52 protein-coding genes (2 of these 52 running past the window's edge) are annotated in these 57,671 nt (G+C 47.6%); 27 read left to right on the top strand and 25 right to left on the bottom strand.

Annotated features, from left to right (window positions below):
- The 5 genes in view from J7623_RS21785 to J7623_RS21765 are tightly spaced (at most 38 nt apart) and all read left to right on the top strand, a layout consistent with a single transcriptional unit that may run on beyond the window.
- A protein-coding gene (locus tag J7623_RS21785) for a hypothetical protein (protein WP_291924354.1) crosses the window boundary here: on the top strand, nt 1-1,139 show its 3' portion. It extends 172 nt beyond the left edge of the window; the window shows 1,139 of its 1,311 coding nt (coding positions 173-1,311); its start codon lies beyond the left edge, outside the window; it ends in the stop codon at nt 1,137-1,139.
- A gap of 38 nt (nt 1,140-1,177) precedes the next feature.
- Complete coding sequence (locus J7623_RS21780; protein WP_291924352.1) at nt 1,178-2,317, top strand: fasciclin domain-containing protein; 1,140 nt, start codon at nt 1,178-1,180, stop codon at nt 2,315-2,317.
- A 17-nt stretch (nt 2,318-2,334) separates the two neighbouring features.
- Nucleotides 2,335-3,570 carry a fasciclin domain-containing protein gene (locus J7623_RS21775; RefSeq protein ID WP_291924350.1) on the top strand — a complete coding sequence of 412 codons (1,236 nt, stop codon included), beginning with the start codon at nt 2,335-2,337 and terminating at the stop codon, nt 3,568-3,570.
- Between the two features lie 11 nt (nt 3,571-3,581).
- Nucleotides 3,582-4,577: a fasciclin domain-containing protein gene (locus J7623_RS21770; RefSeq protein ID WP_291924348.1), complete on the top strand. Its 996-nt coding sequence runs from the start codon at nt 3,582-3,584 to the stop codon at nt 4,575-4,577.
- 12 nt (nt 4,578-4,589) lie between these two features.
- A complete protein-coding gene (locus J7623_RS21765) occupies nt 4,590-7,859 on the top strand; it encodes a carboxypeptidase regulatory-like domain-containing protein (protein WP_291924346.1) in 3,270 nt (1,089 codons plus the stop codon).
- Between the two features lie 108 nt (nt 7,860-7,967).
- Here the strand turns inward: J7623_RS21765 and J7623_RS21760 are convergent, their stop codons facing one another.
- Complete coding sequence (locus tag J7623_RS21760; RefSeq protein WP_291924344.1) at nt 7,968-8,384, bottom strand: hypothetical protein; 417 nt, start codon at nt 8,382-8,384, stop codon at nt 7,968-7,970.
- 240 nt (nt 8,385-8,624) lie between these two features.
- Here J7623_RS21760 and J7623_RS21755 point away from each other — a divergent pair, with 240 nt between their 5' ends.
- The gene (locus J7623_RS21755) at nt 8,625-9,236 is read left to right on the top strand and encodes a hypothetical protein (protein ID WP_291924342.1); all 612 of its coding nucleotides are present in this window, start codon (nt 8,625-8,627) and stop codon (nt 9,234-9,236) included.
- Nucleotide 9,237: 1 nt separating this feature from the next.
- On the opposite strand, the gene J7623_RS21750 is transcribed toward J7623_RS21755, so the two are convergent.
- The 3 genes from J7623_RS21750 to J7623_RS21740 all read right to left on the bottom strand — a co-directional run bounded on the left by J7623_RS21750 (nt 9,238) and on the right by J7623_RS21740 (nt 10,722).
- Entirely contained in the window at nt 9,238-9,708 is a 471-nt protein-coding gene (locus J7623_RS21750) for a MarR family winged helix-turn-helix transcriptional regulator (RefSeq protein ID WP_291924340.1), read from the bottom strand.
- Nucleotides 9,705-10,211, bottom strand: a complete 507-nt coding sequence (locus tag J7623_RS21745) for a GNAT family N-acetyltransferase (RefSeq protein ID WP_291924339.1) — start codon at nt 10,209-10,211, stop codon at nt 9,705-9,707. Before J7623_RS21745 ends, J7623_RS21750 begins: the two co-directional genes overlap by 4 nt.
- A gap of 118 nt (nt 10,212-10,329) precedes the next feature.
- A complete protein-coding gene (locus tag J7623_RS21740; protein WP_291924337.1) occupies nt 10,330-10,722 on the bottom strand; it encodes a hypothetical protein in 393 nt (130 codons plus the stop codon).
- Nucleotides 10,723-11,002: 280 nt separating this feature from the next.
- Here J7623_RS21740 and J7623_RS21735 point away from each other — a divergent pair, with 280 nt between their 5' ends.
- Nucleotides 11,003-11,716 carry a hypothetical protein gene (locus J7623_RS21735; protein WP_291924335.1) on the top strand — a complete coding sequence of 238 codons (714 nt, stop codon included), beginning with the start codon at nt 11,003-11,005 and terminating at the stop codon, nt 11,714-11,716.
- A gap of 36 nt (nt 11,717-11,752) precedes the next feature.
- Nucleotides 11,753-12,862 carry an ionic transporter y4hA gene (locus J7623_RS21730; RefSeq protein WP_291924334.1) on the top strand — a complete coding sequence of 370 codons (1,110 nt, stop codon included), beginning with the start codon at nt 11,753-11,755 and terminating at the stop codon, nt 12,860-12,862.
- Here the strand turns inward: J7623_RS21730 and J7623_RS21725 are convergent.
- Nucleotides 12,859-13,419 (bottom strand): pyridoxamine 5'-phosphate oxidase family protein, encoded by a 561-nt coding sequence (locus tag J7623_RS21725; RefSeq protein ID WP_291924332.1) that lies wholly within the window; start codon nt 13,417-13,419, stop codon nt 12,859-12,861. The two genes, J7623_RS21730 and J7623_RS21725, sit on opposite strands and share 4 nt — an antisense overlap.
- Nucleotides 13,420-13,567: 148 nt before the next feature.
- Here J7623_RS21725 and J7623_RS21720 point away from each other — a divergent pair, with 148 nt between their 5' ends.
- Genes J7623_RS21720 through J7623_RS21710 form a run of 3 tightly spaced genes read left to right on the top strand, consistent with a single transcriptional unit; the run spans nt 13,568 to nt 16,585 of the window.
- The gene (locus tag J7623_RS21720) at nt 13,568-14,647 is read left to right on the top strand and encodes an efflux RND transporter periplasmic adaptor subunit (RefSeq protein ID WP_291924330.1); all 1,080 of its coding nucleotides are present in this window, start codon (nt 13,568-13,570) and stop codon (nt 14,645-14,647) included.
- Nucleotides 14,644-15,903, top strand: coding sequence for an FtsX-like permease family protein (locus J7623_RS21715; protein WP_291924328.1), 1,260 nt, complete (start codon nt 14,644-14,646; stop codon nt 15,901-15,903). Before J7623_RS21720 ends, J7623_RS21715 begins: the two co-directional genes overlap by 4 nt.
- A 1-nt stretch (nt 15,904) precedes the next feature.
- Complete coding sequence (locus J7623_RS21710) at nt 15,905-16,585, top strand: ABC transporter ATP-binding protein (RefSeq protein ID WP_291924325.1); 681 nt, start codon at nt 15,905-15,907, stop codon at nt 16,583-16,585.
- Here J7623_RS21710 and J7623_RS21705 read toward each other — a convergent pair whose 3' ends face one another.
- From J7623_RS21705 to J7623_RS21665, 9 genes are all read right to left on the bottom strand, one after another.
- A complete protein-coding gene (locus J7623_RS21705) occupies nt 16,586-17,113 on the bottom strand; it encodes a 5'(3')-deoxyribonucleotidase (protein ID WP_291924322.1) in 528 nt (175 codons plus the stop codon).
- A 63-nt stretch (nt 17,114-17,176) separates the two neighbouring features.
- Nucleotides 17,177-17,938, bottom strand: a complete 762-nt coding sequence (locus J7623_RS21700) for a DUF1080 domain-containing protein (protein ID WP_291924319.1) — start codon at nt 17,936-17,938, stop codon at nt 17,177-17,179.
- A gap of 75 nt (nt 17,939-18,013) precedes the next feature.
- On the bottom strand, nt 18,014-19,165 hold the full coding sequence (locus tag J7623_RS21695; RefSeq protein WP_291924317.1) for a Gfo/Idh/MocA family oxidoreductase: 1,152 nt from the start codon (nt 19,163-19,165) through the stop codon (nt 18,014-18,016).
- Nucleotides 19,166-19,192: 27 nt separating this feature from the next.
- Nucleotides 19,193-20,233 (bottom strand): TIM barrel protein, encoded by a 1,041-nt coding sequence (locus tag J7623_RS21690; RefSeq protein ID WP_291924315.1) that lies wholly within the window; start codon nt 20,231-20,233, stop codon nt 19,193-19,195.
- Between the two features lie 23 nt (nt 20,234-20,256).
- Nucleotides 20,257-21,456, bottom strand: a complete 1,200-nt coding sequence (locus J7623_RS21685; protein WP_291924313.1) for a hypothetical protein — start codon at nt 21,454-21,456, stop codon at nt 20,257-20,259.
- 122 nt (nt 21,457-21,578) lie between these two features.
- Nucleotides 21,579-22,604 (bottom strand): aldose 1-epimerase family protein, encoded by a 1,026-nt coding sequence (locus J7623_RS21680; RefSeq protein WP_291924311.1) that lies wholly within the window; start codon nt 22,602-22,604, stop codon nt 21,579-21,581.
- Between the two features lie 27 nt (nt 22,605-22,631).
- On the bottom strand, nt 22,632-25,331 hold the full coding sequence (locus J7623_RS21675) for a c-type cytochrome (protein WP_291924309.1): 2,700 nt from the start codon (nt 25,329-25,331) through the stop codon (nt 22,632-22,634).
- Nucleotides 25,332-25,433: 102 nt separating this feature from the next.
- A complete protein-coding gene (locus tag J7623_RS21670) occupies nt 25,434-26,915 on the bottom strand; it encodes a RagB/SusD family nutrient uptake outer membrane protein (RefSeq protein WP_291924306.1) in 1,482 nt (493 codons plus the stop codon).
- 24 nt (nt 26,916-26,939) lie between these two features.
- A complete protein-coding gene (locus J7623_RS21665; RefSeq protein ID WP_291924305.1) occupies nt 26,940-30,059 on the bottom strand; it encodes a TonB-dependent receptor in 3,120 nt (1,039 codons plus the stop codon).
- A 235-nt stretch (nt 30,060-30,294) separates the two neighbouring features.
- Between J7623_RS21665 and J7623_RS21660 the strand changes: the two genes are divergently transcribed.
- A complete protein-coding gene (locus tag J7623_RS21660; protein WP_291924303.1) occupies nt 30,295-31,008 on the top strand; it encodes an SGNH/GDSL hydrolase family protein in 714 nt (237 codons plus the stop codon).
- Nucleotides 31,009-32,028, top strand: coding sequence for a serine hydrolase domain-containing protein (locus J7623_RS21655; protein ID WP_291924301.1), 1,020 nt, complete (start codon nt 31,009-31,011; stop codon nt 32,026-32,028).
- Nucleotides 32,029-32,260: 232 nt separating this feature from the next.
- On the opposite strand, the gene J7623_RS21650 is transcribed toward J7623_RS21655, so the two are convergent.
- The gene (locus J7623_RS21650) at nt 32,261-32,776 is read right to left on the bottom strand and encodes a hypothetical protein (RefSeq protein ID WP_291924299.1); all 516 of its coding nucleotides are present in this window, start codon (nt 32,774-32,776) and stop codon (nt 32,261-32,263) included.
- A 138-nt stretch (nt 32,777-32,914) separates the two neighbouring features.
- On the opposite strand from J7623_RS21650, the gene J7623_RS21645 reads away from it, so the two are divergent.
- On the top strand, nt 32,915-33,433 hold the full coding sequence (locus J7623_RS21645; protein ID WP_291924297.1) for a 3'-5' exoribonuclease: 519 nt from the start codon (nt 32,915-32,917) through the stop codon (nt 33,431-33,433).
- Nucleotides 33,434-33,460: 27 nt separating this feature from the next.
- Here J7623_RS21645 and J7623_RS21640 read toward each other — a convergent pair whose 3' ends face one another.
- The 3 genes from J7623_RS21640 to J7623_RS21630 all read right to left on the bottom strand — a co-directional run bounded on the left by J7623_RS21640 (nt 33,461) and on the right by J7623_RS21630 (nt 37,270).
- The gene (locus tag J7623_RS21640) at nt 33,461-35,815 is read right to left on the bottom strand and encodes an ABC transporter permease (protein WP_291924294.1); all 2,355 of its coding nucleotides are present in this window, start codon (nt 35,813-35,815) and stop codon (nt 33,461-33,463) included.
- Between the two features lie 151 nt (nt 35,816-35,966).
- A complete protein-coding gene (locus J7623_RS21635) occupies nt 35,967-36,203 on the bottom strand; it encodes a VF530 family protein (RefSeq protein ID WP_291924293.1) in 237 nt (78 codons plus the stop codon).
- 35 nt (nt 36,204-36,238) lie between these two features.
- Nucleotides 36,239-37,270: a GntR family transcriptional regulator gene (locus J7623_RS21630; protein ID WP_291924291.1), complete on the bottom strand. Its 1,032-nt coding sequence runs from the start codon at nt 37,268-37,270 to the stop codon at nt 36,239-36,241.
- A gap of 180 nt (nt 37,271-37,450) precedes the next feature.
- On the opposite strand from J7623_RS21630, the gene rhaT reads away from it, so the two are divergent.
- The 5 genes from rhaT to J7623_RS21605 are packed head-to-tail and all read left to right on the top strand — an operon-like array spanning nt 37,451 to nt 44,346.
- On the top strand, nt 37,451-38,506 hold the full coding sequence (gene rhaT, locus J7623_RS21625; RefSeq protein WP_291924288.1) for an L-rhamnose/proton symporter RhaT: 1,056 nt from the start codon (nt 37,451-37,453) through the stop codon (nt 38,504-38,506).
- Between the two features lie 19 nt (nt 38,507-38,525).
- Nucleotides 38,526-40,652: a bifunctional aldolase/short-chain dehydrogenase gene (locus J7623_RS21620; RefSeq protein WP_291924286.1), complete on the top strand. Its 2,127-nt coding sequence runs from the start codon at nt 38,526-38,528 to the stop codon at nt 40,650-40,652.
- Between the two features lie 33 nt (nt 40,653-40,685).
- A complete protein-coding gene (locus tag J7623_RS21615) occupies nt 40,686-41,960 on the top strand; it encodes a sugar isomerase (RefSeq protein WP_291924284.1) in 1,275 nt (424 codons plus the stop codon).
- A gap of 13 nt (nt 41,961-41,973) precedes the next feature.
- Nucleotides 41,974-43,371 (top strand): FGGY family carbohydrate kinase, encoded by a 1,398-nt coding sequence (locus J7623_RS21610; RefSeq protein ID WP_291924282.1) that lies wholly within the window; start codon nt 41,974-41,976, stop codon nt 43,369-43,371.
- 39 nt (nt 43,372-43,410) lie between these two features.
- Nucleotides 43,411-44,346 carry an alpha/beta hydrolase gene (locus J7623_RS21605; protein ID WP_291924280.1) on the top strand — a complete coding sequence of 312 codons (936 nt, stop codon included), beginning with the start codon at nt 43,411-43,413 and terminating at the stop codon, nt 44,344-44,346.
- A gap of 101 nt (nt 44,347-44,447) precedes the next feature.
- On the opposite strand, the gene J7623_RS21600 is transcribed toward J7623_RS21605, so the two are convergent.
- From J7623_RS21600 to J7623_RS21580, 5 genes are all read right to left on the bottom strand, one after another.
- Nucleotides 44,448-44,900 (bottom strand): MarR family transcriptional regulator, encoded by a 453-nt coding sequence (locus tag J7623_RS21600; protein ID WP_291924279.1) that lies wholly within the window; start codon nt 44,898-44,900, stop codon nt 44,448-44,450.
- A 27-nt stretch (nt 44,901-44,927) separates the two neighbouring features.
- Nucleotides 44,928-45,347: an SRPBCC family protein gene (locus J7623_RS21595; protein ID WP_291924277.1), complete on the bottom strand. Its 420-nt coding sequence runs from the start codon at nt 45,345-45,347 to the stop codon at nt 44,928-44,930.
- A gap of 117 nt (nt 45,348-45,464) precedes the next feature.
- A complete protein-coding gene (locus J7623_RS21590; protein WP_291924275.1) occupies nt 45,465-46,823 on the bottom strand; it encodes a Gfo/Idh/MocA family oxidoreductase in 1,359 nt (452 codons plus the stop codon).
- Between the two features lie 119 nt (nt 46,824-46,942).
- Nucleotides 46,943-47,620, bottom strand: coding sequence for a type 1 glutamine amidotransferase domain-containing protein (locus J7623_RS21585; protein ID WP_291924273.1), 678 nt, complete (start codon nt 47,618-47,620; stop codon nt 46,943-46,945).
- An 81-nt stretch (nt 47,621-47,701) separates the two neighbouring features.
- Complete coding sequence (locus J7623_RS21580; RefSeq protein ID WP_291924271.1) at nt 47,702-49,234, bottom strand: M60 family metallopeptidase; 1,533 nt, start codon at nt 49,232-49,234, stop codon at nt 47,702-47,704.
- Nucleotides 49,235-49,373: 139 nt separating this feature from the next.
- Here J7623_RS21580 and J7623_RS21575 point away from each other — a divergent pair, with 139 nt between their 5' ends.
- The 6 genes from J7623_RS21575 (at nt 49,374) to map (ending at nt 54,001) form a co-directional block, all read left to right on the top strand.
- Entirely contained in the window at nt 49,374-50,900 is a 1,527-nt protein-coding gene (locus J7623_RS21575) for a cytochrome c (protein ID WP_291924270.1), read from the top strand.
- A 274-nt stretch (nt 50,901-51,174) separates the two neighbouring features.
- On the top strand, nt 51,175-52,038 hold the full coding sequence (locus tag J7623_RS21570; protein WP_291924268.1) for a TIGR02452 family protein: 864 nt from the start codon (nt 51,175-51,177) through the stop codon (nt 52,036-52,038).
- The gene (locus J7623_RS21565) at nt 52,028-52,573 is read left to right on the top strand and encodes an NADAR family protein (RefSeq protein ID WP_291924266.1); all 546 of its coding nucleotides are present in this window, start codon (nt 52,028-52,030) and stop codon (nt 52,571-52,573) included. The genes J7623_RS21570 and J7623_RS21565 overlap by 11 nt, the downstream gene beginning before the upstream one ends.
- A 1-nt stretch (nt 52,574) precedes the next feature.
- Entirely contained in the window at nt 52,575-52,823 is a 249-nt protein-coding gene (locus tag J7623_RS21560; protein WP_291924265.1) for an RNA 2'-phosphotransferase, read from the top strand.
- A gap of 2 nt (nt 52,824-52,825) precedes the next feature.
- The gene (locus J7623_RS21555) at nt 52,826-53,104 is read left to right on the top strand and encodes an RNA 2'-phosphotransferase (protein ID WP_291924264.1); all 279 of its coding nucleotides are present in this window, start codon (nt 52,826-52,828) and stop codon (nt 53,102-53,104) included.
- A gap of 132 nt (nt 53,105-53,236) precedes the next feature.
- The gene (gene map, locus J7623_RS21550) at nt 53,237-54,001 is read left to right on the top strand and encodes a type I methionyl aminopeptidase (protein WP_291924262.1); all 765 of its coding nucleotides are present in this window, start codon (nt 53,237-53,239) and stop codon (nt 53,999-54,001) included.
- Here the strand turns inward: map and J7623_RS21545 are convergent, their stop codons facing one another.
- Nucleotides 54,002-55,033 carry a sialidase family protein gene (locus tag J7623_RS21545; RefSeq protein ID WP_291924260.1) on the bottom strand — a complete coding sequence of 344 codons (1,032 nt, stop codon included), beginning with the start codon at nt 55,031-55,033 and terminating at the stop codon, nt 54,002-54,004.
- 80 nt (nt 55,034-55,113) lie between these two features.
- Here J7623_RS21545 and J7623_RS21540 point away from each other — a divergent pair, with 80 nt between their 5' ends.
- A complete protein-coding gene (locus tag J7623_RS21540; protein WP_291924259.1) occupies nt 55,114-56,295 on the top strand; it encodes a class I SAM-dependent RNA methyltransferase in 1,182 nt (393 codons plus the stop codon).
- A gap of 127 nt (nt 56,296-56,422) precedes the next feature.
- Here the strand turns inward: J7623_RS21540 and J7623_RS21535 are convergent, their stop codons facing one another.
- Nucleotides 56,423-56,896, bottom strand: a complete 474-nt coding sequence (locus J7623_RS21535; RefSeq protein ID WP_291924258.1) for an Lrp/AsnC ligand binding domain-containing protein — start codon at nt 56,894-56,896, stop codon at nt 56,423-56,425.
- 209 nt (nt 56,897-57,105) lie between these two features.
- Here J7623_RS21535 and J7623_RS21530 point away from each other — a divergent pair, with 209 nt between their 5' ends.
- Nucleotides 57,106-57,671, top strand: partial view of an SAM-dependent methyltransferase gene (locus J7623_RS21530; protein ID WP_291924256.1) — the 5' portion only. 316 nt of this gene lie beyond the right edge of the window; 566 of the gene's 882 nt are visible here — the first part of the coding sequence; the start codon lies at nt 57,106-57,108; its stop codon lies off the right edge, out of view.

Genomic DNA, 57,671 nt, shown 5'->3' with positions numbered 1-57,671 from the left:
CTCCTTTCCTCGCCATGATCATTGATCCGGAATATGATGCAGCGGGTTTGGTTACAGGAGGAAAAATAGTAGGCGATTACCTGGATCAACGCAGCGCTTATGCAGGGCCATATCCCGCTAATGCAGGTACCACTTCTTACCGGAATACCGAATATCCCGGTAGCAAAAAAGTACTGGTAGGACCCATCATCAACGGGTTTAACCTGTCCAGTTGGGCGCAGATATCCTCCGGGAAACACCGGGTATTGTTTTACAGCCGTCCTATCAGTGACGCACCTTTCTTCAGCCTGCCGGATCGCGACCGGAAAAATCTGCTGGTAGACAGCATCATTGATTTCACTGCAGGAGAGATTTATACGATGGAAGTATTGCAGAAAACCGTGGCTACACAGTATCCGCTGCCCATCACATTGTATCTGCGGAAGGAACAGTTTACAAAGATGCCTTTTTCAGACACCATGCTGTATGCCAACTTTTATAACCTGAGCGCAGAAGGATATGCCGCCGCTAATCCCCGTGCCAATCCCAGCGGGATCCAGGGATACCTGAATGCCAACAACAAATGCACCGCCTTTGGTGATACCATGAATATTTATTATTCGCTTTTTAACGACGATTGTCGCTATCCCTATGTGGATGGCGCACCCGTAGGCAATACCCTGATAAACGGCTTTAATAATCTGTGGTTGGGTACCCTGGTGCGATCGCACGTAGCAGGTGTGGCGCCCTATTACAGCATACCTATGTTTGCCGCTCCGGATACCACCCATGGTATACTCAGCAGGCAGTGGGAAGTATTCACACTGATGCAGCCGGGCCTTTCCCCGTTTCCTGGTCCCGTGCCGGTTAATGCACCCAACGGAATGGCCGGCGCCAATCCAAAGTTTGGCGCTATTGGCTGCAGCAATCTTGGTAATGATGGGAAAGGTACTACCTCCCCGTTGTCCAGGCGAAGTGTGCCACGAATTGATTTCAGTGACCTGATTGCCAGCTGCTGGCTGCCGAACCTTATCCGGTATACGGCATCAGGGAGCTACGTGCAACGGTCATTCAGCACCATCAGTTCCATTGAAATTATCAATAACCGGGTATACATGATGAGTGTACAACGCAGCTACCCGCCGCCTGGTAACCAGTAAGCAATAATTGTAACCATTCCATCATTTAACTAACAGCAATGACTAAACGAATATATACCGGTTGTATCATCACATTGTTACTCATGGCGGCAGCGTCCTGTAAAAAACCGGATTTTGAGTCGGAACAACAGGCGCAGGCAACAGGTACTATCAGTGATTACCTGAGTAATAATTTTGACCTTTCCCTTTTTGGTGCCGCAGTCCGGAAGGCCGGCCTGATGGATAGCCTGGACAAGGCAACTGCCAGCTTTACGGTAATGGCGCCTACAAATAGTGCACTGAATAAAGACAGCATTTTCAACGCGGGTGATTTCGATACATGGACTAAAGATAGTCTCCTGTACTTCGTCAGGACACATATTTTACCTGTGAAATTATTTTACGGTGATATTCCGCTCTCATCAGATAACAGGTACACCAACCTGAATGGAGTGCAATTGTACTTTTCACGTTCAACAGCCAGGAATAACACCGTGCCATTTGCAGTAAACGGGGTGAATGTCATCAGGGAATCCGCCCTCGGTACATCTACGTCTCTTAAGTTTGGCGCCACACAGCTGAATGGTGTAGTATACCCGTTACTCAACACCATAAAAGTATATCCCGGTACCGTGCAGGCGTTCCTGCAATCCCGCCCTTATTTTTCGCATCTTATTGCAGGGTTGAAAAAATTTGATTACTGGGAAAGAATGGGTGGCGACGGACCTTTTACCGTGTACGCGCCGCTGGATTCCTCTTTTGAGCGTCGTGGTATGACGCTGGACAGCATTAACCGTATGGATAGCCAGCACTATGACCCGGTGGTGTTTGGAGGCTATTTTCTCACACCCAACCATGTTTTTGTAATGGATATTGCTCAATTGCCGCCGGTTACAGGAGTACTCAGCCTGCCTTTTCAAACAGCTTCTCCAAACTATAAGGTGATCATGTGCCAGAGTGCAATGGGCAGTGGTGTAGGAGTGGTAACTGCAGCATCCGCGTCTACCAGTTCTCTGGTGGTTGTCAGCGCCAATGCGGCATACCCTTATGGCAGCCAGGGGACGCTGTTCCTGGGAGAACAGCCAGGATTGCTTTCCCTGGCTGATATGAAAGGTACCTATATCAATTATACCTGCGCTAATGGGATTGTTCATGTAATGGCTGACATACTTGTTATGCCGGGAAAGGTGACTAAATAAAATCTTAACTGTTTTCTATGATGAAGGGTTATATAAAAAATCTTATCGTATGCACTTTTTGTTTACAACTGTTGGTGGCCTGTGCTAAAACAGAAGAACCTCCCAGGCGAGTGGGAGAAGAGTTGACCTATACCAATGGCGTTACCAAAAGTTTGGCGCAATTGCTGGATTCTATCCCGGAAGCCTCTATTTATCGCGCAGCATTTAACCGGACAAGTATACAAGCGTATATGGATAGCCTCAACGAAGGAGTTGTTAAGTCGCCCTATACACTGTTTGTACCTACCAACAAGGCATGGGAAGCTGCAGGCTACACAAAGGATAATATTAACGCGGTGCCGGTGGCAGCACTGGATACCATTATCCGTTACCTCGCCGTTGCAGGAGGAATGCCAGCCACCAGTAAACTGTACGGCGGAGTATTACTCTATCCTTTGATGTACAGTGATGGGGATCTGACAAGGACACAGGTACCCGGTCCGTTTAACGCGGCGTTGGCCTATTTCTACAGACTTACAGCCGGTATCAGCGATGGTGTACTTCAACTGAATGGTAAAGCTGTTGGCAAATCACCCGCTATTGCGGCTACCAACGGAACCATCTTTATGATAGACAGCCTGGTGATAAAACCTTTCTATGAAAGCTACCAGGTACTGGCAGGTGATACCAGCTTCAGCTTCTATATGGCTGCCATGAAAAAGAATAATGAATTGTACCAGCAAAAGGGAATTATAGGTGCCCCTTATCAAAATATCCAGTTCAATGATACACTGTCACTGGTGCTTACGACAGGGCTGACTACCCCTGGAACAGACCCTGTTTCCATTGTTTTTGCACCGGATAATAATGCATTCCGCAAAGCAGGGTTTAATAGTATTGCAGCCATCAATAGCTACATTGACAAATCCGCGCTGGCAGCCAGCCCCGATGGTACGCAACTGTTGACCAACATGGATTCAATACTGGTAAATCACCGGCTGCTGATCAACTTTAATAATAATTCAAATATACGGTTGAATACTAATTACTCCTACCTGTATACCACCAGCCTGTTGAATGGTTACTACCCATCTAACCTGAATAACGGCAATGCATTGGGCGCCATCACTATCACACGTAATAACGGACAAATAATATTACACCGCCTGGATGCACCATCCGGTCGTGGTGCAGTGATTACCACACCATCAGACATAACTACCCTCACCGGTGTGATTCATCGGGTGGATAACCTGCTATTACCAACACCATAAAAGAAAAGTACATGAAATATAAAAGATTGTTTACCGGGAAATGGAAAGGATCCTTAACGGGAATGCTAATGCTGGCGGCTTGTTCGAAGAACGATGTAAAGCCGGTAGATCCTTATGCCAAAACGGGTATCGCCGCGGTGGTGAGCAGTAATTTCAGCTTGTCGTTGCTGAAGTATGCACTGGCCACCACAAATTTTGATGACACCCTGAGCAGCCCCGGTCCTTATACGCTGCTGGGTCCTTCCAACACTGCGTTCCAGGCGGTGGGCCTTTCTTCCGGTGCTGCTATCATCAGGGCCGGAGATTCCATTAAAGCAATGATTCCTTATAACATACTCCGGGGCCAGTTTCGCCTTGATTCCCTGCCGCTGGCGTTTAATCAGCCGCTGCCTGCATTGAACGGACAAACCGTATATGTTACCCATTGGGTCAACAGCCGGGATACTGCAGTGGTGGTGAATGGTGTTCGAGTAACAGCGCTGGACAAATCTGCCGCTAACGGGTTGGTGAATATTATAAGCGGCATACTATCGCCGGTTACTTATGCCAACATACAGGTAGCGGTATCCGGTGATCCCGCCTTATCCCTCTTTAATGCGGCGATCATCAAAAGCGGTCTTGCCACAGAATACCAGTCCGGTGGCCCTTATACTGTGTTTGCCCCGGTAAATGCGGCATTCTTTGCGATAGGTATTACTACAACAGACAGTATCTATAACATGGATCCGGTAGTATTAAAAAGCATGGTGAAAGCACATATTGCCGGCGGCCGGAATTTCATTTATGATTATATCCTGAAAGCTGATCCTAACACGAACGCCTACACTGAAAAGATGAAGGACGGTACAAATGCCTCCATTACACTGATACGCGATTTTACACAACCGGGCCGTTTTTCGGGCATCAACATACAAGAGGGGGCCGGCAATATGGCTTCGCTTTCACGGACAAATATACTGGCAGGCAATGGCGTGGTACACAGCATCTCGGGGATACTCACACAATAAATGGTTTATGCAATGATCAGAAAGATATACTTCCTTTTAATATTGATAGCCGTGTGCATGTGCATTATACCTGCTGCCATGGCCCAGCAAACAGATGGCAGCCTCACAGGTAAAGTGACAGACGATAGCCGGAATCCGCTGGTGGGCGCTACCATCACGGCCGTGCATCAGCCCTCCGGAACTACTTACCATACTACGGCGGATAAGACCGGTAATTTCTTCCTGCCAGGCCTGCGCATTGGTGGCCCTTATCGTATTTCGGTGAGCATGGTGGGAAAGAAGACAGCGGGAGCAGAACAGGTATTTGTTCGCCTCGGAGAACCACAGCAACTGAATCTTGTGCTACCCGATGAACAAAAGCAATTGTCAGAGATCGTGATACGTTCTGCTACCGGGAAGCCTCGTGCTAATAATTATGGCGCCGGGCAAAGTATCAGCCGCGCACAACTGAATAACATGCCCACCGCCAACCGCAGCCTGCAGGATATTACGAGGCTGGTGCCACAGGGCTCAAAAGACAATTCTTTTGCAGGAACCAATTTTCGCTATAACAATATTACGATAGATGGGGCCATCAACAATGACGCTATCGGCTTCAGCCCCTCTGCCGGCGGTATTACCGGTACTTCCGGCGCGCCGGGCTCCAGTACCCGGACCAATGCCATTTCGCTCGATGCCATTGAAGACATGCAGGTATACCTGGCACCATTTGATGTAAAGATTGGCAACTTCACCGGTGGTAGCATCAACGCCGTTACCCGCAGCGGTACCAATACCCTGGCAGGCTCCGTATACGGCTTCGGCCGCAATGCCACCCTTACAGGTAAAGACAAGACCGGTTCCCTGGGGAAGATGAACAGTGATTTCCACGACTACCAGGGCGGTATTCGTATAGGCTTTCCTGTTATCAAGGATAAACTGTTTTTTTTCACTAATGAAGAAGTGACCAGCCGGCAGGATCCTGCCCAGCTGATGGCCGGTCAGCCGGAAACCGCGAGGATACTCAGCGCAAAGGACGCGGAAGATATCCGCAACTTTACCATGAGCCATTACGGAAATGCATTTGATCCCGGCACTACCGGTGCTTATAACAGCTATTCCCGCTCAGAAAAATATTTCAACCGGCTGGACTGGAACCTGAATGAAAACAACCAATTGTCTATACGTAATAATACCATTCGCTCCCGCGCGGTAAATATGGATCGGGACCAGATGGACTTCCGTTTCAGCTCTATGGCCTATCGCCAGGTAAATAATCAAAGCTCTACGGTGGCTGAATTAAAAACAAAGTTCAGCGGCGGCTTCTCCAACAGCCTGATAGCAGGCTACACCACCATTCACGATTATCGTGACCCACTGTCGGATCCAGCTTTGCCACAGATACAGATCATGGGCCGCACGCCAGGTACAACCATCTACCTCGGCACCGACCGGGAGGCCGCGATATTTAATATGAAACAACGCACCTGGGAAATTACGGATAATCTCACCTGGCACAAGGGAAAACATACGTTGCTGTTAGGTACGCACAATGAATTGTATCATATCAGCTACGGCTTTGTGAACGCCTGGAATGGCAGAGTAGATTACCTGAGCATAAAGGATTTCATGGAGAGTAATCCATACCGGGTAAGAGGCAGCTATAATTACAGCAACAATTCGCGGGAGTATATCCTTGCTCATCCGGAAGCTGTGTTTGATGTGAACATGCTTAGCGCCTATTTCCAGGATGAGATACGGCTTACCGACAGGTTTCGTATTACGCCCGGTTTGCGGGCCGACTACAGTTTTGTGCCGCAGAAACAACTGTTGAGCGAGCAGGTGAAAACCGCCTATACCGATAGCTACTTCGGAAATACTTACATGTATACACCATTGAACCGGATTACCAACACCTACCTGGACCGCGTACAGGTATCGCCACGCATTGGTTTCAGGTATGATATGACCGCTGATGGGCAACTGGTATTGCGTGGAGGCGCGGGTTTATTCACTGGCCGCATACCACTTGCCTGGTTAGGATATGCCTTCTATAATACGGGCGTGAATTATGGTGCTTATGATCAGAAGGCGGATCAACGTCCCTTTGCGCCGGGAACAGATCCACTGAAGCCAGGGCGTAATGGCATCGCGGACTTCATAGGGCAGAACGGTATTGTGCTGAATAATCCTGCGGCAGGAAAAACACAGGTAGACCTGGTAGATAACCATTTCGTGATGCCTAAAGCGCTGCGGGCAAGCCTGGCACTGGATTATGTCGTCAACGGCTATAAGCTGGGCATAGAAGGTATTTACACAAAAACGATCAAAGACGTTTATTTCCAACAGGTGAATATTAAAGATAATCCTCGTTACTATGGTTATGATGCCGCACACCAGATGCCTGTATATGACGGAACAGTGGATCCCCGCTTTGCCAATGCATACGAATTGAGTAACACCAGCCTCGGCTACCGGTATTCGCTTACCGGCACGGTTAGCCGGAAATTTGATGCAGGATGGAATGCTTCTGTAGCCTATACGTATGGCCAATCGAAAGATGCTTTTAATGGCATCCGGAACTCAATGGAAAGTAATTGGCAACTGAACCAGGCGTTAAATCCTAACAACGCGGGACTGGCCTGGTCCAATTTTGACATTCGTCATCGTATCATTGCTAATATTGGTTATTCACGGGCCTGGAATCAAAGATGGACCACCAGTGTGAATCTCTTTGTAAGCGCACAATCCGGCAGCCCTTTTACCTATGGCATTGTCAACAACAGCATGCAGGGATTGCCCCAGCAGGTAAGTCTTAGTTATATTCCGAAAAAAGACGAGGCGGTCCGCTTCTTTAAGGACTATACAAATGCGGCCGGTGCAACAGTAACTGCAGTACAACAGGCGGCGGATTTCAACAGCTATATTGACGATAACAAATACCTGGATAGCCGGCGTGGCAATTTTACAGAAAGGAATGCCGGCCGTACGCCCTGGAATACTACGGCAGACCTGCATTTCGCGCAGGAATTCCATTTTACGAAAAACAATAACTATATCACTTTTACAGTGGATATCATGAACTTTACCAACCTGCTGAATAGTAACTGGGGACGAGTGTACTTTTCTCCCAATACCTTCAATTCAACCGCCAGTGTGGGGCTTACGCCGGAACTGTTTCCAGGGAAGCAGAATATAGGGAACTATCCTGTATACAGGTTTACGGATCCGGGGAATGCTTATTCAATAGATTACTTTAGCTCGAGAGCACAAGGGCAGTTGGGGCTACGTTATTCATTCTAGCATTCAGCCATCAGCTTTTAGCTTTTAGCAAAATGCAGCGGAGAACATGATGTTTTCATATCCGCTGCATTTTGCTAAAAGCTAAAAGCTAATGGCTAAATGCTTTCGTCAGGGTCGTTTAAAATGGATCTCCAGCTTCATCAGCCGGTGTTTATTATTATACACTTCCTCATCTTCCCGGACGATCACCAGTTGTTGCGGGGAAAGTACTTTTATCCGGAAGGTGATCGCATCGCCGCCGGGTTCCTGCAGGGTCAGTTCCCTCGTGTCCCGGTCGAGTATATAAGAGTTATACCGCTGCCCGCCGTCTACCAAAGTACCGTTCTCTTTAAACACCATGAGGTCAACTTCGCTAAAGCTGGTATCTATTTTTTCAAATGACTTTTCATTATTTTCAATGGCACTGATGATAGATTTGAAGGGCTGCCATTTGCCGGTGATTTTCCCATTGGTTTGATTAGCGGGGATATTGGTGCAATCAAATTGGAGAAAGCAGGAGAGGAAAAGTATATATAAGCGGTTCATATTTCGTATCTTTAAATAGCCTGATCATGGCTGTGGACTGCTGTTGTTTCCGAGGGTGATGCTATTGATAATGGTGTTGAATTACTGGTAAGTCCGTCGCTGTTTTTGGAGTAGCGGATACTTATCTTATCATGTGTTTCACGTTTGTACCCCAAATGTACAAAAAACGAACGGTGCAGTGATCAATCTGGCACCTGTTTAGCATTCCTCGAATTGTTTTACCATTGAAAAATTTGTACTATGGCAGATAATATTGCAGCGCCGTTTATACCTGCGCAGTATGTAGGGGAGGCCACTACCACATCGGAAGAAAAAGAGCTGGTACATGAGGCGGCGGCCAAGGATTTTTTTAAAGTTGCCATGAACCGGTTATCCGATGTAAATAAATGGGCGGGCATGAGTGGAAGTTTATCCTCTGAGTTTCAGCTCACCGACCTGACGGGCAAAGCCATTGAAGGGCCGGCAGAAACGGGGATGTATATACGAATCAATATTCCGGGGCCGGGTACTACTGCCGGTAAAGGGTTCGACTGGGTAAAGGTAGAACAGAAAGAACATGTGATGCTGAATGAACACCAGGAAATATTTTTTATCCGGGCCAGGCCATCAGAGCACCCTATACAAAAGAGCGCGGGGATTGCGCATTTCCTGCGAAAAGAAGCCAGCAGCTCCTTTGTATTGGTTAGGAACGGGGAGCATATTACTGCTACTGTTTATGGGCGAAATGAGGTGCCTAATACACAGGGCGTGGATATGGGCGACAAAGTAAGGAATGCTGTAGTAGGCGCTACAGGCGCCATTGGGATATCGAAATTACAATGGAAAGCACTGGTGAAGGGCCTGTTGGAATGAGTTAAAGTTGCCGTTCCCGCTCCAGGAAACTCAATGTTTTCATTTGTGCTTCAACTTCTTCAATCGCCTTCATCAGGTTATTTTTTGTGTTTGTTAGCGCCGTTAGTGCCACCACCATTCTTTGCCATACTGGTTGCATCTCAGCAACTAGGGTTTTTCCTTTTTCTGTCAGTTGTATCAGCCTTTTCCGTTCATCCAGCTTGTCTTTTTTAGAGCGGATCAGTTTTTCTTTTTCCAGCTCTTTTAAGAGGCTGATGGTCGAGGGGTGGGTGTAACCGATCTCCATGGAAATTTCCACCACGGACAATACCGGTTTGAGGTACAGGGTGTAGATAACAGGAAACCATTTTGGTTCAAAGTCAATACCATTGGCCTTATAGATCAGCTGCCCATCTTTGCGCAGCTGATCTGCAAGGCGTTGCAACCGCGTGGAAATAGCCAGTATTCCCGATTCATCGATTACATTTATCATACGTTGTCGTAGTTAATGTGCAGGTGATAAAATACATTGTCCGCACTCATCACCGGGAAATAGGACGGCAGGTCCGTTTTAGCAATCTTTTTAAAGTGGTTACGCTCATAGAACCGGATGGCTGCGGCCAGCCGGTCGATCGTACCGAGGTAAAGATCTGTAATCCCCACCGTTTTACAATGGGCAATTAATTGGTCGAGCAGTTGCTGCGCCAGCCCCAGCTCTTTGCCGCGAAATTCTTTTTTTACAAACATTTTGCGGATAGCACCGGCCTGGTGCCCAATAGAGATCAGGCCAATAGTGCCCGCCAGTTGTCCATCTACCATCGCACCCCAAAAACCGCCGCCCGTCTGATGATAATTTCGCTCAATATCATTCAGGTCCGGTTGGTCCTTAATCGTAATAGGAATATTAAACTCTAATTGCTGAATAGGCAGAATAATGTTGATTGCCTGCTGACAAAACTGGTTGTCTATCATTCTGATAGTTGCTTCCGTATTCATTTTCATAGATTTATTGTATAAAACTACGTAGTTAACTACATAAATCAAAATTTATTTTGAAAATACGGCGTCCTATACCCCCAATCACCGTGCCCTGTCACGGTGCTTGTGGGAGCTACTATACTGTTGCATTACGCTGATTCATTTCAAGCAGGCCCCTGTATTGTAGTAACGCCATCAGCGCCACCCATGCGGCAATAGCGAGAATAATAAGGGAACCCACCATCGTGATCACATGCCCGAATTCAATTACCACCACCATACTGGCCAATACCCAGCTGATATCTAATAGGGTTACCAGCTTTGTCATGCCCGCGGTGATTGGTGACCGGGTAGCAGCGTACATTACAAAACCCGCGAATAGCAACAGGAACACACCGGTAGCCTCAAAAAGAAGTACGTTGGTGATCCCAAAGAGGCTGGCAAAGGGCGCGGCCAATACCAGGAACAAAAGGCCAGCTGCAGCAGAGCTGAGGGCATTTACGAGTAAGACTGTTTTAAGCTGTTTCATAGTAGCAGATTTTTAAACAAAGGTACCCGGAAGGGCAGGAGGCGCTGTTACCATATCACGACAAACAATGATCATTTTACGACAGATAACGGTAACGGCTATATTCAATTGGGATAACGGGAAAGAAGCCGTGAAGGACAGGCTTTATGCCGAAAAAGGAGGTGGGAAAATACAGAAAATGAATTGTTAATATTTTTCATATTCTTGCTTATGTTTTTATCCTGTCTTAGATTGGGCCAAAATGAGGAAATCGGGTACTTTAAAAACGACGGGTATACTAATGGTATTCATGCTGCTCCGGCTGGTCACTACCGGACAGGTAAGGATTCACGGTACCATATACGATCGTTCTGCGCGATTCGGCCTGCCGGGAGTAAGTGTGAGAAGTAATTCCGGAGTAGGGGCTGTCACGGATTCTACCGGGCAATACACCATTGTATTACCTGCAACAGATTCTATCTTTTTTTCCTACCAGGGGAAAGCTACCATGAAATTTGCCGTCCGGGAAATCAACTATAACCGACCCTACGATATGAGCCTGCATGTGGATACCCATGTGTTGCCCACGGTAGTGGTATCCACTAAACGGATAGGAGATTACCTGGCCGATTCCATCAGGAACCGCGAAGAATACCGCAAAGTGTTTGAATATTCGCCTGAATACCTCACCAGTGGCGGTATCAATGGCGTAGGCGCAGGCATCAACCTGGATGCACTGCTGAGCATGAAGAAAATTAAACGGATGGAGAACTTCCGGCTCTTCATGGAAAGAGAAGAACGCGAGAAATATATCGACCGCCGCTTTAATAAAACACTGGTAAAGAAAATAACCGGTCTTACCTCTCCAGCCCTCGAAACCTTTATGCTGGCTTATCGCCCCACTTTTGAAATGCTTCAGAACTTCGAGAACGAATACCAGTATTACGAGTATATCCAGGATGCCGGTCGCTACTTTGCAGAAACCTGGCGGCGCCAACATCCCGTGCGGAATTGATGCAGTGAATTGCGCTTTTTTCTGTATCTTAAAGATATGGGATTCAATCATTTTCTCTACAAGAGATGGAAAATAGCCTTACCCATATGGACCATTATCTGTCCCATTATAGGTTTGGTGATACTGGCCCTGGCCGCCACACAAGACAGCGGCATCTTTGCCGCCATCATGGGAATATCGCTGATCAGCGTGGTATTAGCCGCCGTGCATCATGCGGAAGTGGTAGCCCACCGGGTAGGTGAACCCTACGGCACCCTTATTTTAGCCCTCGCGATTACCGTGATTGAAGTATCCCTGATTATTTCTATCATGCTTACAGAAGTGGGACAGGACTCTACATTGGCCCGTGATACGGTATTTGCTGCTATTATGCTGATCCTCTCCGGTATTATTGGAATGTGTTTATTTGTGGGCGGATATAAATACAAGGAACAGGCTTTCATCAAACAAGGGGTTAGCGCCGCATTGGTGACACTCTCCGCTATTTCAATCCTGACGCTCGTGTTACCCAACTATACTACTTCCGAAGCGGGACCAATATATTCAAACAGCCAGCTCATTTTTGTCGCTATCATTTCCCTGGTGCTATATGGCAGCTTTGTAGCCGTGCAAACCATTCGTCACCGCGACTATTTCCTGCCGGAAGGCGGAGCCCCGGGCGATGAAGATATCCACGCGGCGCCGCCGTCTAATGCTACCGCGCTGATTAGCCTGTTATTGCTGGTGATATCGCTGGTGGTAGTGGTGTTGCTGTCGAAGAAGTTATCGCCCACCATTGAATCGATTGTAGTGAGCCTGGGGGCACCTAAAACGGTGGTAGGAGTGATTATTGCGGCCGTCATTCTTTTGCCGGAAGGACTGGCGGCCATTCGTGCTGCCACGCAGAACCGGCTGCAAACAAGTTTAAACCTGGCACTGGGATCTGCGTTGGCCAGTATTGGCCTCACCATTCCCGCAGTGGCAATTGTTACTTATTTCGCCGGCTTCCGGGTAACCCTGGGCATTGATGCCAAATCTACACTGTTGCTGATATTATCCCTGTTTATCATCAGTATCTCCTTCAATGCCGGGAAAACAAATATCCTGCAAGGCATCGTATTACTGGTGATATTAGCTACGTATATGTTTATTTCGGTGGTACCTTAACCGGGCTTTTGTTCTCCCAACGCCGTGGTGAGGCCGTCCAGGCTTACGCGGTTTTTTTCGGCCTTGTAGATTTCCAGTCCTTCAGGACCTTTAGCCTCCGCCCATTTGGCGGCATGGTCCCGTTCTCCTGTGTAGGTATATAAGGGGACTCCAAAACCGCAGGAGGTTTGTACCTGGTAAATATCCGCCATAATGATCTGCCGGGTAGCAGGCAATAGCGTAAAATGGGCAGATAAAGCCGGCCATTCGGGATCTGTTGGCAATACCGTATAGCCATGGCCGTATAAACGGAGTATATTGGGTGGTCCGTCAAAGGCGCAAAACATAAACGTGATCCGCCCATTTTCCCCGATATGCGCCGAGGTTTCATTTCCACTGCCCACAATATCCAGGTAGCCTACTTTGGTAGGCGAAAACACCCGGAAACTATCCAGTCCCTTCGGCGAAAGATTTACATGCCCTTCAGCGGCTAACGGGGCGGTGGCCACAAAAAATAATTGCTGAGCAGCAATAAAGGCCTCATGCTGCGGTTTAATATCATCAAAGAATTTACCCATAGCTTATTCATTTAATGGCAGAACATCCATGAAGGTACAAATTTTAATAACGAGGGATGACCGGGTTTCTTTCAGATGCATTACATTTGACAAATACACGCACTAACAGTGCCCTGCAGGCCTTGTACCGGCAGGAAAATTAGATGGCATGAAAGTAATTCAAGTCATACTGGTCGTTTGCTTGTTATGTTCCTGTAAAAGCAAATGGGAAAAGACACAACCAGTAACAGAGAAAATTTCAGAATCGGTCTACGCCTCAGGAATTATTAAGAGCAGACACCAGTACCAGGTGTTTTCCAAAGTAACCGGCCCTATAATCAGCATTCCCGTTACCGAAGGAGACACCGTCCGCAAAGGCGAACCGCTGATGGTGATCCAGCATGAAACAGCGAAGTTGAATACAGAAAATGCCGCGCTCTCGGCTGCTTATGCTTCGGTAAACGCCAACGAAGACAAGCTCAATGAACTCAAAGTAAACATAGAGCTGGCCCGTAATAAGTTGAGCAACGATTCCTTGTTACTGGCCCGCCAGCGCCGGTTATGGGAGCAACAGATCGGCAGCCAGCAACAACTGGAACAGGCACAGCTGGCGTTTAAAAGTTCACGCACCGCCTACGAGGTAGCCATTTATAAATACAACGACCTGCAAAAACAACTTCGTTTTGCGGCCAGTCAATCCGGGAAAAATCTGCAGATCAGTAATACCCAACAGGATGATTATATCATTAAAAGTGATATCGATGGCCGGGTATATAGTCTCCCGAAAAAAGCCGGCGAGATGGTAAGCCCGCAAAGCCCGGTGGCTATTATCGGCTCCAGTAACGATTTCTACCTGGAGCTGCAGGCGGATGAATTCGATATTGCCCGCATCAAAATCGGGCAAAAAGTATTTATTACGCTGGACAGCTACAAGGGACAATCGTTTGAAGCACAGGTAGAAAAAATATACCCTATCATGAATGAGCGCTCCCGTTCTTTCACGGTCGATGCAAGGTTTATCACCATACCCCCGGTAGTATATCCCAATCTAACCCTCGAGGCCAATATCGTCATTCAAACTAAAGACAAAGCGTTAACCATCCCCCGAAATTATTTACTGGAAGGTGACCAGGTAATGCTGGAAAATAAAGAAAAGAAGAAAGTGGTGACCGGATTGAAAGATTACCAGCGGGTAGAAATTATCAGCGGATTAAGTTCCGGAGATGTGATTATTAAGCCGGCGCTATGAACTACAAATTAATTTTCAGTGTCTCATTTTCGTTGCTGCGTGCCCGTTGGAAACAAACGTTGATAGCAGCCATTGGTGTTACATTCAGTATCACTATGTTCATTGCGTTACTCAGTTTTATGACCGGGCTGAACGGCTTGCTGGACGGGCTGATATTGAATCGCACGCCGCATGTACGGATCTATAACGATATCAAGCCTACGAAAAATCAGCCGGTCAATGTATCAGGAACATACAAGGATTATCACAATTTTATCCGGTCAGTTAAGTCGCCCAGTGCACGCCAGGAAATATTCAACAGCGGCGCCGTTATGGATGCTATCCGCCGCGATGACCGTGTAGCCGGACTGGCGCCCAAAATTATTGCACCTGTATTTTTTACCGCCGGCACCATTGATATCACCGGTGTGGTAAATGGTATTGATGTGCAGGCAGAAAGCAGCTTATTTCATTTCAATGATTATATCGTTGCCGGAAAGGCAATTGATCTGAAAAACGTGCCAAATAGTATTATCCTGGGAAAAGGAGTGGCAGATAAACTGTTGGCAGAACCGGGAGATGTAGTACAGGTAACCACTTCCCAGGGAGATATTATGCCGCTGAAAGTAGTGGGGTACTTTCAGTCGGGCCTGCAGGACTTTGATAAAGTACAATGCTATGCTTCCATCAATACCGCACAGAAACTGCTGGGCAAACCTAATAATTATATCACCGATATCCAGGTGAAGCTGAAAGATTTGAACCAGGCGCCGATGGTGGCAAAGGAATACGGGGCACTGTTCGACGCTGATACAGAAGATATTCAAACCGCAAATTCACAATTTGAAACCGGTAGTTTCATCCGTACGCTGATTTCCTATTCCGTGGGTATTACACTGCTGATTGTTGCAGGCTTCGGCATTTACAACATTCTCAATATGATGATCTACGAAAAAATGGATACCATCGCCATCCTGAAAGCCACCGGTTTTTCTGGTCGTGATGTGAACCGCATTTTTATTGTAATAGCTCTGACAATTGGCCTGGCAGGCGGTTTGGTAGGATTGGTGTTCGGCTTTGGCTTGTCGGCCATTATTGATCAGATTCCTTTCCGGACGCCGGCATTGCCTACTATCACCACTTTCCCGGTAAATTATAACCCGGCATTTTACCTGATCGGGGCTGTTTTTTCATTGGTCACCACTTATTTTGCCGGCTACTTTCCCGCCAGAAAGGCCAGCAAGGTGGATCCTGTAGTTATTATAAGAGGAAAATAAGATGAGCAACGTTATCCTGCAAACCAGTCATATCAACAAATACTTCCATGATCCGGTCACGGTGCCGGTGTTGAACGACCTGAGCATGTCGGTGGACAAGGGAGAATTTGTGTCGGTAGTGGGAAAATCCGGTTGTGGTAAATCTACCTTACTCTATATATTATCTACCATGGATACTGATTACGAGGGGCAGCTATGGATAGACCAGGACCTGATCACCGGCAAAAAAGAAAAGGAGCTGGCGCGGATCCGTAATGAAAAGATCGGCTTTGTATTCCAGTTCCATTACCTGCTGAATGAATTCAGTGTATTGAAAAACGTGATGTTGCCGGGATTGAAGCTCAATCAATATTCGGAATCCGAAATTGAGCATCGTGCCATGGAACGCCTGCGCATGCTGCATATGGAAGACCTGGCGCTAAAGAATGCCAACCAGTTGTCGGGCGGACAAAAGCAACGGGTTGCCATTGCCCGCGCGCTGATTAATGATCCGGCCATTATTATGGGCGATGAGCCTACTGGTAACCTCGACAAAAAAAACGGGGAAATTGTGTTTGATATTTTCCAGGAGCTGGCAGTACATTATCATCAAACCCTGCTCATTGTTACCCATGACCCGGAGTTTGCAGCACGCACCAACCGCATTATAGAAATGGAAGACGGAAGGATTATCCGTCAGTAATTACAACAGTTTTTGGGCAGCATCTTCCCAGTTCAGGATTCGCTCGTAGCCATTTTCATGCACATTATGATGACCATGATAGAGGTAAGCTTTGCCTTTGAAATGGGTAAAGTTACGGGTCAGGTCATCGATCATGATATCTGTTTGCACAATAGATTTGTCTCCGCAAAGGCAGTATTGTCGCCAGGTCAGGAAGGGAAAGAATTCCTGCAGCCACTCGAATTTATCTTTCAGCGAATTAGGGAACTCCATGGCAGCGGAAACAATATAGAGTTTATATTTTTTATTCAGTTCTTTCAACACTTCCTGGGCATTGGGAAATATTTCCAGGTCGCGAAAGAAGCCGGGTGTGTTGAGGTATTCTTTTATTTTAGCTTTGTGAGCTTCCGGCAAAATATCGGAAAGGGTTTTGCCGTGTAACTCTTCTGTGGTAAAGGTTTTTCCGTAGTCCCGGTAGTACCATGCGCGGGCTTTTTTAATTGGATCGGCAATGGTTTCGTCCATGTCTATGGCAATAGATAGCTGCATCGTTTCCAGTTTTTGATGAAGCTAATATAATAAAAAAGAGCGGAGGAGATCCGCTCTTTTATACTACAAACGTTTCAGCATAATATGCCGGTATTCCACCTTCATAGGCGGCCCTACATGCACCTGTACGCCAAGCAAACCTTTGCTTTTACCGTTTACTTTATCGTTGTCTACCACTTCACTCATCAACACATCGTTGATATAGTGTTGCAGGTGATTGCCTCTTACCACCAGGTGGCATTTATTCCAATCCTCGCTTTTGATCAGCGTTTGGAGGGAGTCGGAGCTACCAAGTGAGCCGGTTACAATGGCGGCCGACCAGGCGTTGTTTTTTACGCCGTCCTGCAGGGAGGTAGTGGGCGCAGGAATTTTAGTTTTTTGTCCGCGATAAGCCAGCGTAGTGCGCCCGCGTTCCTCATAGTTTTGGCCGGTGTAACGGTTGGCGCCATCAATATCGGCCTGGTAGCCTTTCAGTGCATGGGGTACATTTTCTACCAACACGCTGCGATAGTTGATGCCACTATTGCCGCCGCTGGTAATCCTGAACTCGCAGGTGAGTTCGAAGTTCGCCGGCTGTCCGCCTTGCCAGATAAGGAATGTGTTGGTTTTCAGCAGCGTAGTGGGTGTTACTTCACCTACCAGGTTACCGTTTTCGGCACGCCAGTGAATGCCGTCGCCTTCCCAGCCCTTTAATGTTTTGCCATCAAAGATTTCCACGAAACCGCTGGTGTTACCCATGCTGTTGCCCGTTTGGCAGCCGCTGGCGGTACACAGTACGGAAGCTGCTACCAATGAAATAAACAGGGAACCTGATCTTGTCAGCATAAATAATATTTTATAAGTGTTTGTTTTTCGTATATCCTCCGGAGATGGATACCAGCGTGTATACGTTTCCGGTAGTTATGCCACGCCGGTGTTTTTCCAGGTGCCGCTGCTGGCAGAATCCAATACTGCCTGACAAACCTTTTGTGTTTCCAGTGCTTCCCGGAAAGTAGGAGAGCAGGGGGCGCCGGTTTCCAGGCTTTGCAGGAAGTCGGCTACCTGGTGTACAAAAGAGTGTTCATAGCCGATCCCCAGGCCTGGTACCCACCATTTGTCCATATAAGGCTGATCGCCGTCGGTGACATGTATAGATCGCCATCCGCGCACCGTAGATGCGTCTGCGTTATCGAAGTATTCCAGACGGTTTAAATCGTGCAGATCCCAGCGGATGGAAGCATGCTCACCATTGATTTCGAATGTATATAATGCTTTATGTCCGCGTGCATAACGGGTTGATTCAAAGAGCCCCAGTGAGCCGTTGTTAAAGCGGCACAGGAAGGAGCAGGCATCGTCGATATGTACTTTTTCCACTTTACCGGTGAGCTGGTGCATCCGTTCTTTGACAAACGTTTCCGTCATGGCCGTGACGGTGTTAATGCCACCATTCAGCCATAAGGCAGTGTCTATACAATGGGAGAGCAGGTCGCCCACCACACCGGAACCTGCAACATCAGCATCCATGCGCCAGAGGCCCTCGCCGCCCTGTGGCAGGTTGGCGTTGATGGTCCAGTCCTGCAGGAAGTTGGCGCGATAGTGAAAGATGCGTCCCAGCTTGCCTGAGTCGATGATTTGTTTGGCGAGGGTCACTGCCGGCAAGCGGCGGTAGTTGTACCATACCGTATTGGGCACGCCTGCTTTTTCAATGGCCGTTACCATGCCCTCCGATTCGGACAGGGTTCTGGCCAGCGGCTTCTCACAAAGGATCATTTTCCCGGCAGCAGCAGCGGCAATGGCAATTTCTGCGTGCATATCATTGGGCGTACAAATATCTACGGCATCAATATCATCCCGGGCAATGAGTGTTTTCCAGTCGGTTTCCACGGATTCATAACCCCATTGTTCTGCGAAGGCGCGGGCTTTGCTTTCTGTGCGGGAGCATACGGCTTTCAACACCGGTACATATGCCAGGCCGGGAAAGAAATTCTTCACCCGCAGATAACCGTTGGAATGTGTTCTGCCCATAAAGCCACAGCCAATTAATCCTATCCTCAATGCTTTCTTTTGTGTCATAGTTTGTCTGAAATTAGGTGTTGAAAACTATTCCTGCCAGCCGTGCAGGTTGCGTACTTCGATCATAGCGGCGAGTATATCATTCCAGGTATTGGCCTGGGTCATTACCGCATTCGGGAACATACAACCGTCCCAACAGATATGCCTGAACGCTTTGGTGAGAGCGCCATTGCCGTCACGCAGCCAGTAGCCGGCGTCTACAGCAATATTCAGTTTACCGTTAGGGTCAGTGGCCAGGCAGTGCCGGCCCGTTTTATCATGTGAGCCGCTGCCATGCACGGTACCATCGTTTTGTGCTACGTGGAAGTCGATCGTCCAGGGCCGCAGTGCATCCGTGAGTGTGCGCAATCCGGCCGCCAGCGCATCCCGGTCTTTCCAATCGAAATCAGCGGGAAGTATGCGATCCTGTGGACTGTTATATCCCAGCAGGTACAGGAAGGTATGCGACATATCCGCCTGGAAGCCAATATTAGGGCGGTTTACAGCCGACAGGGTATCTACCATGGCTTTCCAGCTATGCATACCACCCCAGCAGATTTCTCCTTCTGCGGCAAGCTTTTCGCCGTAGCCGGCTGCTACATCGCAGGCTTCACGGAAGGTTTGTGCAATCAGTTGGGTATTGCCGGCAGGGTCCTGCGACCAGCTTTCGGGGGTACAGGCGGAATCAATACGCACTACGCCATTAGGCCGGATACCGAGTTCCCGCAGGCGTTTACCTATATGGCAGGATTTGCGTACCTGCTCTACAAACCGGGCCCGCTCTTCTTTGCTGCCCATCGCAGACCCGCCACTGGGTGGCCAGATGGGAGCTACCAGGCTACCTATTTCCAAACCGTAAGCCGAGACTTTGTCTACCAGTCGTTTCAAATCATCATCACTGCTATCTACCGGCACATGGGGATCAAATAAGCCGATATCGATGCCATCGAATTTGACACCGTTTACTTCAGCCGCAGCGGTCATTTCCAGCAGGGTATCAAATGAAATGATGGGTTCTGCACCATCCCCTTTGCCTACAATGCCCGGCCAGGTGGCGTTGTGTAGTTTCGGATAATTATTTTCTGTCATAACGCGGGTTTAAAGGTTTTCAATTACAGCACCAGGTCAGGATTGCCGGGACCAAAATGTTTCAACATTACAATAGGATCCGTGGCAGAAGTATTCACAATGGTAATACCTGCTGTTGCTGCCGCTTCACTGATGAAAAACTCATCATTGGTGAGCTGACCATAACGAATCAGTGCTGGTGTTTCTATATCCCATACGCCCATTTTTCCATGCCCCTGCATAACGATGATGCCGTATGCGGCGCTGTCTTTGATGACTACCGTAGCGCCGGGCTCAATGGTCAGTTCTTTGGCACTGAAAGCGTCTGATTTATAGCATACCCAGTTTTCCGTGTACCCCTGGCCGTTAGCAGCCGGCTTAGGTGGCATAAAGCGGTTCTGGAACTGGTTAGGGTCAACGTTAAGTTCCCAGTCGATGACGTCCATCAGGGCGTCGTAATCGCCGATACTCTCTTTGGGCGTACCATTCCAGAGGAGTACTTCCGGTACAATGGCTTCGTTCACGAGCGACTGGTACATGGCAAATACATCGGAGGCTTTCTGTGGTTCGTAGGTGCACAGGCTGCCGGGCGCATGTAATAAGCCGGGAGGTACATCCCACCCGGTGCCGGGTTCCAAACGGTAGGCCTGCGAATAATTCGTGATTTTATTATCGCCTTTGGTGAAGTTCAGGAGGCATTCCTTAATCTGTTCGCGGGTGGTGCCGGGCGCAATACCCATGAACGTGTAAGGGAAGTCGCCACCGTGGTTATTCAGTTGCGGCGGAAAGTAGTACGCTTCCGGTTTGCCGGCTTGTCCTATCAGCGCCGCTTTCTCATCGTTATGATGAATATGATGCGGCAGCGGTCCCATGTTATCGAAGAATTTGGAATACATGGGCCAGGCGCCGTACTGGTCCCATAGTCGTTTACCGATCAGGCGGTCCTTTAATTCGCTGATGGCATCTTTTAATAAAAATTGTTGGGTACTGTTACCCTCGGTCAGTACCACCATGCTTAAACCCTCATTTTCGCCCGTTAAAGGCCCGTTCTTTGCCGGGGTGGTGGATGACAGCCAACGTTCATCGATGCCGCCTCTTTCGCCTCCCAGGACGTAATAATCATCCGGGTGTAATTTGATCCGCCGTCCTGGCACACAAAATGACCTGGGTACCCAGGTAGGTGCCAGTCGGAGAATCCCTTGTCCCTGTTCGAGTGCTTTTTCAGCTAAGCTTAATTTTTCCATGGCTAGATAGTTTAATGTTAAGCCTTTAGCTATTAGGCACTAGCTATTAGCTTTTAGTAAATGCAGTGGAGATAAGCATATGATGATCTCCGCTGCATTTACTAAAAGCTAAAAGCTAATAGCTAACTGCTAACAGCTATTTCTAATTCATAATGTTTTGCTTCACCAGGTGACAGCATGATCAATGTTCCTTCGCGGCGTGCTTTCGCCTGGCCGGTAGGAGGATGGGTGCCGGGTTCCAGCCCCATCACATATTCGCCTTTGCCCCAGTGTTGCCAGTTGGTGAGCACCGGCAACTCTTCTTTTTTGAAACGCAGCGAGAGCGTTAATGGCAACGCCGCATTGTGAACGCCGCAGGTACACCATCCGTCGGCAGCTGCTACCGGATCAATGATAGCAGCTTCTTCTCCGTTGCCGGCATGACTGTCCATTGGTGCGGCACATTTTTTATAAGGATGGCCTTCCCGGAAGATATGGTCCGGATTACCTGCCCTGGAAGTCCAGTTGCCTTCCCAGCAGATATCTGCTCCTACATCTACCAGTGGCCATCCCATGTTGAAATGATACAGCAGCATATGCGGGGCGGGTAGGTTGCCTTTGTTGATAACTTCGTCGTATATGCGTATACGTGCTTGTCCGAGTGTACCGGAAATGGTACGTTTCAATACCAGTTGTGGCCCCAGCACCTGTACCTGCTGCATGATACCGGTAATGCTCATCTCCATTTGTCCGTTCACCGGATCCGGCTGGATGATGGAAATAATTTCTGCCGGCGTATTGCTGATAGGCCCATGCAGTCCGCGGTCCCCGTATTCATCGGCCTCAGGACCGCCTACATGCGATAGCCCGCAGGTGGTCATCAATCCACCGCCAAATGTTTGGAGCCAGTTCACACCTTTGTCAGTGATACGTTGTGGTGCAGTAACGCCACTATGGCTGATCCACGCCAGGCTATGCTGGTTAAAAAAAGCATCGGCAATATCCATGGCGCGGTCAATCACTACCTTGTATCGCAACCCTGCACCGGTATTAATCCAGGCAATGCGGGTACCCCTGCCGGGGCCGTTGTCCAGCACCGCTGTTTCTATACCGCCCAGCTGTAAGTGATGCGATATCTTATGTTGCCATCCGGGTGTTTGTGTCGTCATTCGCGCCAGGTTTATCTTCCAAAAAAATTATTTACTACCCAGTTGCTTCGGTGCCAGGAAGACAGAATCCTTATTGTTGCCACCGGATTTCAGGTAGGCCACCAGGTCTCTCAGTTCCTCCGGGTTCAGGCGGTTAATCAGCCCTGGTAACATCACAGAAACTGTAGATGTTTTTGTACCTGCTACGTCTTTTTTCAGTAGTTCGCGGTGTTCCTGCGGTGCAAACGGATTTTGTGAAATGATATATTTGTCTTTGTCCTGGCTCACCAGCCGACCTAATACAGAACCGCCATCTTTCAATGAAAACACGGTAGCGGCATACTGATCGGAAATGGTTTTACTGGGGTCGATGATAGCTTCCAGGATGTCTTTAGTAGAAAAGCGTGTACCCAGTTGCGTTAGATCCGGACCGGCTACACCGCCTTCTCCGCGCATACCATGACAGGAACTGCACAACACCGTATTAAACATGGCCTTGCCCTGTTCAAAATTCCGGTTGGTTAATCCACTGTCTACTACTTTCACTGCTTCGTCCAGTTTCCAGTTTCTGCCTGGTCCTTTCGGTTGAGGATAGCCCTGTGTAAGGCCACCACCACTGTTTACCAGTGAGTCACCGGATAGCTGGTTGAAATGAGCGAACTCCTTCTTCGGTACATTCGCCAATGCATTCTGACGCGCGGTATTGATGAAGCCAATGAAGCTATGGCCGCCTTTATAAGTAAAGGCATGATAAAACCATTGGAAGTATTGCTCCCGCAGGGCAGGCGTCCAGCCGTTCTTAGCCTGGCTCAACACTGTTGCATACCAGGTTTGCTGTAGTGGTGGCATCTTGGAAAGCATACCGGCAATGTCCAATCCATATTGCGGGTTGCGCAGGATCAGGTCGGAAGATTGCATCGCAGTTTTCTGTGCAGCAGTATCGTCTTTTGCTGTAGACAATAAAGCCATGGTTTTTTCTACAGCTTTAGGGGCATTGAGATATACCAGCACTTTACTCAGTGAACGGTTAAGATCGTTGTTGCCGGCGGGATACTGCGGATCGAGGTAAGCAGCTACCTGTCCTGCTAAAGCGGGATCTGGTTTACCCATGCGCACAAATACCAATTCAAGGGCACGTAGCAGGTCTATTTGCTGGGAGGGTGATAACTGGCCATAGTTGATGGTCATCAGTTGCGGCAAGAGTAGTTTTTTAACGTCTTCCTTACCCTGGCGCGCCAGCGCAATGGCTCCCTGTATCAGTGTTTCAGGATCCTTTTCCTGTAACACTTTGTTTTGCCACTGGCTCACAGGTTGATTTTCTACCGCTATTCTTGCAGCAAAGCGGATAAAGCGATCGCTGTTTTTCAGGTAAGGCCACGCGAAATCCACTGCGCCTGGTTTAGCGCCACCATGGTATGCTTCCAGCTGTTTGCGGGTATTGGCGCCTTCGGTAGGTGTGGTTGCTGCCAGCGGTTCGTTACTGTCTTTATTGTCTTTATAATATACGCGGTACAAATCAGATTCCAGCCGGCGGCCACCAGTCAGGAAATACAGTGCGCCATCCGGGCCAATGGCGCCATCGGTCAGCGGTAGTGGAGAGCCGGACAGAAACTCTTCTGCATTGGCTTTGTATGAAGCGCCTTCCGGTTGCAGGTGAATGGCATAGATGATACCGAAGCTCCAGTCAAAGGCAAACAATGATTTGCGGTACTTCTCCGGGAAACGCGCTTTCCCGCCATAGATCAGGTTGGTAGGAGAACCCTGGCCAATGTTCAATAATGGCGGTAAGTTGTCCGGATAGGCGGGCGACCATTTCTCAGTACCGGGACGCCAGCCATATTCGCTGCCGCTGGTAACCTGGCAGATACGGGTAGGGCGGTACCACGGCGTACCAAAATCCCATTCCATATCGGAATCATAGGTAAACATATCGCCCTGGTCATTGAAGGTAAGATCGAAAGGATTCCGATAGCCGGAGCTGATCAGCTCCCAGTTGCTACCGGTGGAATCGATGTGCGCAATCCAGCCTCCATGCGTGTTTACCACGTTATCATGACCGTTAGGATCCTTAATAAACGGCAACACGTTATCAATGTTAACTGACAGCGGCACCTTATAGTTATTCATCTCCGGAATCTTTGTAAAATTACCGGCAATTACATATATAGACTTCCCATCCGGCGCCAGCACAATGCTGTGTGGGCCATGTTCGCCTTCACCGTCCAATGCTTTCAACATCGTAATTTTGTCGAACTGATCATCGCCATCGGTATCCTGTAAGCGATACAAGCCGCTGCCTTTGTTGAACCGGTCGTCACTATTGTGGTTCACCATTACATACAAACTGTTAAATGCATAGAGCAATCCCTGTGCATATCCCATCGATACTTTCTGGGTGGAGGTATCGTTACCGATGTTCAGTTTTTCAATTTTCAGTTTAGAAGAATCTTCTCCTACAGCGGGCAATTGCAAACGGTACAGGTAACCGTACTGATCAGATACAATCATACGGCCCTTGTTGTCAAAGGTCATAGATACCCAGGATCCCTGCTTGTTATCGCCAGGGCTGTACAGCCGCTCTGCTTTAAAGTTATCAGGTAATTTCAAGGCATCGACTTTCGGATTTCCTGTTTTGTGTTCCTTGTCTTTTGACGTTGAGTCGTCTCCGTTATTACAGGCTACCGCCGTTATTAAAACGGTAGTGATGAGCGCAAGCAGCCTGAATGGTCTTTTTCTTAAGGTGGTCATAATATATATGCTTGTATAAGTTCCTGAGATGATACTATACGTGGACGGTTGACTATAGCTGTAGTAATATAGCAAACGTTTCCCCTTTTTTTCTACTTTTTTTTACCAACCGGTATTTTGTTCAAAACCATTTAATCTGATCTCTCTTTCAGGAATCGGATATAATAACTGGAACGGCTGTATGTTGTATGAAGCCGGGCTTAACCTGGTCAGGCGTTTTTTCTCTTCAATACCATGTGCGGTCATCACCGCTACAGCTTTACCGGTGCGCAGCAACTGGTACCAGCGCTGATCCTCAAAGGCCAGTTCCACGCGCTGCTCATGGAATACGGTATCTCTGAAGGCGGTTTGACTCAAAGCAGGCAACGGATCCAGTCCTGCACGTACCCGCACGGGATTGATATAGGGCAGGGGATCACCGGTACCGGTTTCATTGATCGCTTCTGCCAGCATCAGTAACACCTGGGAGTAGCGGTATACCGGCCAGTTTTCATTGGCACGGCCATCTAATGCATACGGTGGATGGTAGAATTTTTTGATGAACGGTAATTTGCCGCCGAAAGCAGCTGACTCTGCAAAGGCAGCGTTGGTGGGACTGTCGTACATCGCAATAGATGCTGCTTTCCTTTTATCCTTTGCCTCATACGCATTCACAATGCCGGGAGTAGGAATATTATTACCGCCCAGGTTTCCGTTGAAACCGGTGAGATCTTTTTTACCGTTACGCGGACCAAATACAAAAATGAAATTGCTGCTTTCTGTTTCCAGTCCTGAATTAAACTGCACCGCAAAAATGGACTCCGCATTATTTTTCTTCGCCGGATCAAAATTGTCACCATACTCAGGTACCAGGGAGTAATTGAGGGCTACTACCTGTTGCAGGGTGGTTACTGCTTTTGGATAGTCTTTCATGGTCATATACACATCGCCCAGCAGGGTCAGTGCCGCGCCTTTAGTGGCTCTGCCTACGTCTGCGCCGGTATAGGAAGCCGGCAGGTTGGCTGCGGCATCTGTGGCATCTGCAATAATTTGTGCATACACTTCTGCTACGCTGGCTCTTTTAGATGTGGAGGCCTGCTCCGGGCCTGCCACTTCTTTCACCAAAAGGGGCACACCGCCGAAAAGACGCACCAGGTGAAAGTAGTACAGGGCCCGGAGAAACTTAGCCTCGCCGGTATATTGTTTTTTAGTTGCCTCATTAGCAAAAGGTACTGCATCGATGCGGGTAAGAATCACATTGGATTGCTGTATGTTCCGGTATAACTGCGCCCAGGTACTGTTAATATAGTTATTGCTGGTAGTGGTCAGGAATTCATCAATTTCTTCCCGTTGTTGTGCACCACGATCACTTTCGTCATACTGATAATTGGTATTGTCCGCTCTCATTTCAGTCATGGCCCAGTAGTCGCTGCGATATAAATCCTGTAATACGCCATAGCAGCCATTTACCGCGCGTAATACCTGGCCTTCATTGGTGTAATAATTCGAACCACTGGAGAACGAATTTGGTTTCACATCCAGCATATGGTTACATCCATTCAGTGCAATCGCTAAAAGTGCGATAAAAGATATTTTTGTTTTCATGTTGCTATACTTTTAGGAACTGGATTAAAAGGAGAGATTGGCGCCCAGTGAATAAATTCTTGGAACAGGGTAGCTGGAGTAGTCGATGCCCGGTACCAATGCGCCGCTACCGCCCTTGCCCAGGTAGTTGGTTACTTCGGGATTACCACTGTAGTTAGTGAACAGGATGGCATTCTGCACACTCACATATACCCTGGCACTTTGTACAAATCCAAATTTTGGCAGGCTGTAACCAAGCGTAATGTTCTTCACCCACGCATAGTTATTTTTCTCAACGGTCAATGAACTTACATCCCTGTACATCACCCTGCCACGGCCGGAACCATTCGTCGTAGGTACTTTACCGTTACCCGGGTTGGACTCAGATCTCCAGCGGTTGGCCACATCTTTTCTTACATTAAATACGCCGTCAATGTTGCCGTTGTAGTCGTTGGTGGCATGTAAGCGGTCAGCTCCCATTGATCCTACCACTAATACCCGCAGGTCAAATTTTTTGTAATTCAGGATATTTGTTAAGCCCCAGTTGAAGTCGGGGTAAGGATTCCCGATGATGGCGAAATCTTCCCGCGGATTAATCACGCCATTGCCATTGATATCTTTGAAACGGATGTTTCCCGGAATAGCTCCTGGAAACGCAGGGCCTTTATCTACTTCTCCCTGGTTTTGATAGATGCCATCAAATACATATCCATACAGCATGGCGAGTGGTTTGCCTACCATGCTTACATTGGTAGGATTGCCTTCGCTGGAGTTGCCGGAGTAGATAGGCGCATTGTCTTTCCCCAGTGCCAGTACCTTGTTGCGGTTAAAGGAAATGTTGAAGTTGGTGGTCCAGGTGAGTGATTTGTTTTCAATATTACGGGAGGAGATACCAATTTCCAGCCCCTTGTTTTCCATGTCGCCTTTGTTCTCTGTTACAGTAGAGAACCCGCTGGATTGTGGTACCTCTACGTTTAGCAGCAGTTGTTGCGTATTGCGTTTGTAGGCATCAATGGTCAGGTATACGCGGTCTTTCCATAATCCAACGTCAACGCCTATATTCAGTTCGCGCATTTTTTCCCAGCCCAGGTTGGGGTTGCCGAGGGTGTTCATTACACGGCCGCCGGCCAGGGCACCACCCAGTACATAATCGCTGGTGCCGATGTTACTCATGTAAGAGTAGTTACCGATATTAAAATTACCGGAGAATCCATAGGAGGCTCTTAATTTCAGATCGCTGAAAATACGGGACGACTTCATAAATTCTTCCTGTGAAATACGCCATCCTAAAGCCACAGAAGGGAAGGTACCCCAGCGGTTATCAGGTCCGAAGCGGGAAGATCCATCACTTCTCACCGTAGCTGTTGCCAGGTATTTATCTTTATATGCATAGTTGATCCTCGCGAGATAAGACAGTAATGCCCATTCTGTTTTGTCGGTGCCACCGGTAATGGTAGCCGCAGCATTTAATGTTTTGATATCATCGTCAGGGTAGTTGGCGCCATTGAAGCCGCCATATTGTTCTTTTTGTGATTGCACGCTGTAGCCGAGTAAGCCGGTGAAGGCATGACCATTTTGCGTGTTGTACTGGTAGGTCAGCGTATTTTCGTTTAGCCAGTTCAGGTAGTTACCACTATTGTAGCCACCGGAAGGAATGGTAGGCGGTGCTACGTTGGTACCACCAATGGTAGAAGGGATGAAATACTCGCCGGATCCTTCCTGGTAGTCTACGTTAAAGGTAGATTTGAACTTCAGGTTTTTTATAATTTCATATTCGCCATAGGTATTAAACAAAATGCGGGTGCTCTTGGAGCGGTTAATCACCTCATTCAGGAACATCACCGGGTTGGGCATACCAAAAGTGCCGGGGCTTTGGATATAGGCATTATAGCTGCCATCCGGTTTGTACACTGGTTCAATAGGACTGGCGATACCGAAGTAGTTACCACGGCCTTCCCCGTTGGTATTGCCTTTGCGGGTAGTGTACGAAGGCGCGATGTTAAAGCCTATTTTCAAACGGTCAGAAAGGTTGGCATCTACATTGGCTCTGACAGAAAATCTTTTGTACCCGGAGTTAATCACTACACCGTCCTGGTTGTAGTATCCGGCGGAAATATAGGTTCTTATTTTTTCAGTACCTCCGCTTACGCTAAGGTTGATGTCCTGCATAGGTGCCACGTGGGTAATGGCATTGAACCAGTTGGTGCCTTCGCCGATTTTTTCAGGATGACGATAGATTTCCGGAATATCCGCGTCGGTGGGTTCGCGGTGTTCGGTGAAACGGATGTTGTCTTCAATGGCTTCTTTTCTGAATTGTGCAAACTCCTGTCCGTTCATCAGGTTAGGCCGGCCTTTTTGCGGAATTTGCTGGATGCCGTAGTTGGCAGAAAGTTGTACGGTTGGAATGCCTGAGCTGCCACGTTTGGTGGTAATGAGTACCACGCCGTTGGCGCCCCTGGAGCCATAGATGGCTGTAGCGGATGCATCTTTCAATACAGCCATAGACTCGATGTCCTGTGGATTGATGGCATTCATCGGATCAGACACCTGGTCAGAGGAAGAGGCCAGCGGATAGCCATCCACTACATACAGGGGCTGGCTGCCGGCGCCTACAGCGCCAATGCCACGTACCTGCACCTGCGGGCCACCACCGGGAATACCGTTGGAGGTGCTTACCTGGATACCGGCAATCTGCCCGGCCAGGGCCTGGTCAGGACCGGCTATAGGCATGTCTTTCACATTTTTCATTGGAACAATGCCCACGGAGCCGGTTACATCTTTCTTTTGTTGGGTACCATAACCCACTACTACTACCTGGTTGAGTACTTTGTTGCTGGACTCCAGCTGTGTACTGATCTTGGTGCGGTTACCCACGTACAGGGTTTTGGAAATGTACCCGATAAAACTAAAAACAAGTGAATCAGCAGTGCTGGCAGCGATGGTGTACCTGCCATTGGCGTCGCTGAAAGTACCCTTGCTGCTACCTTTGACCCCAATGGTAACACTGGGTAGAGGAGCGCCGGTACCTGCATCAGTTATTTGCCCGGTAACATTGTTTTTTTCCTGCGCAAAACCTGCCAGGCAAAAGGACAGTAATAAAAAGGTGACGCCATAACGTGCCATAACGGAGTATCCTTTACGACAAAGGATATAGACTTTGATCATAACAAGTGGAATTAGGTGATGATGAAACGGCGATGCTTAACGGAAATAAATTTAATCGAAGTATCATAGATTCCTGTCCTGTTGCGTCCTGTACTGTCCTGCACTGTCCTGTTTAAGGGCCGCTGATCCTTGACTGTACACCTTTGAAAACGGAGGGTTGGTAATGCCGGAAAAAAAGCGTTATTTTTCTGGACGTTTAAATGCTAACCGCGTTATAAAAACAGATTCAATAAAAATGAAAAAATTAACCTGGCCATTAATGGCATTGTTTACACTATGGGGTACCGCTGCTTTTGCGCAGGATAAAGACTCAGCGCTGATGAAGCAGGATTGGGCCTGCCTGAAATGTTTTCAGGAAGATAATGCTAAAGTGGAGGCACCGAAAGCAGGCGAGCAGCGGGTCGTGTTCATGGGCAACTCTATTACCATCGGCTGGAAAAATCTGAACCCTGATTTTTTTGCAGGCAAACCTTATATCAACCGGGGTATCAGCGGTCAAACTACACCACAAATGCTGATTCGCTTCCGTCCTGATGTAATCGATCTGCATCCTAAAGTAGTCGTGATCCTGGCAGGTACCAACGATATCGCGGGCAATACCGGCTACACGCCCGTTCCCACTATTTTTGGCAACATCGTATCGATGGCGGAACTGGCAAAAGCCAATGGTATAAAAGTCGTATTGTCGTCTGTACTGCCTGCATATGACTATCCATGGCGCAAAGGACTGGATCCTGTCACTAAAATCGCACAACTGAATCAACTGATTAAAGCATATGCCGCTAAAAATGGTTGTGTATACCTCGACTACTACAGCGTTATGGCTGATGAGCAGAAAGGGTTGAAAAAAGAATTGACTTATGATGGGGTGCATCCTAACAAGGAAGGCTACCTCGTGATGGGGCCACTGGCAGAAAAAGCGATTGCTGCTGCTTTAAAAAAGAAATAAGTGAAATTCCGTAAAGCAATATTTACCGGGTTACTGCTGCTGGCAGGCGGCTGCGCCGTTGCACAGCAAAGTATTTATACCCGCCTGGACTCCTTGCTGGCCGCTAAAAATATGCGTGACTTCAGCGGTGTGGTACTGATTGCACAAAATGGCAAACCGCTGTATGCCAAAGCCATGGGGTATGCTAACCGGGATACAAAGGAGCCGGTGACAATGGATAGCCATTTTGTGATCATGTCTGTGTCCAAACAAATCACAGCGGCGCTGGTGTTAAAGGAAGTTGAAAAGGGACATATTGATTTGCAAAAGAGATTACGTACTTATTTGCCGGATCTGAAAGACAAGTGGGGGGATAGTGTGACGATTCATCAACTCCTCAATCATACATCCGGAGTGGTATGGTATGATCAGCCGCTGGCATTTACACCCGGTTACCAACTGGCCTATTCAAATTTTGGATATGTACTGTTACAATCTGTTTTGGAACATGTTACCGGCAAAGCGTATACGATATTGCTGAAAGACCTGTTTCAGCAAACCCGGATGCCCAATTCAGGCGTACCTCCGCGTATAAAACCAATTACCGGTTACCAGGAAAGCAAAAACGGGCAGCTACAGGCGAAAACGGACCCCGTCCCGGAAATGTTGCTGGGAGCGGCAGGGGTAGTGTCTACAGCGGCAGACCTCGTACGCTGGAACGAACTATTGAATAATGGTAAACTACTGAGCGAAGCCATGTACAAGGACATGACCACGGCCTATTCCCCCCGGCAACATCCGGTTGTAGGTAAAACCGGCGGCGGATATGGCCTGATGATTAATGCCGATAAATCTGAAATAGGACATACCGGATTTTTACCGGAGCAGGGTTTTATTGGTATTAACTTTTATTATCCGGCTACCCATAGTAGCATCGTAGTATTGGAGAATATAGGTTCCAACCCGGCGAATATGGAGCGTGCTTATTATTTCGAGAAAACAATTCATGATATAGTGTTGCCGGTAGTAATAGGAAAGTAGCACTTTACTCCACTGCAGTAATAAGTAATTTTTTTGTGTTGGTATTTTCTTTTCTGGATATTTTCCAGTAATTTCATTACTCACCAAAGAAAAGGAGGTATTCATGTTATCTACAGAATATTCATGGACACCTGCGATTAATTTAGTTTAATCAAAGGGGGCTCCATAAAAGACTCTGTTAACGCTTTGGCGTTAAAGGCATCCTGGCATAGCCGGGATGCCTTTTTCAATTTCAGGGCAGCAACCGCCTGCATAGCTTTGCTTCCGCGGGTAGTATCTTGCCAGAATCGAGCTGATCGTCTTCAAACCGGTTATGACCATTGGAAACTTCATCCAGCCATTTCCCATTTTTGAAATAATAGTAGCCCCGGAAATTGCTTTCAAAGGCATTAGGGACGCGTTTCCCTGTATCATTGTAATGAGGGCCGAAGTATTCGTTATAAACAAAAATGAGAGCGTTACGATGATAGTAGTAAACAAATGTTTCCTTACCATCCTTATCATAGCCCTTCAAAATCATTTTCACCAGCGTGCTATCCTTGTAGTAACCTGTTAGCGCTTTGTCTTTCCCATAAGCCGGGAGATGCGAAAGATCCCCGGTGGCGGCTACTTTCCGGAGAGAAGTATCCACGTCAACCTGCTTACATATTTTGATAATCGGAATGGTATTTTTATTCACTACCTGGGATAAGGTGGGATAACCATGGAACAGTCCGCCCGCTAATAATAATCCGAATAAATATTTCATACCAGCCATTTGGAAAAGGTAATCATTTTTATGACAGTGAAAAAGTGCCACTGCATTGACTTTGCAGATATGGAAAATATTATTATATCTTTGCCCCCGAAATTAAAAATTGTTTAACCCCTAAATCAAACCCATTTTATGGCTTTTATTATGGTGGACGTGGAAAGCGACGGACCTATTCCGGGCGACTTCTCCATGATCTCATTTGGCGCTGTTCTCGTCAACGAACAGTTGAATCAGACCTTCTATGGTCAGTTGAAACCCATTTCCGATAAATTTATCCCGGAGGCATTAGCGGTATCCGGCCACAGCCGCGAGGCAACGCTGCAGTTTGAAGATCCGGCCACGGTGATGAGGAATTTTAAAAACTGGATTACGTCCGTAAGCAAGGACAGGCCCATGTTTATCAGCGATAACAACGGCTTCGACTGGATGTTTATCTGCTGGTATTTTCATCATTTCCTGGGTGAAAATCCTTTCGGATTCAGCTCCCAGAACCTCGGCAGCTTGTACAAGGGTATGATGAAAGACACCTTTACTACGTTTAAACATCTCCGGAAAACCCGGCACACCCATCATCCGGTAGACGATGCCAAAGGCAATGCAGAAGCATTACTCACGATGAAAAGAGAAATGGGGTTAAAAGTAAAGTTATAACGGGGGGCGAAAAGCCCATAGCCTGCGTTATCGCAAACTCTTTACAGGGTTCACCAGCCCCGCTTTGATTGCCTGCGACGCAATCGTGATTCCTGCAATCACCACCGATATACTGATGGCTGTAAGGAAAGTACCGCCGCCAATATGTGTCTGATAAGCAAAGTTATCCAGCCAGTGCTGCATTACCCACCAGGCCAACGGCCCTGCCACACAGAAGGCTAACAGGATCAGTACAATAAATTCTTTGGCAAAAAGCCCGGTGATTTGAAACAGGGAGGCGCCCAATACTTTGCGGATGCCTACTTCCCGTTGGCGTTGTACCGCAGCAAAGGCCACCAGGCCGTATAATCCGAGGCAACCAATCACGATGGCCAGTGCCGAGAAAAGTTTAAAGGCAGTGTATAGTTTTTGTTCCTGTTGATATAACCGGGCGATGCGATCATCCAGGAAGTCGTATTGAAACTGATCATTGGTGAAAAGTGCTGACCAGGACTTATCAATGCGGGCCAGCGTACCAGTCATGTCTTTCGGAGCTATCTGTACGCAGGCGGTTCTGAACCGGTCTGGCCTGTATTCCAGCACGCAGGGCCGGTTTTTCTTATACCGCGATTCACTCTGGAAGTTTTGTACCACGCCGGCAATCATCACGGCATCGCCGTTGATATAAAACGTTTTGCCAATGGCTTTTTCAGGCACCTGCTGATGCAGTTTATGTAGCATGGTTTCATTGATCAATACCTTGTGCAGTGTATCTCCCGCCAAACGTTTGTGTGGTTTTTCGCCGGCCAATAGCCTAATGGAAAACAGGTCAAGATATTTTTCATCTACAGCTTTTCTTTCTGTTACATCATCTTTAATCAAACCCTCTTCGGGGCACGTAAAAGCGCTGTAGCCGCTGCCGCCAACCGGCGGGCCAGACGCAAAGCTGAATTGCCTGACGCCGGGATTCGCCAGCAATTGGGCTTCCAGTATTTCCCGTTTGCTATCATCAGGCACCGGAAAGGAAATGATGGCTTTCTTGTTGAAGCCCAGGTCCTGGTTTTTCAGGAAGTCCATCTGGTAGCCCACAATAAGGGTACCGGCAATCAACAGCTGTGAAATACCAAATTGTGTAGCCACTAATACTTTACGAAGACCTAACCCTTTAATGCGTAAACCGGTATTGCTTTTTAGGGCAGTGACCGGCTGAAAGGCAGATTGCACAAACGCCGGATAACCTCCCGATAATAATATAACCGTTACTGTTATACCTGCTATAGCCAGTAATACCGGTGTTTCCAGGAGGGCGGCTGCCGTTACCTGCACGTCAATCCAGGCGGCTACCGCCGGAAGGAATAATGCCGCGGTAAAAATACCCAACACCACTGCCAACAGCACGAGCAACGCTGTTTCAGACAGGAATTGCCAGATCAGTTGCAGGCGATGTGCTCCCAATACTTTGCGTACACCTACTTCTTTGGCACGCCGTATAGCCTGCACCGTAGCCATATTGATAAAATTGATACAAGCCGTGATGATAATAAAGAGTGCTACCATCAATAGTCCGTGGTAAGTAGCTTTATTGGCGGTAGGAGCAGCAGGGTTTACCTGGTAGCGTTGGTCAAAATGAACTTCCTTCAAGGGTTGCAGTAGCAGGTTCGCATCTGCTGCAATGTCTGCTCCCCAGTTTTGGGCAATAAAGCTTTTCATCCTGCTTTGCAGCTGACTGGCATTATATTTTTCAGGTAGCAAAATATAAGTACTGGCGCCGGAGATATTATAAAAATGGGCACTTGCCAGCATATCTTTCCGGATGGTTTCATAGGAAACAAGAAAGGCAAATGGCTGGCTGCTATTGGCAGGCGGATCTTTAACGACGCCGGTTACCTTCAGGTTGTTTTCATTATTCAGTTGAATAATTTGCCCAATGGGATCTTTATTACCGAAGTATTTCGTTGCTATACCGGCGGTGAGTACTACTTCGTCAGGGTCCGATAGCGCAGTACGTGGGTCTCCTGCCAGCCATGTTTGATCAAATATCTGCAGGAAGGCAGCATCCGCAAAAGCAAATCCCTTTTCATTAAACCGGGTATTTCCTGTTTTTACCAACCCTGTTTCCTGGTACCAGTATTGCGCCACCTGTTCCAACTCAGGAAAGTCATTTCGCAAGGCAGGCGCCACTGCCAGGGATACGCTGGGGTTATAATCCAGTTCATGCAGCGTTACCCGGTAGGTACGATCCGCTTTTTTATAGAACTGGTCATATCCCAGCTCATTTCGTACAATCAGGAAGATAATCAGGCACGCGGCAATGCTCAATGTAAGTCCGGCTACGTTGAGCACCGTGTAACTGATATTCCGCCGGAGAATACTATAAGCCGTTTTTAGGTAGCTGATAAACATGGGCAACGGTTTAATGGAGTGTGTACTGGTCCGCTAAAGAGATGCCATTTATTAAGGTGTTGATTTTCAGAAGATGAGAAAGCGGTATGTGGGGTAAAATGTTCGTTTTTGAAGGCAGGACGTTCAAAAACGAACATCCCGCCTTTCATTATTATTTCAGTTTGTTTTTTCTCAGGGAATATTTGTAAAAGTCCTCCACTTTTTTCCTTGCCCATGGCGTTTTACGCAGGAACTTCAAACTACTCTGTACTGATGGATTGCTGGTAAAACAATTAATTTTGATATGTTGTCCCAGTTCTTCCCAGCCATAACTCTCGTAGAGGTGTGTTACTATTTTCTCTAAAGTAAGCCCGTGCAGCGGATCATTGGACTTTTCCGGTGTTTGCATATTTTTCCGTTTAATGCCCAAAGGTAGGGAAATAGTTATAGCGATGCCCGCATGGTCACATAAAATGGTACTTCAATCTGCGCCCTGGAATGATCGAGGATCAGTTGTGCTGCCATTTCTCCCATGCATTTGAAGTCGGTGGAAATAGTGGTAATACCGTTCAGGATGAACTTCTTTAACGGCGTTTCATTATAGGAAATAATGCCTACATCTTTTCCTATCTGCAGATTCAGGGAAATAATCCTTTCTATCAGCAGCACCAGGTCATTTTCCCGCAGGTTGATGTATACATCTCCCGGCTGGATATCTTCTATTTCAATTTCATTTACCTTTTTACTGTTGAACGCATAATTCTGACAGAACTGCGCAAACCCTTCATAGATTTCCTCGGGGTAATAGGTGTTTTCCGGGTAAATAATTTTCAGGGTATGGTACTGCTGCAGCTTATCTCTGGCTTGTTCCAGGGCGCCATAAATATCTTCCTGGAAATTTTCATACACTGCACCGTATTCACCGGTAACACCTTTCAGCTTTTTATCGAGCAAGATCAACTTCTCTTTCGGAATGGTATTAATCACTTCATCTACATGCTCCCAGCGCTCGCGGAAATGCGGGAGGATCACAATGTGTGTATATTCCTGGATGTTTTCTGACAACAGTTTTTTAAACAGGCTGAAGTCACTGTTATAAATATAAAAATCGATGTTGGCCTGTTCCCCTAATTTATCGGCGAAGGAATCATAAATGATTTTTTTGTGCTCGCTGAGTTTATTAAACAGGAGTAGTATTTTATATTGCTGGTCAAGATTGGTATGTTGCACATAATATCCTTTACCTGGCACAGACCCCAGTATTCCCAGGCCTTTGAGATATTTGTAGGCTTTTTCTGCTGTATCTCTTGATATTTCGAATGCATAGCTGACCTCATTAATGGAAGGTAAAATATCATCTTGTTGTACTTTCTGGTCTACAATAGCTTTAATAATAGAATTGGCCAGTTGGAAATATTTAGGCGTGGCAGAGAAGTCGTCTATAAACAGGTATTTAAAAATCGGATGTTGTTTCATGCGCAATAGGTGTTAGTCCCCTGGAATTTGCTGTCAGCAACTTTTCCCGGCAATGATAGTCATTTAATTCAACAATTGGTAGTGGATATTCGAAGCATGACAGTGCATGACAGTTTGAAATGATTCATGTTTTACTTTTACGAAACATTAGTTTTCCACGTTACAAATCAGATACTTGTTATGCAAGCTTTATTGGGCGTTTTATTCCACTTTCTCGGGGGATTTGCCTCCGGAAGTTTTTATATCCCTTACAAGAAAGTGAAGGGTTGGAGTTGGGAAAGCTATTGGATTGTGGGTGGCATATTTTCCTGGCTGGTAGTGCCGCTGGTGGCGGCCTGGATAACCGTTCCCGGCTTTATGGATATTATTGGCAGCACGCAGGGCCATATACTTTTCTGGACGTATTTCCTCGGCGTATTATGGGGCATTGGCGGATTAACCTTTGGGTTGTCGATGCGCTACCTGGGCATGTCGTTAGGGATGGCGGTGGCCCTGGGATTCTGTTCTGCTTTTGGCGCGCTCATACCGCCCATTTACCGCGGACTTTTTACAGATGATCCTCATACTTTCGGCGCCATGTTACATTCCGGCAAAGGCTTGTATGTATTGATGGGGGTAGTGGTATGCCTGGCAGGCATTGCCATTTGTGGCAGGGCAGGTGTATTAAAGGAACGGGAACTTTCGGATGAAGAGAAAACCGCGGCTATAAAGGAATTCAATTTGCGTAAAGGACTCATTGTGGCCATTATTTCCGGTATCCTGAGTGCCTGTATGAGCTTTGCCATCTCGGCGGGCAGCAGCATGGGAGAAGCCGCTGTGGCTAACAACGTGAACCCGCTGTTCAAGAACAATGTTATTTTTGTGATCATCATGCTGGGCGGACTCACCACCAATTTCACCTGGTGTATGATCCTGAATAGCAAAAATCAGTCGTTCAGCGACTATACTAATAAGGAAACACCGCTGGTGAAAAATTACCTGTTCGCCGCCATTGCAGGTACTACCTGGTTCCTGCAATTCTTTTTTTATGGTATGGGAGAAAGTAAGCTGGGAAATGACGCCAGTTCCTGGATCCTGCACATGGCCTTTATTATCCTGATCTCCAGCATGTGGGGATTTGTGTTGAAGGAATGGAAAAACGCCGGCAGTAAAACCTTTGCTACTATTTCCCTGGGTATATTCACCATCATTCTTTCTGTTGTACTGGTGGGATATGGTAATTCATTAACCAATTAAACGTTAAAATTTATATAGTATGTCTTTAGATAGAACTACCACGCAATTCAGGCATGTCAGTTATTTATGGGATGAAGCAACAGCAGCTGGTATGGCGGGTGATGAAGTAGCTTTGTTGATCTATCGTTCCAATTTGCTGGGTGCCGATCTGCGGTTAACGAACTATGGAGGCGGAAATACATCCTGTAAAGCTATGGCAAAAGATCCGCTGACAGGCGAGCCCGTAGAAGTGATGTGGGTAAAGGGTTCAGGCGGTGATCTTGGTACACTGAAAAGAAATGGACTGGCCGCGCTGTATGTAGACCGGCTCCGCAGTTTGCAACATATCTACCGCGGCATTGCACACGAAGATGAAATGGTGGAATTATTTAATCACTGTATCTACGACCTCAGTTCCAAAGCCCCTTCCATTGATACCCCCCTGCATGGATTTCTCCCTTTTAAACATATTGATCACCTGCACCCCGATGCAGCCATTGCCATTGCCGCGGCTAAAGACGGGAAAAAAATTACGCAGGAATTATTCAATGGCACCATCGGTTGGGTACCCTGGCAGAAGCCCGGCTTCGACCTCGGACTGCAACTGAAACAATGCCTCGATGAAAATCCGGGTATCCGTGGTATCATGCTGGGATCGCACGGCCTGTTCACCTGGGGGGATACCGCTTATGAAAGCTATCTCAATACCCTGGAAGTGATAGAACGCTGCGCCACCTATCTCGAAGAAAATACCGGTCGTACAAAACCGGTGTTTGGGGGCGCAAAAATCACTTCGCCGGCGCCGGATGTACGCAAGGCCCAGGCGGCTGCTTTGGCACCCATTTTACGCGGTTACTGCTCTTCTCAGCAAAAAATGGTGGGACACTTCACTGACGACCCGCGCGTACTGGAGTTCATCAACTCGCAAGACCTGGACCGCCTCGCGCCTTTAGGCACCAGCTGCCCCGACCACTTTCTGCGTACTAAAATCAGTCCCCTTGTGCTGAACCTCACCCCGGACGCTTCCCTGGAAGACGTGGGGGCAGTGAAAGCCGGCCTGGCGCCACTGTTTGATGCCTACCGGGAAATGTACACCCAATACTATAATACCTGCAAACACCCGAACAGTCCCGCTATGCGCGATCCCAATCCCGTAGTGATCCTGTATCCGGGTGTAGGGATGTTTATTTTCGCGAAAGACAAACAAACAGCCCGCGTTGCGGCAGAATTTTATATCAATGCCATCAATGTGATGAAAGGCGCGGAAGCGATTTCGGAATATACTTCGTTGCCGCGGCAGGAAGCGTTTAATATAGAATACTGGTTACTGGAAGAAGCGAAGCTGCAACGTATGCCTAAACCCAAAGCACTGACCGGTCGCATTGCCCTGGTAACAGGCAGCGCCGGCGGTATCGGCAAAGCCATCGCAAAAAAGTTTGCCGAAGAAGGCGCTGTAGTGGTGATCAACGATAATGATGAGCAACGCCTCGCTACTGCTACTGAAGAGTTTAATAAACTATTTGGGAAAGATGTATTCGCAGCAGATCTGCTGGATGTAACAAATGCGGCGTCGATTCGTCAAACCTTCAATACCGCCGTGCTGGCCTTTGGTGGCGTAGACATCATTGTCAACTGCGCAGGGTTGTCTATTTCCAAACCACTCGAAGATCATACCGAAAAAGACTGGGACCTGCTATACGATGTATTGGTGAAAGGCCAGTTCCTGGTAACACAAACCGGTGTAGACATCATCCGCAAACAGGGCACTGGTGGCGATGTACTCAATATTGTCAGCAAAAATGCGCTCGTTTCCGGTCCTAACAACGCTGCCTATGGCTCTGCCAAAGCGGCGCAGTTACATCTTAGCCGCCTGAATGCCGCAGAGCTGGGAAAAGATCGTATACGCGTGAACGTAGTGAACCCGGATGCAGTGATTTCTGACAGTAAAATATGGGCAGGAGCCTGGGCGGAAGGCCGCGCCAAAGCTTATGGAGTGAAGGTGGAAGAACTTCCTGCATTCTACGCCAAACGTACATTGCTCAACGAAATCATTGTTCCCGAAGACATTGCCAACGCCTGCTACGCTTTTGTAGGCGGACTGCTGAACAAAGCCACCGGTAACGTACTGAATGTAGATGGTGGGGTAGCCATGGCTTTTGTAAGATAAAAGCCCTATTTTATTGCAGTAAAAACGATCCTCATGCAATTAGCGTCCTATAAAATAAATGAACATAACCAGGCACTGTTGCCCGCACACGAACGTGCTTTTAACTACCTGTCTGCTGAAATACCGCATGCAGCGCATATTATGCAGCAACTCACAGACTTCCAGGTAGCCATCCCCAGTTGGGCGCTGGGTACAGGCGGCACCCGTTTCGGGCGCTTCCCTGGCGGCGGTGAACCCCGCAGCCTCGAAGAAAAAATAAACGATGTCGGATTACTGCATCAACTGAATCAATCCAGCGGTGCCATCTCCCTGCATATTCCCTGGGATGTGCCGGATAACCCGGCACACATCAAAGCAGTGGCGGCTCAGCATGGCCTCCGCTTCGATGCCATGAACTCCAATACATTCCAGGATCAGCCAGGACAGGCGCTGAGTTATAAGTTTGGCTCCCTGCAGCATGTCAGCAAAGACGTACGCAAACAAGCTATTGAACATAATATAGCGGTGATAGAACAAGGCATTGCGTTAGGCTCGGATGTGCTGTCCGTATGGCTGTCCGATGGCTCCTGCTTTCCGGGACAACTGAATTTCCGCCAAGCGTTCCAGAACACACTGGAAAGCCTGCAAGAAATTTATGCGGCACTGCCAGACAACTGGAAGATCTTTGTAGAGTACAAAGCAGCAGAGCCTAATTTCTATTCCACCACGGTGGGCGACTGGGGACAGTCGCTGCTCTTCGCCAATAAACTGGGCCCTAAAGCCTATTCCCTCGTGGATCTGGGGCATCACCTGCCCAATGCCAACATCGAACAGATTGTATCGCTGTTGCTCATGGAAGGTAAACTCGGCGGCTTTCATTTCAACGATTCCAAATTCGGCGACGATGATCTCACCGTAGGCAGTATCAAGCCTTATCAACTGTTCCTGATCTTCAATGAACTGGTGGAAGGCATGGATGCCCGTAACATGACGCACCATACCGACCTGGCCTGGATGATAGACGCCTCGCATAACGTGAAGGATCCGCTGGAAGACCTGCTGCAATCCGTAGAAGCGATCATGATCAGCTATGCACAGGCACTGCTGGTAGATCGTAAAAAATTATATGCAGCGCAACAGGCGAATGATGTGGTAACTGCACAGGAAGTACTGCAGCAAGCCTTCCGTACGGATGTACGCCCGCTGGTGGCAGCAGCCAGATTGCAGGCGGGTGGTGCTTTACAACCGCTCGCATTATTCCGGTCGGAAAAGATAAGAGAACAACTGATCCGGGAAAGAGGCAGTAAAGTAATGGCCACTGGTTTGTAATTTTAAAATAGCTATGAGTGAAATTCCCGTTATAGCCATCTTTGATGTTGGTAAAACAAACAAGAAATTGTTTCTCTTTGATGAGCAGTACCAGCTTGTCTTTGAGCGGACCGCCCGTTTTACGGAAACCGTGGATGAAGATGGCGCGCCCTGTGAAAACCTGGAAAGCCTTCGTCTTTCTGTATTTGATTCTTTGAGAGAAGTATTCCGCAGAAAAGATATCGTGATCAAAGCGATTAACTTTTCGACCTATGGTGCCAGCTTGGTTTACATTGATGAAGAAGGGCGCCCATTGACACCGCTATACAACTATCTGAAAGAATATCCTGCTGCATTAAGGGAGCAGTTTTATCAAGCATATGGCGGAGAAAAAAACTTCTCCATACAAACTGCTTCGCCGGTATTGGGCAGCCTCAACTCCGGCATGCAGTTGTACCGGCTGAAATACACGCAGCCGGCCATTTACCAGCAGGTTAAGTATGCGCTGCATTTGCCGCAGTATATGAGCTATCTGTTGTCGGGCGTAGCTTGCGCGGATATTACCAGCATCGGTTGCCATACCAATTTATGGGACTTTCAACAACAGGCTTATCATACGTGGTTAATAAAGGAGGGGGCGCTGGAAAAGCTGGCGCCTCTTTTGTCGTCTACTGCCGTGATGCCTGCTGCTTTTCCGGGCAACAACTACGCCGTTGGCACGGGTTTACACGATAGCTCCGCAGCATTGATTCCTTACCTCCTGAATTTCCATGAACAATTCGTATTGATTTCTACCGGTACCTGGTGCATTAGTTTACATCCGTTTAATGATACGCCACTCACGGAAGAAGAACTGGCTGCCGACTGCTTATGCTACCTCACCTTCCAGGGCAAACCCGTAAAGGCTTCCCGCTTGTTTGCCGGCTATGAACATGAACAACAGGTAAAAAGGATCGCCGCACATTTTAATCAACATCCCGGTCACTATCGCAACATCGCTTTCGATGGGAATATTATCCGGCAACTGAAAGAACGTAATCAGCAAGACCACCTGCTACGAAAGCCTGACCCACAGTTGTCTGAAGCCTCTGTATTCGGGCAAAGAGAACTGCATACGTTTTCTTCCGATACGGAAGCCTATCACCAGTTGATGCTGGATATTGCCAACGAACAATATATTGCTACACAAAGAGTACTCAATGGTGCGCCGGTGAAACGTATATTCGTGGACGGTGGATTCAGTAAAAATGTGATTTATATGAATTTGCTGGCCATGTTTTTTCCGGAGATAGAAATCTTTGCTGCATCTATGGCGCAGGCCTCCGCCATGGGAGCTGCACTCGCTATCCATTCCGCCTGGAATAGCCGGCCATTGCCTAACAACCTGATCGAATTGAAATATTATTCGGCAACCCATGACATAACTTTATAGACTTTTTATTATATTACTATTACTGCCAATAATTATACTATGCGTGCTTTTCTTATTTCCCTGCTCAGCTTTGTTAGCTTGTTATCCCATGCACAAACGGTGATGCCCTTATACCCCGGTTTACCACCCGGAGGCATTGCTACACCGGATGAAGAAATTACCGACAAGGAAAACACCCGCCTGCGTACCAGTGTGCCAACGCTCACCGCATTTATACCACCCAAAGAAAAAGCTACGGGTACGGCTGTATTAATTTGCCCTGGTGGCGCCTATTATGGGGTAGTGCTGCAAAAAGAAGGATTAAATTATGCGGAATACTTTGTGAAACAAGGCATCGCGGCCTTTGTACTGAAATACCGCCTCCCGTCTGATAATATCATGCTCGATAAAAGCAGCGGTCCTTTGCAGGATGCACAGGAAGCCATAAAACTCATTCGTGCACACGTGAAAGAATGGAACATCGACAGCAGCCGTGTAGGTATTATGGGTTTTTCTGCTGGCGGCCACCTGGCGTCTACTGTCGGTACTCATTTTGATCGCCCCGTGCTGGCAGCCAACGCAGGACTCAACCTGCGCCCGGATTTTATGATCCTGGTATATCCCGTGATCAGCATGGAAAAGAACCTCTCTCATCCCGGCTCCCGGAAACGTTTGCTGGGCGAACATCCGGATGAACTCACTGTTAAATATTATTCCAACGACCGGCAGGTGACACCACAAACACCACCTACCATACTGTTCCATACCGGCGACGATAAAGTTGTGGACGTAGATAACTCCTTACTGTTTTACCAGGCGTTACGCCACCAGCACGTTCCGGCTGAAATGCATATCTACCCGGAAGGCGACCACGGTTTTGTACTGAAGTTGCCCGCAGAGGGCTGGATGCAGATCGTGATGAAATGGCTGGGCCGTACAGGGATGCTGAACCCGGGTAACCCGCTCTTACAGGGAGGTACAGGACTGTTATACTGATTCCGTTTTCTGTTTTGAGGTGTGCTTCATGGACGTGTTATGCATCATAACAGTGGAAATGCCATGTATAACGGGGAATACTATACGATAGTTATATTCTCTTATTGTCCCAGCAGCACCCGTAGTTTGCGATTAAACTCGCCCGTTTTTGCACCCAGCGGCTCAAAGAAATCTTTATCAAATTGTTCTACCACTTTGATGGCTTGCCGCGTTACCTTTTCTCCCGCAGCCGTCAGCGCTACTGTTTTGGCGCGAGTGTCCGTAGCATGTTCCCGCCTTTCCAGCAAGCCCTTTGTTTGCAGGGTACGTAGTACCGTAGACGTAGTCATGGGATCTATTTTGGAATGAGCGGAAAGCAGTATTTGCGTAACCGGTTCGTGCTGCTGGGTAAGCCACATGACACTGGCCAGCAGCACAAACTGGGAATGCGTAAGGTCATATTTTTCCAGGGCTTTCCGGATCTCTCTTTGCCATAAACTGGTTACCTGCCACAACAGGAAACCAGGGCTTTCCTCCGCTGATTGTACGCTAAAGGCATTATCTTCTTTTTTCATCTTCCCTTATTTTTCCTGTAAAAATAACTATAGTTTGCTGGCCACACGCACCTGGTTTTCCATTTCTTCCGGTAAGTGATCCACAATATCCTGTGCAACTATTTTCTTCCATAAAAACCCTAATACACCTGATACCGTCATCGTAACTGTTACTTTCAATCCTTCCGGTGTTTCTTCAAACGTATGCTCCCCATACATTTTAGCCAATGGAAAGCGGGTGAGGTCCACGAATTTTTTGTTGGGAATAGTTTCCCATAACTGGATCTTCACTTTGGGTCCGTTTTTCGGTTTTAACAGGAAGTAGTTGCCCTGTTCAAACTGACCGTCCATTTTCGCATATTCGATACCGTTATCCCAGGTATGCCAGTTATTGACGTCTGCAAACAGTTTCCACATTTGTTCTTTGGTAGCTTCTTTTGTAACGATGGTGTGAGATTGTGACCACATAAAATATGTTTTTTTGAAGTAAGTAATTATTTATAAGTGTAAATATAATAAGTGTACTTATAATAACAAAACATATTAAATCAGGATAAGAATAACATGCCTTATCTAAAGGGATGCTTATACCTGCGGATGTTCCCAGGGCCCGCGATAGGGGCGTTGTAACAATGCTGTGGCAGCAGGATCGCCGGTAATAATTCGTTTTTGCGGGTCATATACCACTGGCCGGCCGGTTTGCAGGGAGATATTGGCCAGGATGCAACTGGCAGTGGAGATATGACCTTCTTCAATATCAGCCACTGGCCGGCCACCATTTTTAATGGCGCCCAGGAAATTAAGCATATGCAGACGGGTAGCAGGTGCTGCATTCAGCTCAATAGCAGGTTCAGTAAGGTCTTCCGGATATTTTTCCTTCTCATAAACTACATCCCGGTGAACAGGGGGGCCATTCCCTTCCGGGATAAAGTCGTAAGACATGGTACTGGCCGCGAGCGTACCTTTCTCCCCATACAATTTAAATGCCCACGGATATTTGGGGTCGGCCGGCGTGCCCCAGGTGCGGTGTTGCCATATGCAGTTGAGGCCATCGTATTCAAAAATGGCGGACTGCGTATCAGTAATATTGGATTTGCCTTCTTTTTGTACGTAGATACCACCGGTAGAGCTGATGCGCTTAGGCCAGCCCAGTTGTAACATCCAGCGGACAGTGTCGAACATATGGATACACATATCGCCCATAATGCCATTACCATATTCCATGAAAGTGCGCCACCAGCGCACATGAGGCAATCCGTCAAAAGGACGGAGCGGAGCAGGGCCCGTCCACATTTCATAGTCGAAGTATTCCGGTACGGCCTGTATGGGTGGGTTACCGTTATTCCGCATATGGTAGTAACAACACATTTCTACATGCGATATCTTCCCCAGTAAGCCGGCATCTACAATGTTCTTTTTCGCTTCTATAAGATGAGGGGTACTTTTTCGTTGGGTACCTACCTGTACTACCCGGTTATATTTCCGGGCTGCGGCTACCATGGCTTCTCCCTCTATCACATCCACACTGATGGGCTTTTGTACATACACATGTGCACCCGACTGTAGTGCGGCAATGGTTTGCAGGGCATGCCAGTGATCCGGTGTGCCTACCAGTACAATATCCAGCTCATTCTCGGCTAATAATTTGCGATAGTCTGTGTATAGCTTCGGCGTGGCGCCGGATGCCTGTCGCTTGCGGACCATATCACCTGCCGCCTGCAACATTTGCTTGTCTACATCACATAAGGCCACCACCTGTACCGGTGCTACCTGGATAAGGCGAAATAAATCGCTTTTGCCGTACCAGCCGGTACCAATAAGGGCTACACGATAAGGCTTGTCCGGGTTAATAAAATCGAGTGCGCTGGCGCCTATAGCTGCTAATGCGAGGGAGGCCGTAGCCCCTTTCAGAAAGCGGCGGCGTGCAATGTTAAAATGCTCCATAATCGTGGAATGATTTACAGTAAGAACCAGGTGTCCTGTACCACAGGATTCAACAGGGAAGAAAGATAATCATTCCCGGGAAAAAATTATAGCAGGAAATAATATTGATAAGGCTTTTGCTACGCCAGTGTTTCCATTAATATCCTGGCTACTTCAGCCGATGATGCAGGGTTCTGTCCGGTGATCAGTAATCCGTCTTTCAACGCATAAGGGTGCCAGTCTTTTCCCTTGCTGTAGATACCGCCCAGCTTTTTCAATTCATCTTCTAACAGGAACGGCACTACGTTGGTCAATTGTACGGCTTCTTCTTCTGTATTGCTAAAGCCGGTGACTTCTTTTCCTTTTACTACCGGAACTCCATTGGCATCTTTCACCTTTACCAATGCAGCCGGTGCGTGGCATACAAATGCGATGGGCTTGTGCTGCTGGTAAAATGCTTCGATCAGGGCAATGGAACTGGGATCGCCGGCGAGGTCCCACAGCGGACCATGACCACCAGGATAAAACACAGCATCATAATCTGCGGCATCTACTTCGTTGAGCTTCACAGTATGCGCCAGTTTTTTTTGCAGTGCCTCATCCTGTTTAAAACGGGTGGTATCTGCCGTCTGGAATTCAGGTAGTTCGCTTTTAGGATCTATGGGCGGCTGACCACCTTTAGGAGAGGCAATGGTGATATCCGCACCGGCATCTGCCAGTACATAATAGGGCGCTGCAAATTCTTCTATCCAGAATCCTGTTTTGTGGCCGGTATTACCCAGTTCACTGTGCGATGTTAATACAATTAATACCTGCATAGCATGACATTTTTAGAAGGTGTACTATGTTAACAAAAAAATGGCCACCGATGTTTACCGATGGCCTTAGGTAGGATATAGCTAATATGAATGTCGTGGTGGAAAGTTGTAAGGCATCCAGCCAGGAAGGTGGCTTAGCTCCGTTTTCACGCCGCTGCTGATGGGGATACCCCAGGCTTCAAAGAAAGGGGCCATATTCCTGCCCGTAACTTCCGAAAATGTTTTGGCCCACAGGTCGCGTTTGTCTTCCTCTTTTTTGGCGTAGTTGCCATCCGGGTCTTTTCGTGCGAACGCCTGGTAGCGGCGGAAAAAGGTTTTGAACGCTTCCCAGCCAAAGGCTTCCTGTAACTGGCGGAACATGATCAATCCCAGGAAGGGCTCTTGCTGCCAGGCTTCATATTTGGCGCCATTTTTAAAGTACTGTTGCATCAGGAGGGTAGTATTTTCATTCGAGATACCCGGGTGAGCACCATCACGGCCGCCTACCAGCCTGTCAAACATATACAGCGAAAAGAAATTGCAGCTTACTTCGGTAGTGCCGCCAAATACCCAGTCGATGTTCTGCATATTATGCCCTATCTCATGGAAGAAGCCCCAGTTGGCGCCACCTTTACTCGGTACCAATAGCTGGCCCGGATTAATCATCACGTCAGCCGTGAGCTGACCAGTACTGGGAGAGTGGTGCGCCATAATAGGATAACCCGCATGTAATGCACCACCGGCAATGTGTTCATCTATCACCATTCGCTGCGGACGATAAGCCTGTTCCGGCAATTGCGCCAGCTCCATTTCTCCGCCTACAATCAGGTTCCATAAGTTCATGATGGAATCAGGATGTTGCACCTTTTGCAGCACACTATCCGGTAAACTCAGGATCATTTTATCCGACATCAGTTCTCCCCAGGGTGCTTTATTATTTTTTAACTGTTCCTGCCATTCAGCTTTAGTGGTTTTGCCCAGCACAAACAACGGTGATTCAATAGCGCCACTAATCTTGAAGTCAGCCTCCCAGGCGGTGTCCACCGGGTTAGCCGAAATATAAATCAGCCCGCCAAACCTGCTGGTTAATTTGATGGTGGCATTGTCCAGTGCAACCCGCTTTACCACGTAGGGCATGCGACGCCAGTCTTCTTCCCAGGCCATCCAGTAACCCAGGTAATCAGTATGACAGCCCACCTGTACTTCTATATGCCGGTGCTTCAATGCGGCCGGTAGCTCAATGGTAATTACTTGTCCGGCTGGCGCGTACAAACCTGTACTGTATAGATTCCAGGTGGTCAGGGCGCTGGAGAATTCCAACCGCGACAACGCCGGCATATAACTACCAGGTATTTTTTTATGTTGTAGATGAATAGTACGCGTAACAGGTGTAGCTCCGGCTTTTACCGGCCCGGGAAAATAAACAGATGATGGATGTGCCGGGACGTTTTTCCAGGTCGTTGCATTCATTTGCTGCGTACACCATTCTCTGACTTTAATTCTTAAAGCAGTATCCTTTACCGCCAACGTGGCACCCGGATGGATAACAATGTTTTCCGGGGTAACGGCCAACTGCCCATAGCTATTCATTGTAGCTGTCAGCAGTACAACAGGCAATAGTAAAGTAAACTTCATGCAATGGGTTTAGCTACTATTAAGTTAACACTAACCCTGCAGGTTATACGTTTTTTTTTAATCAAGATAAAAAAGTGCAGAATGCCCAAAAGTAAACCGGCAGAGGGGACGTATCTTTATATCCTGAATATCTCTATCTATGACCAAGTACCTGCTGTATTGCCTCTTGTTACTGGGTTGCATGGCCTGTAATAACCGTAGCGAAGTACCATCCTCCCATACACATTTATTACCCTCCCAGTTTTTCAATATTGATACCAGGACCGATACAGTGCTAAAAACCACTAAGGGAGCCAGTATCTATATCAAAGCGGGTGCAATCAATACTACAACCGGGCATACCGTAGCACTGGAAGTAAAAGAAGCCTATACCATTGCTGACATAGTGAGGGCTGGACTATATACCCGGAGTAACGGGCAACCACTCAGTAGCGGTGGTATGATTTATATAGCGCCGATCAACAAATTGGATGCCGCCGTTGTGAAGCCAATAGGGGTTAAATTGCCTGCGCCTTTTATTACCAAGGGTATGCAGCTCTTTAAGGGGGAATATACAAAGGATAGCAGCATCAACTGGACAGATCCGCAGGACCTGGTACCGGATGAGGAAACAGCTCTTTTAAGTGCAGGACAAACGATATTCCAGCAAAATTGCAGTCCTTGTCATGCTATTGATAAAAGGCTCACCGGTCCTGCATTGCTTCACACAACTGCCCGTCATTCCTTTCAATGGCTGGAAGATTATATTGTCAATAATGCGGCGGTGATGGCCAGGGGGGATTGTTATGCCAATCAATTGTTTGAAGAATACAATAAAGTCGCTATGACTTTATATCCGGGCCTGAAGGGCGCACCTATGCATGAACTGCTGGCATATATCGAAAATGAAAGCAAGCGGATAGACCTCGCGGGCTATGAGCGCGCAGGACATGCAGTAGACAGTTGCGCTGCTTACCTGCGTGTTTTAAAAAAACTACAACACCAAAAAGATTCTTTGTTGCTGGATAATGGCAAGTCGGTGACGGTACAGAACAGGGACACGCTTCCCCTTGAAAATGGTCCTGGCTTCAAGGTACGGCCAGCAGAAAGTGTTACCTACAATAGCTATTATAATTTTGAGATAAATACTTTTGGATGGTTTAATATAGACCTGCTGCTGGATGGTAAACCTGAATACGTGAAAAGTATGCTGACAGTGCGTATAACAGGAACTATCACTGAAAACACAAAAGTATTTATGGTCATTCCACAGGATAAAGTTTATTTGTTTGGGGTGTTACATGAAGCCAACAACAATGAATACTACTTTTTAACACCTGATGGCCAGATCCCTTTGCCACAGCGGCGGAAAGCTTATGTTATTGCTGCGGATGAATCTGAAGATGCGCTGCTTTTTGGAACCACTGTTTTCGAAACCAGCCTGAGTCAACAGGTGAATGTTACACTGGCACCATCCGATAAAGATGCCTTTAATCGTTTCACACAACAACTGGAAGGCACGGGCTTTTCCCTGAAAGCAGTAGATACTAAAAATGCGAAAGATATTCGTGGCCTGGATTCGTTGCTCAACGCCGCGGCAGCCCTGAAGCCGGTAGGGGTAGATTGTGGTTGTGGCGGCGATACTGCACGCTGGCCGGACACCCCAGCACCAGCACCAGGTAAGTAGTATTGATATAACATGATGCAGACCACGGCGTTTTCTTCACGGAAAACGCCGTTTGTATTTTATACCTTTTTCTTCGCCAACGCCATCTGCCACCCACTCGCCGCTCAATTTTCCTGACCGCTTTGCTCATCTTCCGAAAAAAAATATGGTGGATAAATAAATATTTCTTTACTTTGCGTCAGATTGACGTAAACAAATTTTTTGACCCTTCAGTTATTATGGAATCGTTAACCCCAATTTAATATCCCGTAATCCTGATAACAACTAAAACGATATGAAAAAAAGCCACAGAGCGGTGATCGCATACGAGACCCTGGATATAATAGAAGCGGGCTGCTATCAAAACCAACAACAAATATCTGTAGACATCAGCGCTGCATTGCGATATACCGTTGCCAATACCGTTCACTACCGCCTCGCGGATTTTGATAAAGTACTTACACAGAGAGATCAGTTGCTGCAATCAGCGCCGGTTCAACCCATTGATATCACGGTTACCAATGAAACCACCTTTGCCGCAGCACGCAGGTTGATCGTAGAAGAAGGCCGTACCAATGTTTGCTGCCTCAACTTTGCTTCTGCTAAAAATCCGGGAGGTGGATTCCTCGGAGGTGCACAGGCGCAGGAAGAAGCATTGGCCAGGGCCAGTGGATTGTATGCTTCGCTGATTTCCAAACGGGCCATGTACGATATTAACCGTGCCAACAATACCTGTTTGTATACTGATAACATGATTTATTCCCCACTGGTACCTGTGTTCAGAGACGACCGGGATATAGTGCTGGATGAACCTTACCTGGTGTCTATCATTACTGCGCCAGCCGCCAACGCAGGAGCGGTAAAGAACAACGAACGGCACCGCCTACACGAAATAGAAAGCGTGATGCTGGCCAGGATTGAAAAGGTATTATCGGTGGCAGTAGCGAACAAGCAAACCACCATCATCCTCGGAGCCTGGGGCTGTGGCGTGTTTCGCAACAATCCGGCAGAAATAGCCAACTGGTTCGCACAGCATATCCTGGAAAATGACGCGTTTAAAAATGCGTTTGAAAAAGTGGTTTTTGCCGTGTATGATACATCAGAACACCGCCATAACCTCAATGCTTTCATCAATAAATTTACACCGCATGCCGTATAATAACCAATGGCTCATCGCAAAGTATGAAGCTAAAGAGAAGATAAAATTCCTGTTTTTCTGGGGCCACCGCGCAGCTGCCGACGGTAGTGTAACCCAGAGCTGCTTTAGTCAGTGGTGGCCGGCGGCATTTAAAGTAGATCAGCATACTTACGCAACAGCAGAACACTGGATGATGGCGGGGAAAGCGAAACTGTTCGGAGACCAGGCCACCTTCGAAAAAATATTACAGGCAGGATCTCCCGCACAGGCGAAAAAGCTGGGCCGGCAGGTGAAAAATTTTGACGCCGCCGCCTGGGACGCCCATAAATTTGACCTGGTGGTTGCCGGGAATTATCATAAGTTCTCGCAACACCCGGCACTGAAAACTTTTTTATTAAACACAAGCGATCGTGTACTCGTAGAAGCCAGCCCATTGGACCGCATCTGGGGCATTGGTATGGCTGCTACAAATGAACACGCAGCAAACCCTTTGCAGTGGAGAGGACATAACCTGTTAGGCTATGCGCTCATGACTGCAAGGGATCAATTGAAATAACATGAACCTAAAATCAATCAGTAAATTCCTGAGCCTGGTGCTCCGGCATAGTCCTGAAACAATAGAACTGACACTCGACGACCATGGCTGGGCAGATGTAGCCACCCTGCTGCAACAATGCAAAATTCATGGCCGTCCTTTCACCTTTGCAGAACTGGAAATAGTGGTGGCGGAAAATGATAAGCAGCGCTTTGCTTCAATGAAAATAAAACCCGCATCCGTGCTAACCAGGGACATTCCATCGAAGTAGCGTTGGACCTCCCGCAGGCCACGCCGCCGGAATTTCTTTATCATGGCACGGTACATAAATTCATGAAAGACATCCGGACAAACGGGTTGCAAAGAATGAACCGTCATCATGTACATCTCTCCGAAAACCTGGGTACCGCCGAAAATGTAGGTAACAGGAGAGGGGTGGCTAAAATACTAACCATCCATAGCGGACAAATGCACCGGGATGGGATTCCCTTCTACCTGTCGGCCAACGGCGTTTGGTTGACAGATGAAGTGCCGCCGAAATATATCCAGTAAGCTTTTAGCCATTAGGTGTTAGCTTTTAGTGAAATGCAGTGAAAAATCTCATATGTTAATCTTCGCTGCATTTCACTAAAAGCTAACACCTAATGGCTAACTGCTATTTTCGTACATTTAACAAAAAAAGATATGTCAATAACTACAGAAGCTGAATTGAGTGGCATGAAAAGAGTGAGCGATGCGGTAGCCATCACGCTGAAGGAAATGAGACATTATGCCCGCCCGGGTATGACGGCCCGGGAAGTGGATGAATATGGCGGAGAAATATTGAAAAAGCTCGGTGCTAAATCAGCTCCCCGCCTGACTTATGGCTTTCCCGGATGGACCTGTATCAGCATCAATAATGAAATTGCGCATGGTATTCCTTCAGAAAAAAAAGTATTACAGGAAGGCGACCTGGTGAACATCGATGTATCTGCAGAACTGGAGGGATACTGGTCTGATAACGGCGGATCTTTTGTATTGGGAGAAGATATTCATCAACATCAGGCCCTGGTAGATGCTTCCAAAGCGATTTTACACAAAGCCATTCATCATATTAAAACCGGTACCCGTGTAGCCGACGTAGGTAAACTGATTGAAACGGAAGCCCGGAAATCAGGATATACCGTCATCCGTAATCTCGCCGGACATGGCGTTGGCAGAAGCCTGCACGAGGCCCCGGACGATATCCTCAATTGCTATGTGCGCTTTAACAGAACCCGCTTCAAAAAAAACGCGGTAGTGGCTATAGAAACCTTTATTTCTACCAGCTCCTCTTTCGCCAATCAAAGCAATGACGGCTGGACACTGATAGGAAATAAAGGCGGCTTTGTAGCCCAGCACGAACATACTATTGTAGTTACCGACCAGGACCCCGTGATATTAACGGCTGCCAATGAAATATGGAACTGATTATTTCAGTTGCAAGGTAACGGCCCGGATATTCTTCCGGTCATCGGTATACGTAATATGCACCAAATCATCTGCGGTGGCGATTATAGCAGGATAGCTGTATTCGCCGCCTTTATGTTTTTCCAGCACATACACATCTTTCCATAAAAGACCATCTGTTGAAACAGCCACCCGTAGCTCATTGCGCCCATTAGACCAGTCCTTACCACTGATAGCCGGGTTGTACACCAGCACCTGTAAGCCGTCAGGCCGGGTCACCGCATCAATACCAGAATTAGGATTCAGTAAAGATAAGCCGGTCACGGTACTCCAGCTGGCGCCGTTGTTATCCGACCAGCTATTGGCAATTACGTTCTGGCGACTGCGGAACAACGCCTGCAAACGTCCATCTGCATGATGAATAACAGTGGGCTGAATCACCCCAAAAGTATCGCTGGGAACAGGAACTGTTTTCCATTGATGCCCGGTGCTATCGCTGATCTCCATATGCGATGCCCAGATATTACCTTTCACACTTTCAGTACTGGAAGGGTGTAACAAGCGCCCATCCGCCAACTGTATACATTTGTTTTTAATAGGCCCCAGTATACCGTCTGGTAGTTTTTCGGGAGATGACCAGCTTTTGCCATTGTCGCTGCTGTAGCGGGCCATGCCCCACCACTCCCGTGGATTAGGTCCTACTTTATAAAACAGGCAAAGCAAGCCAGCCCTGGTACAGAATAATACCGGGTTCCAACAGGGATACCGGAGTTGATCGTTGATAATACCATCCGCCATTTGCACCGGTGGCTGCCACTGCTGGTTTTCATAAACGGAGCTCCAGATCACCACGTCTTTATTACCTTCTTGCTTGCCGCCAAACCAGGCGCTCATTAACCGGCCATCCGGCAGGGCAACGATGGTAGAAGCATGACTGGACGGTGTTACCGGCTTCGGCATAATCAGTTGATTGCGGATCAGCGTGGCCTTTACCTGGGCCTGGAGCGGTATGTACAATACCATCATCCAAAGCAGAGAAATATAATGTCGCATACGAGTATGGGATGTAAGTGTGCCCGGTAAAATAAGGAATACAAGGCGATTATCATAAAGAATGGTAAATTTGCCGCCTTATGTCATTATATACAACAAAGGGAATCGTTACAATCACCTGTAACAAACGCTTGACACCCTTCCTGGAACAGGAAGTGAAAGACCTGGGATTTGCTGTGGAAGAAACATTCGTTACCGGCGTACGGTTGAATGCCTCTCTCAATGAATGTATCCGCCTTAATCTGAACCTGCGCTGCGCCAGCCAGGTACTCTATAGCCTGAAACAATTTGAGGCGCTGGATGGCGATGAAATATACAGCCAGTTGCATACTTATCCATGGGAAACCATCCTGCCGGATGATGGTTACTTCTCCATTACCAGCAACGTGCAGAATGAATCGATCAACAACAGCATGTTTGCCAACCTGCGTGTGAAAGATGCCATAGTAGACCGTATGCGGGCTAAAACCGGCAAACGTCCTTCCACGGGCGCGGAGCTGACCGGCGCTGTTATTCACCTGTTCTGGAAAAATGAAAAGGCAGAAATATTCATAGATACCTCCGGCGATTCACTGGCCCGCCACGGCTATCGTAAAATACCCGGCCGTGCACCGATGTTGGAAGCACTGGCTGCCTCCACTATCCTGGCTACCAAATGGGACCGCAAAAGCCCGTTCATCAACCCGATGTGCGGCTCCGGCACCGTGGCTATAGAAGCCGCGCTGATAGCCACTAACAGCCGCCCGGGATTGTTCCGCGATAATTACGCCTTCATGCACCTGCAGGGTTTTATGGAAGATGTATACCTCAAAGAAAGAGGCCTGTTGGAAAAACAGATCACGGAGGTACCCGGTTTGCGCATTATCGCCACAGATCTCAGTGACATGGCCATCGTTAACGCCCGCAAAAACGCAAAAGCCGCCGGCGTAGAAGATATGATTGAATTCCGTGTATGCGATTTTGCCAGCACAGAAGTGCCGGAAGGCGCTGCTGGCGTGGTATATATGAATCCTGAATACGGGCTGCGCTTAGGTGAAATCGAAGCACTGGAAGAAACCTACGGTCGCATTGGTGATTTCATGAAACAAAAATGCGGTGGCTATCATGGCTACGTATTTACCGGTAACCTGGAACTGGCCAAGAAAATCGGGCTGAAAGCCAAACGCAGAATAGAATTTTACAACAGTACCATCGACTGTCGCCTCCTTGAATACGAACTGTACGCCGGCACCCGCGATGCGCGGAAGCTGGCGCAGGAATAGCTGTTAGCTTTTAGCCATTAGCTTTTAGCAAAAATGCAGCGGAGATATAAGCAAAGTAAAATAATATTTACGCTTATATCTCCGCTGCATTTTTGCTAAAAGCTAATGGCTAAAAGCTGACAGCTAATTATATTACTTCACTTACATTAATCGGCCGTGAGAAACTTTCTTCCAGCGATATAATGGTTTCTGTCCGCTCTATACCTTTGATATGCTGTAGGTCGTCCTGTAAAATTTTCCGCAATTCTCCACTGTCTCTGCAAATAATTTCTGCAAACATGCTATAAGAACCGGTAGTATAGTTTAACCGCACAATCTGCGGAATTTTTAATAATTGCCTGGCTACACTTTCATACAGGGAACTCTTCTCCAGGTAAATACCAATAAAGGCCAGCACATCATAACCAATAGCACGCAGGTTTACCTGTAAACGGGTACCCTTGATCACGCCCATCTCATGCAGCTTCTTAATACGCACATGAATAGTACCGCCGGAAACAAATAGCTTCTTTCCTAATTCGGCATAAGAGATCCCGGCATCGGTTGACATCTCGGAGATGATCTGTAGGTCTAATTTGTCAATATTTAATGGGTGGCTCATTTTTGCTATGCGATTTAGATTTTTTTCTAAAATTATGTAATTTTTTGAAATTATTGCAAAATAGATCCGGAAGAGCCTTTTCTTTTCCTCGTATAAAGCTAAAGCGCCCGTCTGTAAACGCATATCACTTCACCCAACATCCACAGGAGTCCCTGTTTTTTATTTAAATTTATTTTTCGAAACGGATCGTCCCAAATAAAACATCCTCCATGAAAGCTAACCTGACGAGTAGAACAGCCCAATACATGGCCCTTTTCAGAGCATTGGAAACTACCCGCCCAAAAAACGAACGACTCTTCACCGACCGCTTTGCCACCTGGTTTCTCGACAACGGATTGAAAACCGGCGTGTGGTTATGCCGCATTCCAGGCTGGAGAGCCATCGCCGAAAGCATTATCCGGAAAAAAATACCAGGAGCATTGTCCTCCGGTATCGCCCGTACGAAATATATTGACGATCTTTTGCAAGAGGCTGTCGCCGGCGGTGCACAACAGGTATTTATCCTCGGCGCCGGCTTTGATACGCGTGGTCTGCGTTTAGCCTTCCTGGAAGATATAAAAGTGGTAGAAATAGATCATCCCAACACAGCGGCATATAAACTGGCCAAACTACGGGCACATAAAGTGACGACCCGTGTACACTATTACCAGATCGACTTCAACAAACAAAGCCTGGATCAACTGAGTGCCCTTCATCACTTTGACTTTACCCTGCCAACCGCCATTATCTGGGAAGGGGTTACCAACTACCTGGACAAGGAAGCGATAGACAATAC

Origin of the sequence: Chitinophaga sp., from assembly GCF_017745275.1 — a bacterium.
In the GTDB taxonomy this organism is placed as follows: Bacteria; Bacteroidota; Bacteroidia; order Chitinophagales; family Chitinophagaceae; genus Chitinophaga.
This window is presented reverse-complemented; position numbering and strand designations above follow the sequence as displayed.

Bases quoted from the DNA above. Each gene is read 5' to 3' on its own strand.
- J7623_RS21740 (WP_291924337.1), bottom strand. From the start codon at position 10,722: ATGAAACAGCTTAAAACAGTCTTACTCGTAAATGCCCTCAGCTCTGCT.
- J7623_RS21725 (WP_291924332.1), bottom strand. From the start codon at position 13,419: ATGGGTAAATTCTTTGATGATATTAAACCGCAGCATGAGGCCTTTATT.
- J7623_RS21535 (WP_291924258.1), bottom strand. From the start codon at position 56,896: ATGAGCCACCCATTAAATATTGACAAATTAGACCTACAGATCATCTCC.
- J7623_RS21750 (WP_291924340.1), bottom strand. From the start codon at position 9,708: ATGATAAATGTAATCGATGAATCGGGAATACTGGCTATTTCCACGCGG.
- J7623_RS21585 (WP_291924273.1), bottom strand. From the start codon at position 47,620: ATGCAGGTATTAATTGTATTAACATCGCACAGTGAACTGGGTAATACC.
- J7623_RS21575 (WP_291924270.1), top strand. From the start codon at position 49,374: ATGACCAAGTACCTGCTGTATTGCCTCTTGTTACTGGGTTGCATGGCC.
- J7623_RS21710 (WP_291924325.1), top strand. From the start codon at position 15,905: ATGAGCAACGTTATCCTGCAAACCAGTCATATCAACAAATACTTCCAT.
- J7623_RS21705 (WP_291924322.1), bottom strand. From the start codon at position 17,113: ATGCAGCTATCTATTGCCATAGACATGGACGAAACCATTGCCGATCCA.
- J7623_RS21600 (WP_291924279.1), bottom strand. From the start codon at position 44,900: ATGAAAAAAGAAGATAATGCCTTTAGCGTACAATCAGCGGAGGAAAGC.
- J7623_RS21760 (WP_291924344.1), bottom strand. From the start codon at position 8,384: ATGAACCGCTTATATATACTTTTCCTCTCCTGCTTTCTCCAATTTGAT.
- J7623_RS21700 (WP_291924319.1), bottom strand. From the start codon at position 17,938: ATGCTGACAAGATCAGGTTCCCTGTTTATTTCATTGGTAGCAGCTTCC.
- J7623_RS21595 (WP_291924277.1), bottom strand. From the start codon at position 45,347: ATGTGGTCACAATCTCACACCATCGTTACAAAAGAAGCTACCAAAGAA.
- rhaT (WP_291924288.1), top strand. From the start codon at position 37,451: ATGCAAGCTTTATTGGGCGTTTTATTCCACTTTCTCGGGGGATTTGCC.
- J7623_RS21635 (WP_291924293.1), bottom strand. From the start codon at position 36,203: ATGCAAACACCGGAAAAGTCCAATGATCCGCTGCACGGGCTTACTTTA.
- J7623_RS21780 (WP_291924352.1), top strand. From the start codon at position 1,178: ATGACTAAACGAATATATACCGGTTGTATCATCACATTGTTACTCATG.
- J7623_RS21610 (WP_291924282.1), top strand. From the start codon at position 41,974: ATGAGTGAAATTCCCGTTATAGCCATCTTTGATGTTGGTAAAACAAAC.
- J7623_RS21685 (WP_291924313.1), bottom strand. From the start codon at position 21,456: ATGGAAAAATTAAGCTTAGCTGAAAAAGCACTCGAACAGGGACAAGGG.
- J7623_RS21730 (WP_291924334.1), top strand. From the start codon at position 11,753: ATGGGATTCAATCATTTTCTCTACAAGAGATGGAAAATAGCCTTACCC.
- J7623_RS21665 (WP_291924305.1), bottom strand. From the start codon at position 30,059: ATGATCAAAGTCTATATCCTTTGTCGTAAAGGATACTCCGTTATGGCA.
- map (WP_291924262.1), top strand. From the start codon at position 53,237: ATGTCAATAACTACAGAAGCTGAATTGAGTGGCATGAAAAGAGTGAGC.
- J7623_RS21720 (WP_291924330.1), top strand. From the start codon at position 13,568: ATGAAAGTAATTCAAGTCATACTGGTCGTTTGCTTGTTATGTTCCTGT.
- J7623_RS21765 (WP_291924346.1), top strand. From the start codon at position 4,590: ATGATCAGAAAGATATACTTCCTTTTAATATTGATAGCCGTGTGCATG.
- J7623_RS21640 (WP_291924294.1), bottom strand. From the start codon at position 35,815: ATGTTTATCAGCTACCTAAAAACGGCTTATAGTATTCTCCGGCGGAAT.
- J7623_RS21735 (WP_291924335.1), top strand. From the start codon at position 11,003: ATGGTATTCATGCTGCTCCGGCTGGTCACTACCGGACAGGTAAGGATT.
- J7623_RS21590 (WP_291924275.1), bottom strand. From the start codon at position 46,823: ATGGAGCATTTTAACATTGCACGCCGCCGCTTTCTGAAAGGGGCTACG.
- J7623_RS21755 (WP_291924342.1), top strand. From the start codon at position 8,625: ATGGCAGATAATATTGCAGCGCCGTTTATACCTGCGCAGTATGTAGGG.
- J7623_RS21605 (WP_291924280.1), top strand. From the start codon at position 43,411: ATGCGTGCTTTTCTTATTTCCCTGCTCAGCTTTGTTAGCTTGTTATCC.
- J7623_RS21715 (WP_291924328.1), top strand. From the start codon at position 14,644: ATGAACTACAAATTAATTTTCAGTGTCTCATTTTCGTTGCTGCGTGCC.
- J7623_RS21680 (WP_291924311.1), bottom strand. From the start codon at position 22,604: ATGACGACACAAACACCCGGATGGCAACATAAGATATCGCATCACTTA.
- J7623_RS21670 (WP_291924306.1), bottom strand. From the start codon at position 26,915: ATGAAAACAAAAATATCTTTTATCGCACTTTTAGCGATTGCACTGAAT.
- J7623_RS21645 (WP_291924297.1), top strand. From the start codon at position 32,915: ATGGCTTTTATTATGGTGGACGTGGAAAGCGACGGACCTATTCCGGGC.
- J7623_RS21630 (WP_291924291.1), bottom strand. From the start codon at position 37,270: ATGAAACAACATCCGATTTTTAAATACCTGTTTATAGACGACTTCTCT.
- J7623_RS21745 (WP_291924339.1), bottom strand. From the start codon at position 10,211: ATGAATACGGAAGCAACTATCAGAATGATAGACAACCAGTTTTGTCAG.
- J7623_RS21650 (WP_291924299.1), bottom strand. From the start codon at position 32,776: ATGAAATATTTATTCGGATTATTATTAGCGGGCGGACTGTTCCATGGT.
- J7623_RS21540 (WP_291924259.1), top strand. From the start codon at position 55,114: ATGTCATTATATACAACAAAGGGAATCGTTACAATCACCTGTAACAAA.
- J7623_RS21690 (WP_291924315.1), bottom strand. From the start codon at position 20,233: ATGACAGAAAATAATTATCCGAAACTACACAACGCCACCTGGCCGGGC.
- J7623_RS21560 (WP_291924265.1), top strand. From the start codon at position 52,575: ATGAACCTAAAATCAATCAGTAAATTCCTGAGCCTGGTGCTCCGGCAT.
- J7623_RS21695 (WP_291924317.1), bottom strand. From the start codon at position 19,165: ATGACACAAAAGAAAGCATTGAGGATAGGATTAATTGGCTGTGGCTTT.
- J7623_RS21565 (WP_291924266.1), top strand. From the start codon at position 52,028: ATGCCGTATAATAACCAATGGCTCATCGCAAAGTATGAAGCTAAAGAG.
- J7623_RS21675 (WP_291924309.1), bottom strand. From the start codon at position 25,331: ATGACCACCTTAAGAAAAAGACCATTCAGGCTGCTTGCGCTCATCACT.
- J7623_RS21775 (WP_291924350.1), top strand. From the start codon at position 2,335: ATGATGAAGGGTTATATAAAAAATCTTATCGTATGCACTTTTTGTTTA.
- J7623_RS21660 (WP_291924303.1), top strand. From the start codon at position 30,295: ATGAAAAAATTAACCTGGCCATTAATGGCATTGTTTACACTATGGGGT.
- J7623_RS21545 (WP_291924260.1), bottom strand. From the start codon at position 55,033: ATGCGACATTATATTTCTCTGCTTTGGATGATGGTATTGTACATACCG.
- J7623_RS21615 (WP_291924284.1), top strand. From the start codon at position 40,686: ATGCAATTAGCGTCCTATAAAATAAATGAACATAACCAGGCACTGTTG.
- J7623_RS21770 (WP_291924348.1), top strand. From the start codon at position 3,582: ATGAAATATAAAAGATTGTTTACCGGGAAATGGAAAGGATCCTTAACG.
- J7623_RS21570 (WP_291924268.1), top strand. From the start codon at position 51,175: ATGAAAAAAAGCCACAGAGCGGTGATCGCATACGAGACCCTGGATATA.
- J7623_RS21620 (WP_291924286.1), top strand. From the start codon at position 38,526: ATGTCTTTAGATAGAACTACCACGCAATTCAGGCATGTCAGTTATTTA.
- J7623_RS21580 (WP_291924271.1), bottom strand. From the start codon at position 49,234: ATGAAGTTTACTTTACTATTGCCTGTTGTACTGCTGACAGCTACAATG.